The 57,369-nt window shown below is 55.1% G+C and carries 52 protein-coding genes and 1 pseudogene (2 of these 53 running past the window's edge); 9 read left to right on the top strand and 44 right to left on the bottom strand.

Annotation, left to right across the window (positions count from 1 at the left end):
- The 3 genes from AC2FJZ_RS12155 to AC2FJZ_RS12145 all read right to left on the bottom strand — a co-directional run.
- Positions 1 to 1,503: the 5' portion of a S8 family serine peptidase gene (locus AC2FJZ_RS12155; protein WP_496777805.1), read on the bottom strand. It extends 1,278 nt beyond the left edge of the window; the window shows 1,503 of its 2,781 coding nt (coding positions 1-1,503); the start codon lies at positions 1,501 to 1,503; its stop codon lies off the left edge, out of view.
- 162 nt (positions 1,504 to 1,665) lie between these two features.
- Positions 1,666 to 2,667 carry a hypothetical protein gene (locus AC2FJZ_RS12150; protein WP_496777803.1) on the bottom strand — a complete coding sequence of 334 codons (1,002 nt, stop codon included), beginning with the start codon at positions 2,665 to 2,667 and terminating at the stop codon, positions 1,666 to 1,668.
- A 17-nt stretch (positions 2,668 to 2,684) separates the two neighbouring features.
- Positions 2,685 to 4,925: a WD40/YVTN/BNR-like repeat-containing protein gene (locus AC2FJZ_RS12145; protein WP_496777801.1), complete on the bottom strand. Its 2,241-nt coding sequence runs from the start codon at positions 4,923 to 4,925 to the stop codon at positions 2,685 to 2,687.
- An 839-nt stretch (positions 4,926 to 5,764) separates the two neighbouring features.
- Between AC2FJZ_RS12145 and AC2FJZ_RS12140 the strand changes: the two are divergent.
- Positions 5,765 to 6,339 (top strand): annotated as a pseudogene (locus tag AC2FJZ_RS12140) (mannitol dehydrogenase family protein).
- A 308-nt stretch (positions 6,340 to 6,647) separates the two neighbouring features.
- Here the strand turns inward: AC2FJZ_RS12140 and AC2FJZ_RS12135 are convergent.
- The 4 genes from AC2FJZ_RS12135 to AC2FJZ_RS12120 form a co-directional block, all read right to left on the bottom strand.
- Positions 6,648 to 7,427 (bottom strand): IclR family transcriptional regulator, encoded by a 780-nt coding sequence (locus AC2FJZ_RS12135; RefSeq protein WP_496777799.1) that lies wholly within the window; start codon positions 7,425 to 7,427, stop codon positions 6,648 to 6,650.
- Between the two features lie 11 nt (positions 7,428 to 7,438).
- Positions 7,439 to 8,797, bottom strand: a complete 1,359-nt coding sequence (locus AC2FJZ_RS12130; protein ID WP_050605341.1) for a TRAP transporter large permease — start codon at positions 8,795 to 8,797, stop codon at positions 7,439 to 7,441.
- Positions 8,797 to 9,462, bottom strand: coding sequence for a TRAP transporter small permease (locus AC2FJZ_RS12125; RefSeq protein WP_050605342.1), 666 nt, complete (start codon positions 9,460 to 9,462; stop codon positions 8,797 to 8,799). Before AC2FJZ_RS12125 ends, AC2FJZ_RS12130 begins: the two co-directional genes overlap by 1 nt.
- 66 nt (positions 9,463 to 9,528) lie before the next feature.
- On the bottom strand, positions 9,529 to 10,767 hold the full coding sequence (locus AC2FJZ_RS12120) for a TRAP transporter substrate-binding protein (protein ID WP_050605343.1): 1,239 nt from the start codon (positions 10,765 to 10,767) through the stop codon (positions 9,529 to 9,531).
- Positions 10,768 to 10,876: 109 nt separating this feature from the next.
- Here AC2FJZ_RS12120 and AC2FJZ_RS12115 point away from each other — a divergent pair, with 109 nt between their 5' ends.
- Complete coding sequence (locus AC2FJZ_RS12115; RefSeq protein ID WP_496777796.1) at positions 10,877 to 12,472, top strand: GMC family oxidoreductase; 1,596 nt, start codon at positions 10,877 to 10,879, stop codon at positions 12,470 to 12,472.
- Here AC2FJZ_RS12115 and AC2FJZ_RS12110 read toward each other — a convergent pair.
- Positions 12,456 to 12,785, bottom strand: a complete 330-nt coding sequence (locus tag AC2FJZ_RS12110; RefSeq protein ID WP_496777795.1) for a hypothetical protein — start codon at positions 12,783 to 12,785, stop codon at positions 12,456 to 12,458. The two genes, AC2FJZ_RS12115 and AC2FJZ_RS12110, sit on opposite strands and share 17 nt — an antisense overlap.
- A 179-nt stretch (positions 12,786 to 12,964) precedes the next feature.
- On the opposite strand from AC2FJZ_RS12110, the gene AC2FJZ_RS12105 reads away from it, so the two are divergent.
- Positions 12,965 to 14,116 (top strand): flavin monoamine oxidase family protein, encoded by a 1,152-nt coding sequence (locus AC2FJZ_RS12105; RefSeq protein WP_496777793.1) that lies wholly within the window; start codon positions 12,965 to 12,967, stop codon positions 14,114 to 14,116.
- A 303-nt stretch (positions 14,117 to 14,419) separates the two neighbouring features.
- On the opposite strand, the gene AC2FJZ_RS12100 is transcribed toward AC2FJZ_RS12105, so the two are convergent.
- From AC2FJZ_RS12100 to AC2FJZ_RS12025, 16 genes are all read right to left on the bottom strand, one after another.
- Complete coding sequence (locus AC2FJZ_RS12100; protein WP_496673528.1) at positions 14,420 to 15,475, bottom strand: ABC transporter ATP-binding protein; 1,056 nt, start codon at positions 15,473 to 15,475, stop codon at positions 14,420 to 14,422.
- Positions 15,475 to 16,722: an MGH1-like glycoside hydrolase domain-containing protein gene (locus AC2FJZ_RS12095; RefSeq protein ID WP_496777792.1), complete on the bottom strand. Its 1,248-nt coding sequence runs from the start codon at positions 16,720 to 16,722 to the stop codon at positions 15,475 to 15,477. Before AC2FJZ_RS12095 ends, AC2FJZ_RS12100 begins: the two co-directional genes overlap by 1 nt.
- A 5-nt stretch (positions 16,723 to 16,727) precedes the next feature.
- Positions 16,728 to 17,936 carry a carbohydrate ABC transporter permease gene (locus AC2FJZ_RS12090; RefSeq protein ID WP_496777790.1) on the bottom strand — a complete coding sequence of 403 codons (1,209 nt, stop codon included), beginning with the start codon at positions 17,934 to 17,936 and terminating at the stop codon, positions 16,728 to 16,730.
- Positions 17,936 to 19,168 (bottom strand): carbohydrate ABC transporter permease, encoded by a 1,233-nt coding sequence (locus tag AC2FJZ_RS12085; RefSeq protein WP_496777788.1) that lies wholly within the window; start codon positions 19,166 to 19,168, stop codon positions 17,936 to 17,938. Before AC2FJZ_RS12085 ends, AC2FJZ_RS12090 begins: the two co-directional genes overlap by 1 nt.
- A gap of 65 nt (positions 19,169 to 19,233) precedes the next feature.
- Positions 19,234 to 20,589 carry an ABC transporter substrate-binding protein gene (locus tag AC2FJZ_RS12080; protein WP_496777786.1) on the bottom strand — a complete coding sequence of 452 codons (1,356 nt, stop codon included), beginning with the start codon at positions 20,587 to 20,589 and terminating at the stop codon, positions 19,234 to 19,236.
- On the bottom strand, positions 20,586 to 21,680 hold the full coding sequence (locus tag AC2FJZ_RS12075) for a LacI family DNA-binding transcriptional regulator (RefSeq protein ID WP_496777784.1): 1,095 nt from the start codon (positions 21,678 to 21,680) through the stop codon (positions 20,586 to 20,588). Before AC2FJZ_RS12075 ends, AC2FJZ_RS12080 begins: the two co-directional genes overlap by 4 nt.
- Positions 21,681 to 22,658: 978 nt before the next feature.
- Positions 22,659 to 23,597, bottom strand: a complete 939-nt coding sequence (kce, locus tag AC2FJZ_RS12070; RefSeq protein ID WP_496777782.1) for a 3,5-dioxohexanoate:acetyl-CoA acetone transferase — start codon at positions 23,595 to 23,597, stop codon at positions 22,659 to 22,661.
- Positions 23,598 to 23,601: 4 nt separating this feature from the next.
- Entirely contained in the window at positions 23,602 to 24,630 is a 1,029-nt protein-coding gene (locus AC2FJZ_RS12065) for a branched-chain amino acid ABC transporter permease (RefSeq protein WP_496673549.1), read from the bottom strand.
- On the bottom strand, positions 24,627 to 25,490 hold the full coding sequence (locus AC2FJZ_RS12060; protein WP_496777780.1) for a branched-chain amino acid ABC transporter permease: 864 nt from the start codon (positions 25,488 to 25,490) through the stop codon (positions 24,627 to 24,629). The genes AC2FJZ_RS12065 and AC2FJZ_RS12060 overlap by 4 nt, the downstream gene beginning before the upstream one ends.
- Position 25,491: 1 nt before the next feature.
- Positions 25,492 to 26,199, bottom strand: a complete 708-nt coding sequence (locus AC2FJZ_RS12055; RefSeq protein WP_496777779.1) for an ABC transporter ATP-binding protein — start codon at positions 26,197 to 26,199, stop codon at positions 25,492 to 25,494.
- Positions 26,192 to 26,920 (bottom strand): ABC transporter ATP-binding protein, encoded by a 729-nt coding sequence (locus tag AC2FJZ_RS12050; protein WP_496777778.1) that lies wholly within the window; start codon positions 26,918 to 26,920, stop codon positions 26,192 to 26,194. Before AC2FJZ_RS12050 ends, AC2FJZ_RS12055 begins: the two co-directional genes overlap by 8 nt.
- A 50-nt stretch (positions 26,921 to 26,970) precedes the next feature.
- Positions 26,971 to 28,251: an ABC transporter substrate-binding protein gene (locus AC2FJZ_RS12045; RefSeq protein ID WP_496777776.1), complete on the bottom strand. Its 1,281-nt coding sequence runs from the start codon at positions 28,249 to 28,251 to the stop codon at positions 26,971 to 26,973.
- A gap of 43 nt (positions 28,252 to 28,294) precedes the next feature.
- Complete coding sequence (locus AC2FJZ_RS12040) at positions 28,295 to 29,221, bottom strand: 3-hydroxyacyl-CoA dehydrogenase family protein (RefSeq protein ID WP_496777774.1); 927 nt, start codon at positions 29,219 to 29,221, stop codon at positions 28,295 to 28,297.
- Positions 29,222 to 30,007: an SDR family NAD(P)-dependent oxidoreductase gene (locus tag AC2FJZ_RS12035; protein WP_496777772.1), complete on the bottom strand. Its 786-nt coding sequence runs from the start codon at positions 30,005 to 30,007 to the stop codon at positions 29,222 to 29,224.
- Positions 30,008 to 30,018: 11 nt separating this feature from the next.
- The gene (locus AC2FJZ_RS12030; RefSeq protein ID WP_496777771.1) at positions 30,019 to 30,363 is read right to left on the bottom strand and encodes a cupin domain-containing protein; all 345 of its coding nucleotides are present in this window, start codon (positions 30,361 to 30,363) and stop codon (positions 30,019 to 30,021) included.
- Between the two features lie 66 nt (positions 30,364 to 30,429).
- Positions 30,430 to 31,266 (bottom strand): cyclase family protein, encoded by an 837-nt coding sequence (locus AC2FJZ_RS12025; protein ID WP_050605358.1) that lies wholly within the window; start codon positions 31,264 to 31,266, stop codon positions 30,430 to 30,432.
- Positions 31,267 to 31,481: 215 nt separating this feature from the next.
- Here AC2FJZ_RS12025 and AC2FJZ_RS12020 point away from each other — a divergent pair, with 215 nt between their 5' ends.
- Entirely contained in the window at positions 31,482 to 32,228 is a 747-nt protein-coding gene (locus tag AC2FJZ_RS12020) for an IclR family transcriptional regulator (RefSeq protein ID WP_496777769.1), read from the top strand.
- A 186-nt stretch (positions 32,229 to 32,414) separates the two neighbouring features.
- Here the strand turns inward: AC2FJZ_RS12020 and AC2FJZ_RS12015 are convergent, their stop codons facing one another.
- From AC2FJZ_RS12015 to AC2FJZ_RS11970, 10 genes are read right to left on the bottom strand one after another with little or no spacing between them, the layout of a single operon-like run.
- Positions 32,415 to 33,527, bottom strand: a complete 1,113-nt coding sequence (locus AC2FJZ_RS12015; RefSeq protein WP_496777767.1) for a cytochrome-c peroxidase — start codon at positions 33,525 to 33,527, stop codon at positions 32,415 to 32,417.
- 8 nt (positions 33,528 to 33,535) lie between these two features.
- Complete coding sequence (locus AC2FJZ_RS12010) at positions 33,536 to 33,913, bottom strand: hypothetical protein (RefSeq protein WP_496777765.1); 378 nt, start codon at positions 33,911 to 33,913, stop codon at positions 33,536 to 33,538.
- A complete protein-coding gene (locus tag AC2FJZ_RS12005; protein ID WP_496777763.1) occupies positions 33,910 to 34,725 on the bottom strand; it encodes an amidohydrolase family protein in 816 nt (271 codons plus the stop codon). The genes AC2FJZ_RS12010 and AC2FJZ_RS12005 overlap by 4 nt, the downstream gene beginning before the upstream one ends.
- A gap of 12 nt (positions 34,726 to 34,737) precedes the next feature.
- Positions 34,738 to 35,604 (bottom strand): dioxygenase family protein, encoded by an 867-nt coding sequence (locus tag AC2FJZ_RS12000; protein ID WP_496777761.1) that lies wholly within the window; start codon positions 35,602 to 35,604, stop codon positions 34,738 to 34,740.
- Between the two features lie 10 nt (positions 35,605 to 35,614).
- Positions 35,615 to 36,919 (bottom strand): TRAP transporter large permease, encoded by a 1,305-nt coding sequence (locus AC2FJZ_RS11995; protein ID WP_496777759.1) that lies wholly within the window; start codon positions 36,917 to 36,919, stop codon positions 35,615 to 35,617.
- Complete coding sequence (locus AC2FJZ_RS11990) at positions 36,916 to 37,467, bottom strand: TRAP transporter small permease subunit (protein ID WP_496777757.1); 552 nt, start codon at positions 37,465 to 37,467, stop codon at positions 36,916 to 36,918. Before AC2FJZ_RS11990 ends, AC2FJZ_RS11995 begins: the two co-directional genes overlap by 4 nt.
- Positions 37,468 to 37,497: 30 nt before the next feature.
- Positions 37,498 to 38,571, bottom strand: coding sequence for a C4-dicarboxylate TRAP transporter substrate-binding protein (locus AC2FJZ_RS11985; protein WP_496777756.1), 1,074 nt, complete (start codon positions 38,569 to 38,571; stop codon positions 37,498 to 37,500).
- A 34-nt stretch (positions 38,572 to 38,605) separates the two neighbouring features.
- Complete coding sequence (locus tag AC2FJZ_RS11980) at positions 38,606 to 39,061, bottom strand: OsmC family protein (protein WP_050605366.1); 456 nt, start codon at positions 39,059 to 39,061, stop codon at positions 38,606 to 38,608.
- A gap of 18 nt (positions 39,062 to 39,079) precedes the next feature.
- The gene (locus AC2FJZ_RS11975; protein ID WP_083445344.1) at positions 39,080 to 39,745 is read right to left on the bottom strand and encodes a malonic semialdehyde reductase; all 666 of its coding nucleotides are present in this window, start codon (positions 39,743 to 39,745) and stop codon (positions 39,080 to 39,082) included.
- Complete coding sequence (locus AC2FJZ_RS11970) at positions 39,742 to 40,626, bottom strand: fumarylacetoacetate hydrolase family protein (RefSeq protein WP_496777755.1); 885 nt, start codon at positions 40,624 to 40,626, stop codon at positions 39,742 to 39,744. Before AC2FJZ_RS11970 ends, AC2FJZ_RS11975 begins: the two co-directional genes overlap by 4 nt.
- An 83-nt stretch (positions 40,627 to 40,709) precedes the next feature.
- On the opposite strand from AC2FJZ_RS11970, the gene AC2FJZ_RS11965 reads away from it, so the two are divergent.
- A complete protein-coding gene (locus AC2FJZ_RS11965; protein ID WP_496777753.1) occupies positions 40,710 to 41,096 on the top strand; it encodes a YciI family protein in 387 nt (128 codons plus the stop codon).
- A 50-nt stretch (positions 41,097 to 41,146) separates the two neighbouring features.
- Positions 41,147 to 41,803 carry a GntR family transcriptional regulator gene (locus AC2FJZ_RS11960; RefSeq protein WP_496777752.1) on the top strand — a complete coding sequence of 219 codons (657 nt, stop codon included), beginning with the start codon at positions 41,147 to 41,149 and terminating at the stop codon, positions 41,801 to 41,803.
- A 97-nt stretch (positions 41,804 to 41,900) separates the two neighbouring features.
- On the opposite strand, the gene AC2FJZ_RS11955 is transcribed toward AC2FJZ_RS11960, so the two are convergent.
- Positions 41,901 to 42,658, bottom strand: a protein-coding gene (locus AC2FJZ_RS11955; protein WP_496777751.1) for an IS5 family transposase whose coding sequence is annotated in 2 segments (ribosomal slippage) — positions 41,901 to 42,322 and positions 42,322 to 42,658 — 759 coding nt in all. Because the reading frame shifts where the segments join, the coding sequence is not laid out codon by codon here.
- A 370-nt stretch (positions 42,659 to 43,028) separates the two neighbouring features.
- Between AC2FJZ_RS11955 and AC2FJZ_RS11950 the strand changes: the two genes are divergently transcribed.
- A complete protein-coding gene (locus AC2FJZ_RS11950; RefSeq protein WP_496777810.1) occupies positions 43,029 to 44,852 on the top strand; it encodes a BCCT family transporter in 1,824 nt (607 codons plus the stop codon).
- Positions 44,853 to 44,887: 35 nt separating this feature from the next.
- On the opposite strand, the gene AC2FJZ_RS11945 is transcribed toward AC2FJZ_RS11950, so the two are convergent.
- Entirely contained in the window at positions 44,888 to 45,580 is a 693-nt protein-coding gene (locus AC2FJZ_RS11945) for a TetR/AcrR family transcriptional regulator (RefSeq protein ID WP_496672796.1), read from the bottom strand.
- 79 nt (positions 45,581 to 45,659) lie between these two features.
- Between AC2FJZ_RS11945 and AC2FJZ_RS11940 the strand changes: the two genes are divergently transcribed.
- Positions 45,660 to 47,054: an aminotransferase gene (locus tag AC2FJZ_RS11940; protein ID WP_496777749.1), complete on the top strand. Its 1,395-nt coding sequence runs from the start codon at positions 45,660 to 45,662 to the stop codon at positions 47,052 to 47,054.
- Positions 47,055 to 47,118: 64 nt separating this feature from the next.
- Here the strand turns inward: AC2FJZ_RS11940 and AC2FJZ_RS11935 are convergent, their stop codons facing one another.
- The 7 genes from AC2FJZ_RS11935 to AC2FJZ_RS11905 all read right to left on the bottom strand — a co-directional run bounded on the left by AC2FJZ_RS11935 (position 47,119) and on the right by AC2FJZ_RS11905 (position 55,925).
- A complete protein-coding gene (locus AC2FJZ_RS11935; protein ID WP_496777748.1) occupies positions 47,119 to 48,687 on the bottom strand; it encodes a trimethylamine methyltransferase family protein in 1,569 nt (522 codons plus the stop codon).
- Between the two features lie 25 nt (positions 48,688 to 48,712).
- Positions 48,713 to 49,912, bottom strand: coding sequence for an aromatic ring-hydroxylating oxygenase subunit alpha (locus tag AC2FJZ_RS11930; RefSeq protein WP_496777746.1), 1,200 nt, complete (start codon positions 49,910 to 49,912; stop codon positions 48,713 to 48,715).
- Between the two features lie 8 nt (positions 49,913 to 49,920).
- Positions 49,921 to 51,987, bottom strand: a complete 2,067-nt coding sequence (locus AC2FJZ_RS11925) for an oxidoreductase (protein WP_496777745.1) — start codon at positions 51,985 to 51,987, stop codon at positions 49,921 to 49,923.
- A gap of 95 nt (positions 51,988 to 52,082) precedes the next feature.
- Positions 52,083 to 53,138 carry an extracellular solute-binding protein gene (locus AC2FJZ_RS11920; RefSeq protein ID WP_496777744.1) on the bottom strand — a complete coding sequence of 352 codons (1,056 nt, stop codon included), beginning with the start codon at positions 53,136 to 53,138 and terminating at the stop codon, positions 52,083 to 52,085.
- On the bottom strand, positions 53,135 to 54,250 hold the full coding sequence (locus tag AC2FJZ_RS11915) for an ABC transporter ATP-binding protein (RefSeq protein WP_496777742.1): 1,116 nt from the start codon (positions 54,248 to 54,250) through the stop codon (positions 53,135 to 53,137). Before AC2FJZ_RS11915 ends, AC2FJZ_RS11920 begins: the two co-directional genes overlap by 4 nt.
- Positions 54,251 to 54,270: 20 nt before the next feature.
- Positions 54,271 to 55,065, bottom strand: a complete 795-nt coding sequence (locus tag AC2FJZ_RS11910; RefSeq protein WP_496777740.1) for an ABC transporter permease — start codon at positions 55,063 to 55,065, stop codon at positions 54,271 to 54,273.
- A complete protein-coding gene (locus tag AC2FJZ_RS11905) occupies positions 55,062 to 55,925 on the bottom strand; it encodes an ABC transporter permease (RefSeq protein ID WP_496672776.1) in 864 nt (287 codons plus the stop codon). Before AC2FJZ_RS11905 ends, AC2FJZ_RS11910 begins: the two co-directional genes overlap by 4 nt.
- 178 nt (positions 55,926 to 56,103) lie before the next feature.
- Between AC2FJZ_RS11905 and AC2FJZ_RS11900 the strand changes: the two genes are divergently transcribed.
- On the top strand, positions 56,104 to 56,757 hold the full coding sequence (locus AC2FJZ_RS11900) for a TetR family transcriptional regulator C-terminal domain-containing protein (protein WP_496672774.1): 654 nt from the start codon (positions 56,104 to 56,106) through the stop codon (positions 56,755 to 56,757).
- A gap of 461 nt (positions 56,758 to 57,218) precedes the next feature.
- On the opposite strand, the gene AC2FJZ_RS11895 is transcribed toward AC2FJZ_RS11900, so the two are convergent.
- Positions 57,219 to 57,369, bottom strand: partial view of an Lrp/AsnC family transcriptional regulator gene (locus AC2FJZ_RS11895; RefSeq protein ID WP_496672771.1) — the 3' portion only. 374 nt of this gene lie beyond the right edge of the window; the window shows 151 of its 525 coding nt (coding positions 375-525); its start codon lies beyond the right edge, outside the window — the gene reads right to left on this strand; it ends in the stop codon at positions 57,219 to 57,221.

The raw sequence follows: 57,369 nt of genomic DNA, 5'->3' as shown, positions 1-57,369 counted from the left end.
CGAGACCGGGGTTTCCAACGTCCCGGCAACTGTCTGGTCCGCACGGACCTGCCGGTCAAACGCGATGTAGCTGGCCTCAGTGGCAAAAGCAGTGCCTTCAAAGTCATTGTCGAACGCCACGAGCGCAGGATTACCGCTTTCTGCGGGGGCCGCCGAGCCCGGCAGGCTGGACAGATCTCTGTCCAGAAGCGCCTTGGCGTCGACAATGCCCGCGCCCATTTTTGAACGGTCCCAACCGCTTGGCACATCGGCTGTTATCTGCAAGGCCATGCGAAACAGCGCCTGCACAGACATACCGCGCTGCGCTGCCGCCGCCTTGATGTCATTGATCCCCCATTTTTCGATCCAGAGCGCTGCGACACCGGCCGTCAGCGCCACGGCAAAGGATGTGCCCTGCCCCCGGTCGTTGACATCGGCCTTCTCTTCGGGGGTCGGCGTGTGGCCCGGGGGTACGACTTGACGACGAGCCACGTAGACGTTTTCGCCCGGGGCCGAAATGTCCACCGCTGGACCCGAACATGAGCCTTTCCATTTTTTCTTGTTCCGGTCCACGCCCGCCACAGCGATCATGTTGGCGTCCCATGCCGGGAACGTCACAAACCCCACGCAATTGCCCGCGGCGGCAAGGACAATCATATCCGCGTCGATGGCGCGCCGGATCGCGCGGCGCATCGACCCAGAGGCAAAAGGCCCCCCAAGACTCATCGTGATCACTCTGCAACCCTGGCGGCGCGCATGATCAATCCCGCGTGCGATCGCGACACCCGAGGATATCACGACCGAGTTCACAACCCGCATGGGCACCAAGGTTGCGCCCTTGGCCGAGCCTTTCACACTTCCCGATGGTCGGCTGATAACGACGCTGGACGTTCCTGTACCGTGCCCGGGGGACCCCATGTTCTTGCTCAGCGGATCTTCGGGGTCATCCTTGTTGGCCAGGAAATCATAACCTCTCAAACGGTCGATCCCCGATTGCAGCTCATCATGCTCGGCAACACCCGTATCGGGTTGTGCGACCATAACGCCTGCACCGCTTACGCCATGCTCTCGTTCGGCATCATCCACCCGGATCAACTTGCGGGCCCATTCCTCGTCGCTGGAGCCGGGGGCCTTCGATGTGCAAAGCGCCCAGAGCGCGTCCCCCACGCCCTCCACCCCGGGCGGCACGGACGTCACATCACGATATGGCGCGTCAATGTCGGGCGTTACAGATACGGTTCCAATTTCGTCGTTGAGTGCCTGTGCAGTAGCGAACAGAAACTCCGCAGAGTTGTCCCGTACGATACCCTGAAACTGAAGGATCAGTAGCTCAGGATCGTCTTCCAACGAATAGGGGAACAGATCGAACCCATCGCCACCCAACACCTCTTCAAGCTTGGCACGTTCAGTGTTCAGGTCGGGTGCTTCGGCATACTCCAGTGTGAAGGCAAGGATGTCACCCGGAAGAGCTGTGGATTCAGTCCGCGAAGACACTTGCGCGGCGGCACGTAAGAGTTCAAGCATATCTATCACCTTTAATGTAATCTTTTGTCCGAAGATCCAGAATGGCGGCGCATGTAACCGCCTGAGTCATGTAAAATCCCGTAAACGGGTGGTGCGTTTCTGGATGTCGGAAACTGTCTTCTTGCCTCTTTCATGCGTAAAGTCCTGTGCCAGCGAGGCGTGTTAGTGCGGCGGCGCAGGCACGGCGTAGACATCACGCGTTGGCACAAACCAAGCCTGATCTCCAGATGACAGCGCGTACGCCCGAAGTTGCATCGGCTCTTCGATCAATTCCACCCCATCTCGATGCGAATAGGGCTGCAATTCAACGATCAGACGGTCGCCGACCACGACGAAGGGCGCAAAGCTGACATGCAGCGTGACCGTCAAAATCGGTTCTGTGCCGCCGCTTTCAAACACCTGCCAACGGTAGTTCGTCCAAAGATCATCACTGTCCAGCGGCGCACTGCGCAACAGATGCGTTCCGTCGGCGGATCGGAAAACCAAGGGGTCTTCGACCGCCAGTGCGGATTCCAACGCAGGCGGAGCAACATCTGCGCGTTTGGTTGGAAACTGTGGCACACCCGGAAGGGTCCTTTCCGTTGTGGCTTCGACCATCGGCTGCACTGAGCCATCGAGCGGCGAAATGCGTACCTGGCCGCGAATTATGGTTTCGTCCTCGCCCGCTGTCGCGACCCCCTCAGCGCCAGGTGGCGGCAGGCCCGGCGTCTCAAGGGCAGCTTCCGTGCCAGGCAGAGCCTCACCCGGCAGAACCTCTTGGGGCCTCATATCCAACCCGCGCATGGGTCGTTCACGAAACTCCCATCGCAGAACAGCATCCCCATCCAGCGGCTCGGCCGAAAGATTGAAGCCTCGGTTCGCAGTGGGTTCGATCAAGGGATCCACTGCGCCGGGCAAGGGCACGACACTCTCGCTGGCCGCGACACCGGCCTCCTCGACGCGCAACATGCGTATCGTTACCCCTGGGGCGCCTTCACTAGAGCCGGACTGTCCGATCAGAAGATTGTCGGACAAAAGTAATGGTCGTTCGGCGTCACCGGAATGCCATAGCGTTTGTCCATCGCTCAGTGCAATTGCCGTAACGCCACCTTCGGGCGCCATCACGTAAGCCTGGTTGCGTTCGGTGTCGATGATGATGCCCGAGCTGAGTTCAATACTGGTCATGTCCTCTCCACCTCCTTCTAGCCTTGCGCCGTGGCAGCGCTGCCCGTGCCACTGCCTGCAGCCGCAACCATAGGCTGGGGTTGGGTCAAGTTCATCGACCATGCCCCACGGCCAAGCGTAGCCGCGAGCAGCACATTGCTGGCACCGTCATACTGCAGCTGCATGACCGGCACGGCTGGCAAGCCGGTTCCAACCGGGGTCCAATGGTCGAAGTTGGGGGCGTCTGCGGAATAAATGCCCGCGTTGGTGCCCACCACGACCTGACCGTTGCCGATATTGCCACACCAGACGACCGAGCGCATCGTTCGTCCCCCCTGCGCGATCAGATCGTGGGTTATGTCTTGCCATGTTTGCCCAAAATCGTCGGTCATGTGCACGCCACTGAACACGGTCGCAAAAGCGGTGCCTGGATTGTCGGGGTCCAAGGCTACACCGGTCACATTCTCTGATGTGCTGAAATTGGCTGTCTGCGTGAGTGTTGCTGGTGCCGCGGCAGTGCGCACAAAAACATTAGCCCCGGCACCTACATACAATATATCCGCGTTATTGGTGGCACCATAAGCTACGGCTGCAGCACCGTTGACTACAATCCCCACAGGGTCGACGATGCGCAGGGTGTCCCCCCTGTCAAAAGATTCCCAGACAGCGTTGCGTCCGCAGATGATCAGTCGGTCGGGGGCCGCAACGTTCACCTGAACAGGCGAATAGAACTGCGGCACCAATTGACTCGAGGTTCCAACCTCCAGAAGTTGTAACCGCTGAAAACCGATCGGAGTGCCATTGGCATCGTAAAACCCGCGATGTGCAAAGCCGAGATTCTGGAAACTGAAGTAGCGAATTGTTCCGGCATTGCTCGGGCGTGTCGAGATTGCCACCACACCGCCATCGCCGCCGAACAGGCTGGGCCATCGGTCATCACCCGCCGCGTCCTGCATCAGAGTTCCGTTATCCTGTGTGCCGGCCAATGCCACCTGGGTTGCACCGTCCCATGCTGCAGAGTGAACTTCAGTGTTGGACAGTGACCCGATGACTGAAATCCAGTCACCGTTATCCGAGTGCGGGTCAGTGCGCCGATAGACCCCACCGTCGTCGCCTTCAATCAGGTGACCATCACAATCAATGGCCATGCATCGCGAGTCCGCGTGCGGGGCAGTGCCCGTCAGGCTATGGTTATGCGTGATCGGGCTGGCCTGCAGGCCGGCGCCCAGTCCAGCATCGACCCGGAACAAGCGACCGGAATAGGTGCCAGCGCCGATTGAGTTCGGAAACTGGGGAGGGGGAGGACCCGGAACCGGCGGACCTTCATTGAAGGCGGGCTGTCGATCACCACCGATATATACAATGTTCTCGTTGTTGCGGTCCGCCACCATCGAGAAATGAAAACTGGCTTGTCGGCCGGGATGTATGCCGAAGGGGTGGTTCCCGGCCTCGAATGTCATCGGCAGATCAAGCCCGCTCCACGTCGCGCCGCGGTCGGTGGAATGATAGAGATGGGACAGTTGACCGCCAGACGCGATCGCCAGGAAAACAGTGCCGCCCGGGCCGGGCGCTATACGCACGTTCGTCGCGTTGGCCAATTGGGCGTCCATGGTTACCGAACTGATCTTGATCCAGTTGACGCCTGAGTCATCACTGCGGAAAAGGCCAGCTCCTGCGTGCGCATAGATGAGGTCGACATCATTGGGGGACACAGCCAGAGCCAAAGACCACCCAGGGGCAAGGGCATTTGGCGAAACATGCGTGAAGCTCTGGCCTGCATCGCCAGAGCGGTAGACACCATCCACCGTGTTGTTGACAGAATTATGGCTGAAATTCGCAGACAGCAAAATCACATCGCCATGGGCATGGATCGCGCGGATGTGCAAAGATCGGAACAGACCGCCATTGTCATGAACCGTCCAATTCGCCCCATCATCGGTAGAGCGCATCACGCCCAGCAACGCACCGCCGACACGCCCCATACTGCTGAAGCGTCCGGTCCCGGCGACCAGTGTCTGCAGGGTCGCGTCATCGCGATCCTGGCAAAGAGCACCGATAGACAGCGACGATTCATTCGGCATCAGACTGACCCAGTCAGGTTGTTGATCCCGTGCGTTCTCTGTGCGCCATACGCCACCATTGACCGCGCCGATGTACAGAATGTCCACGCTGGCTGCGTGCGGCACCACGGCGTTGACCGCGCCGACGATCTCGCGATCTGTTACGCCCTCACTCTGGCCGCCCGTCCCGGGTCGCGGTCCTTGAGACGTCCATGTCATATCAGCACCCTCCCCTCTTCTGCGTCATGGCTCAGCTTGGCACGCATCACGCAGGTGGCGCGCTGTGCCGAGTAACGGTACTTTTGGGCATGCATCCCTGCGAACCGCGCTGCCTAACCAATACGTTGCAGACGTCAGCGCATTTAAAAATCTCGGGTTCCACCTGATCGGAACCTGTCATGCTAAGTCTGGGCTACTGCCCGCCTCGCACCTGAAACCGGGTGAGGATGGACGAAATAACAAAGCTCACAACAAACCAGGTCGGAAGAAATGCCAGAAGCTCCAACAAGAAGGAGCCGAATTTATAAAAGGTGTTAGCGATTGCGATGGAAACGATTAGCGACGGTCCTTCAACAACGAGCAGCTTACCAATGGCTTGCGATTTAACGGCATGATACATACCGGTTCCCTTTACTATTGCTAAAAATTTACACCTTAAATTTGTGAAAAAGTGTCAGTCATCGCCTTGATTCGATCAAGTGATTTTTGATTTCTGCAACTCGAGGGTTCGATTCGGCCAAAAAAGTTATTAAATATCAATTAATTTGAACAACGGCCGTCGTAAGAGGGGCCAATTGGTATCACCTACTTGGATGCCAGTTGCCCGGAGGTAGTGTTGAGAAAATGATCTTTCAGATGGCTTTAATGCAAACCTAGCTTGGCAATTGACGTGATTTTAAGAACAGTGTTCTGCCATTTCACTTGTTCGCCCCGGAGGAACGAGTTTTTCAACACTATACGGGCCGAGCAAATGCCTAAGGCGGCTCTTTGAAAGAAGGCTTTTTGCCTCATCACCACATACTCATTGAGGTCTTGAAAAGCACTCGCCCGGCCATCAATTGCTTGCAAATGTCGGTGAAATTCTAAACGTCCCGACGATTTCGGAATGTATGCAGGACCCGGATATCCTGGCGTTTTTCAGAAAGGTTCAGACAGAAGAAATACTTCCTTATGTAGATGCTGTTCCCGGAACCACAGCGACCGAATATCTTGGGTTGGTTGGAAGACGTTTTGCTAACGCTGCAATTCACGACACAACGCGTCGGGTCGCGTTTGACGGATCCTCACGGCATCCGGCGTTCTTGCTGCCGTCGTTGCGCGATGCACTTGCATCGGGCGCCAACCCGAGCGGGCTGGCACTGGCCGAGCATTTTGGTGCTGGATGTGCGCGGGCTTACGAGAAGATGGTTCAGAAATTCCCCCGAACGACCCCCTATGGCAGGACTTGCAGAACACCGCCCGGGCGTCCAGGGCAGACCCAAAACAATGGATCGAGCAAAGTCAGTTTTTTGGCGACTTTGGTCACGACACACGCTTCGCCCAAGCCTTTGCCTTCTGGCTAACCGCGATTTGGCAACGTGGAAGCCGGGCAGCTATAGCGGATTATGTCGCTCTGGATACAGAGTCACTTTGACCTCGTGTGGCAAAACACAATTGGCTGCCGAAAGTTGAAGCTGTCGCGTCCGGTTTCAGCTCTCGGCCGGGCACACAACACAAACGCATTGACAAACGTTTAGTGCAGCAGACTTTGCAATGATGTGAGGGCGGTTCTTGCCGGACATTCACAACGTCTTTGAAGGGCGACCGCCGCGCCACCTGCTTTGCCGTCGACTACGCGTTGGTTTTTCTGCACACAAGCAGCTAAAGACGCTATTTGGGCAATCGGATATCACCCAACCCAATCAGCTGTTGAGCGCACTAAGAGGTTAGGTACCAGCAGTTCTACGATGCGAGCAAACCCAGTAGTTTTTTTGACCCGGCCTGTAGCAAGGTCTGAAACTGGATCAAACTCTGCAAATCATGACGCTGCGTCGGCGCGTGTACAGACAACGTGGCCACCAACCTTTCGTTTTCATCCAAAACCGGAACAGCTACGGCTGCCATTCCTGACATGAACTCCTCATCATCGGTTGAATATCCAATTTGCGCGATCTGAAAGATTTCAGCGCGCAGGGCCTCGGGGTCAGTTATTGTTTTTTCTGTATTCGCCGTTAACGCCCGTGCGGAAAGAAACCCGTCCAAAGTGTTTCGACGCAGGGTGGAAAGATACATCTTTCCACTTGCCGTACAATGAAAAGGAACTTGCGATCCGATCGGCAATTGAATTCTCAAAGGCCATTTCGTTTCTACCCGGTCCAGATAGATCATGCCTTCGCGGTCCGGGATAGCCAAATTGCAGGTTTCACCTATTTCATCGGCGATCCCGCGCAGGATTGCGAGACGGGCCGTTCGCAGATGCTCTGACGAAACCGTGTTCACCGAAAGCTGCCGCAAGCGGGGACCGGGACCATAGGATCGGCCATCCATGTCACGTTGCAGGAACCCTTCGGTCTCGGCAGTTTGAAGCAGACGATGGATTGTTGGTTTCGCCAGACCCAAAGACTCGATCAGGTCAGACGGTTTGACCGCAACGCCGCGCCTTGCGACCTCTTCCAGGATAAGCAGCAAACGAAGATTAGTCGGTATTTGTGTCTCTTTACCCGATGTGTCCGCGTTTGCCATTTCGCTACATTCTAATTGTTTGGCAGCAGGATCAAGGCCAGATCAGGTACCAGAGAGACCAAAATCCAGACAGACAGCAACGCTGCAAGGTAAGGCACCGTATAGCGCAATAGTCTAAAATAGGGCACACCAGTCACGCCCGATGCGACATAAAGGTTCAGACCGTATGGTGGAGTAATGAAACCTATTGACGCACCAACAAGGAAGATCACCGAAAAATGGATCGGGTCGACGCCGACGGAGACCGCTATCGGAGCCAAGATCGGCGCCAGGATGATCGTAACCGGAAGACTCTCCAGCACCATGCCTGAGAAAAAGACAATGACCATCGACGTGAACAACACAGCATAGTAGCCGCCCATTGAGGTCACGAAGTCTCCGATAGTTTGCTGCGCGCCTAGCAGCGATAGAATTTGCTGCATGACCACGGAAATCGCAATCAGAGGCGCAAGAATGCCTGTAATTTGCGCCGAGCGAATAACGATGGACGGAATCTCGGGGATGGTGAACCCTTCGACGACCATCATCTCGGCAAAGCTCTTGTCTGTGGGCGAGACATCGCCACGCGCACCCATGAGCCGGTTGATCGGATAGCTGACCAATCCCGCGATGACGCAGAAACCGACGGTTACCCCGGCCGCCTCTGTCGGAGAGAATTTGCCTGTATAGATGCCCCACAAGACCAAGCCGATCGCGAAAAACCCAAGCCACGCACCAAATGCGGTTTTGAGGACGCGGTTCAGTTGCAATGGTATCAGGTGCCCCCAGCCATTGATCCGGCAGATGATCCAGCACGCAAACTGCATACCAAAAACCATCAGCGCGCCAGGTAGAATGCCGGCTACGAAAAGCTCCGAAATCGGCAAATTCATCAAGAAACCGTAAACGATAAAAATAATCGACGGAGGGATGATAATCCCAACCGTACCGCCTGCAGCTGCGGTTGCGGCGCTAAAGCGTTCGTCGTAGCCGCCTTTCACCATCTCTGGATGCAACATCGACCCGATCGTTGCCGTGGTTGCAGAGTTTGAACCCGATATCGCTGCAAACAGACCACAAGCCCCGAGCGATGCCATGGCCAACCCGCCTCGTATCCAGCCCAAACAGGAATAAGCAAAGTCGCTGAGCCTTCGCGCGATGCCAGATTTGTTGATCAAGTCACCGGTCAGAATGAAGAGCGGCATTGCCAACAAGGCGAAACCTTTGTTGAAGACGTTCAGCAGTTCTGCGCCCATGTTGTCGAGCGTCAGCCCAAGGACGAACGAGCATCCGATCACCCAGTAACCGATGACCAATAAGACCGGCACACCCAGCATGAACAGGAACGTCACGCCCAGCGATATCAATGTAACCCAAGTTCCGTCAGTCATCAGTCTGCCCCAATTACGGCCTGCTTGATCAGCGGCTCTCCGGTTTTCCAATTATGCAAATCGTCGGCCAGGTTTTGGAACACGCGGCCAACCATCAGGAAGAATGACAGCGGAGCTGCCAAGAGGAACCACCACTGCATGATGTTGTCGGTTCCTAAAACAATCTGAAAGTTTGATGCGGACAGCGCGACCAGGCGAGTTGTGGTCACAATTACGATGACCGCGAAAATGAACCACAAAACGGCATCAAGAATCAGGCAAGCCAATTGCCCGCCGCGTGGCATCGCGCTGCGAAATTCGCTAAAGCTGAGATGAGTACGTAAGCGGACGTTATAGGATGCGCCAAACCAGGCCATTATCATGAAAAGAAGCGGAGGAATGGTGGTGGACCAGGGTTCCTGATCATTGAAGACAAACCGGTCGATCACACCCCAAAAGATGATCAGGGCAATAGCAAGGTAAGAATAGACCATAACCGAACGCTCAAAATGGCGCTCGACAAAGGGTACCTTGCGATAGATCAGCGTCACCAGAAGACCGCCAAGAGCAGCAACAACCGTGCCGACAACCCAGGCGGCATCAGATTCCAATGCGGTTTGAATCTCGAATGAATCTCGGGTGAGCAACGCGCTGAAAATCGCGCCGATATCTGCCCATAAAGACATGAACCCCGTCCTCCCAGTCGGTGTTTAGTGGAGCCGGCCCGATTAAGGCCGGCTCGGTCAGGTTTATCAGGTTTGGCCCATCCACCAACGGCGTGGCTCGACATTTTCCGGCAAGGTGTCTGCGGGGATCTCGCGCGCGATGTCGTAGATCTCCTGATAGGTGTCGATACCACCGGCCCACTTGTTGAGCCGCTCGCGCCACTGTGCCCATGGTTCGGGGTTGTAGTTCGGAGCGCACATTTCTTCGGCCAGTTTGATCTGATCGTCGGGCAGGAAGGCCGGACGAACGCCATTTTCAGCGAAGATCGTGTTGGGAAGCTGAGGTTCCGAGAATCCGACCGTGTTCAACAGTGCCGCTTCATTCGCACCTTGGATCAGGGCCTGAGTGAAATACGAAGACTCCATCACCGCATCCTGCAACTCGCCGCCAAGGCTGTCGAACACTTTGGCCGACATCGATGTGTGTTCAGTGCCGCAGAAGAACTTGAGGTTAACTGATTGCGAAACTACGGGCGCCATATTGGCGTATGCAACAGCCGACGCCCATGTTTCAGCCCCATCGATCAGGCCTGTTTTGAGCGCGTCCAAAGTCTCTTCCCACGCCACAGGAACCGGGTTCAGGTTCAGCAGTTGCATGGCAATCCGGCCCAGCTGCGTCCCCGTCACGCGGTTCTTGGTTCCGAACAGCTCCTCCAGCTTGGTGACGGTTGGCTTGTCAGCAAAGGTCGAGCCCATTTGCAGCCCGCGCAGTTCGCAGTGGGTAAACAGGAACTTCAACCCGTGACGCTTTTCGAGGGGGTCTCGCAAAATGCGTTGGCTTTCCGGGCTGTAGAAGAAGTGATACTGGGCCGCCCGGCTAGGGAACATGTAAGCATAGTCGAGCACGTTCAGATATGGCGCGCCGCCGGCCGAGTTTTGGGTCGACGCCGCATAGATGTCGACAATTCCCTGCTGAGTCTTCTCGACACAGCTTAGCTGCCCGCAGATTTGGTTGTCGCCGATGAACTCGATCCGAATCTCACCGTCCGTGCGCTCTTCCAGATCGCGGGCGAACTCGATGGCTCCGGCTCGTTCAATCAGCAGGTTACGCGTGTTGAAACCCGATGCACCAAACTTCAGTGTGTGCTTGGGTTCTTTCGAGAAACGTTTTTCGTAATTGGATTCAGCGGCTTGTGCCAAGTTGGCCAGACTCATGGCTCCGCCAAAGCCACCTGCAGCCAACAGTGTAGAGCTCATGCCATAGCGCCCGGCCACGCGGAAAAAGTCCCGCCGTGAAATACCGCTTAGTTTCTTACCGATCTCCATTGCTTACCTCCCTGATCGCAATTATTGAGACGTTTTGTATCAAAAAATGCTAGTATAGTTCCAGCAATTTGCATAGAGTTTTTTTCAACAACCTTGGGAGGAGACAGTGATGGAGGTAGATTATGCAGTCGTCGGAGCGGGTTCTTCTGGCTGTGTCATTGCCAATCGCCTGAGCGCCGACCCCAACACAACGGTTGCATTGTTGGAAGCTGGCGGTCCGGATACCAACCCGTGGATTCACATCCCGGTCGGATACTTCAAAACCATGCACAACCCCGCAGTGGACTGGTGCTATCGCACGGAACCTGATCCAGGTTTGAACGGGCGTTCGATTGACTGGCCGCGCGGAAAGGTCCTGGGGGGTTCATCCTCGTTGAATGGGTTGCTTTACGTTCGCGGACAGAAAGAGGACTACAACCGCTGGCGTCAGATGGGAAATGTCGGATGGGGTTGGGACGACGTCTTGCCTCTCTTCAAACGCAGCGAAGATCAGGAACGCGGAGAGGACGAATTTCATGGTACCGGCGGGCCACTATCGGTCTCGAACATGCGCATTCAGAGACCAATCTGCGACGCATGGGTTGCCGCTGCGCAAGCCGCGGGTTACCCGTTCAACCCTGACTACAACGGGGCCGATCAGGAAGGCGTTGGCTACTTTCAGTTAACCACGCGAAATGGTCGCCGATGCAGCGCTGCGGTTGCTTACCTCAAGCCCATTAAAAACAGGCCAAACCTGAGCATCATCACACATGCCTTGGTGGCACGCGTAGAGTTGGACGGAAAGAAAGCAACGGGGCTTCTTTACCGAGACCGATCAGGCAAAATGCAATCAATCAAAGTACGGCGTGAAATTGTCTTGTCTGGCGGTGCCATCAACTCTCCCCAGATATTGATGTTGTCGGGCATCGGAGATCCCGATCACCTGAAGGCCAATGGTGTCGAACCCGTCCATTCGCTACCCGGTGTGGGAAAACGGCTGCAGGATCATCTGCAGGCGCGCCTTGTCTTCAAGTGCAACGAGCCGACGTTGAATGATGAAGTGCGAAGCTTGTTCAATCAGGCCCGCATCGCGCTGAAATACGCACTATTTCGTGCTGGACCCATGACGATGGCGGCCAGTCTGGCCACCGGGTTCCTGAAAACCCGCCCCGAGGTGCAATCACCTGACATCCAGTTCCACGTCCAGCCCTGGTCAGCCGACAGCCCCGGAGAAGGCGTGCACCCATTTTCAGCGTTCACAATGTCCGTCTGCCAACTCAGGCCTGAAAGCCGGGGTGAGTTGCGTTTGGATGGTCCTGATCCAAGTGACTACGTCAAGATCATCCCGAACTATCTTTCGACCGAAACGGATTGCAGAACCATCGTTGACGGCGTGAACATCGCACGTGATATCGCCCGGCATAACCCTTTAGCTTCTAAAATTTCGGAAGAGTTTCGACCATCTTCCGATCTTTCCAGCGAAGACTACGAAGGCACTTTGGATTGGGCGCGATCGAACTCTGTTTCTATCTATCACCCGACGGGAACTTGTGCGATGGGCACCTCCGAAAATGCCGTAGTGGACCCAAGCTTGAAAGTCAGGGGGATTACTAATCTTCGCGTAGCTGACTGCTCGATCATGCCGGAGATCGTCAGCGGGAACACCAATGCTCCAGCGATCATGATCGGTGAAAAAGCCAGCGAATTGATTACTTCAAAGAAGTGATGAGCGTGTTGGTTAGTGAGGTTGCGCTTTGTGCAAATCTGCTGCCTGTGCGGCCGGATTGAGTTCGAAGACCTACTCGAGTAGCGATACAGAGAGTGGCAAGAACAAGCCCCACTTCTTCATTCTGTTTGAGGCTTTCCCCACGTTTTGATGACAGCAACCCGGTCTTTTTCGTCACGGCACCGCCACTTTTGTGCGACATCTGCGCTAACAAAAATTTCTGTAATGCATCTGCGAAATTTCGATCTTTTCCCGAGTCTGAGAAGATCGAATTTGTAGTTTTCGCCGTGGCTATTGCTGCATCGCAATCCATGACTGGAAAGTCCGCTCTCCCGCCTCTTACCAACCGACGCTGGAGGTCCTGTGTGGGCTCAGAGCCGTCATTCGAAGGTCAACAAGATGGAGCGTCGATGTCCGATGTGCGGACCAGAACAGACTTTGCATTCCATCCAAGTAGTGGCAATTTTGAGATGAACGAATTCGGATTTAGCCATGGATCGTAGAACTTTTGCAGGCTTAGCAGCGTCATCACTAGTGTGCTCGCCGGGTTTAATTTCGGCGCAACAGTCCCGGCACGTCACGATCATCGGTGCGGGTGCCGCCGGATTGACGGCGGCCTACCATCTAACAAGAACCGGCGTTCAGGTTCACATCCTCGAAGCCTCACCGTCATGGGGAGGTCGCTTGAAGCGCCTCACGGGATTTGCTGATGTGCCCCTCGATCTTGGGGCGGAGTGGATCCATGATGATCCTAAGATCCTTGGGCGTATTCTTGATCAAGGCGAGACCGATCTTGGTGTTGCGACCATCAATTACCAGCCGCAAACATACCAGTTCTGGCACAACGGAAAGCTGAAAAACTTCAATGCGCTGCGGCACGGCTATGGGGAAGTGAAATTCTTCGACACGACATGGTATGGTTTCTTCGAGACATTTGTACTGCCTGCGGTTCGTGAAAAGATTGCGGTTGGTGCGGCTGTCTCGCAGATTTCAAAACAAGGGTCGCGGGTTTCAGTTCGGCTCACCGACGGTCGGACGCTGGACACAGACAAAGTGTTGGTCACAGTGCCGTTGTCCGTACTGCAACGCGATCAGATCGCATTTCAGGATGGGCTTGCGCCGCACAGCCTGCACGCGCTCCAAGACATCGGTTTTGGGTCCGGTTTCAAAGTGTTCCTCAAATTCAGTGAGCGCTTCTATCCCGACATACTGTTTGAAGGGTCTCGTGCGAGTGTTTTGGCCAATACATGGTCAGAAAAGATCTACTACGATGCCGCTTTCGGCAAACCGACGAGCCAGAACATCTTGGGGCTCTTTACCGTGTCGGATGAGCCACTCGGCCGCGTATCATTGGATGATGGAGCCCTCTTGCAGGATGTTCTCGCAGAACTGACAGAAATTTTCGGTTCAGTCGTGAGAGAGGCATTCATTGATGGTGTCGTCCAAAACTGGAGCCGCGAACGCTACATTATGGGTAGCTACTCGATGGAGAATTACGGCAACGATGACATCATTGAAATTTTGGCGCCAGTAAGGGGACGCGTTTTCTTTGCCGGTGAAGCTCTAGGCCAAGATGACCAGTCAACGGTGCAAGGCGCTGCGTTTTCGGCAAAAAGAGCCGTCGAGCAGATGACCGTCGCGTAAATTGGGTTCGAGCCTAAGGTTTCAAATTCTCAAAAGCAGCCGTTCAAGCATAGCGCAGCATTGGTCAGAACGGGCTCGCTGAATGTCAGGACCCCTCTCGCAATACTGACCGAATAGTTTTTGCCACTTAGCCCTTAGCGATTAAGTGCACTAGCATGGACGGGAAGATTTTTGCCCCGGATTAGTAGAAGGGGCGCATTTTTTGCGATGTTCCTGATCCAATCCGAGGCTCGCTGCAGACTCTTGGAGAAGAGCTAGAGCTTTCCAATGGTGTGGTATGAAAAGGGCAGATTGGTGACTGTGTTATTTGAGCCCCAAGGCTTGTCCATTTTCACCAAAGTGGTGCAGTTTTTCGGTTGGGAAATGCAGACCGATGTTAGCCCCCGGCTCAAGATCGGTATCGCCATTTAACCGCACTGTGACCTTTTCCTCGCCACCACAATCAACGATCAAGAAAGTATCTGCACCCAGGTATTCGATCACCTCGATGACGCCATCGCATTGACCTTCACCCGTGGGGACAACCTGAATGTGCTCTGGCCGAACACCAAGTTTGGTTGCAACGCCGGACCGGTCGAACGCGCCACTGCCACCGTGTTCCAGCCGGTAGATACCGCCTTCGGTGGTGCAGGGTAGAATATTCATCTTCGGGCTGCCGATGAATTGAGCCACAAACAGGTTTGCGGGGCGCTCATAAAGCTCTCGTGGGGTGCCGACCTGCGCGATCTTTCCGTATTCCAGAACGACAATCCGGTCGGCGAGCGTCATTGCCTCAACCTGATCGTGCGTCACGTAGATCATCGTGCGTTTAAGAGTTTGGTGCAGCTTGGCGATTTCGTAACGCATCTCAACCCGAAGCGCAGCATCAAGGTTTGAAAGCGGTTCATCGAAAAGAAACGCCGTCGGGTCACGCACGATAGAACGGCCGATTGCCACCCGCTGTCGCTGGCCACCGGATAGGTCCTTTGGCCGTCTCTCCAGGAAATCCCCCAACTTGAGAACTTCGGCGGCCTTACCGACTTGCTCGTTAATCTCGACCTTTGGCACACCGGCCACCTTGAGGGAAAATCCCATGTTTTCCGCAACCGTCAGGTGGGGGTAAAGCGCATAAGACTGGAAGACCATAGTCAGACCGCGCTTTGAAGGTGGATGATCCGTGACATCGCCGTCATCGATCAACAACGACCCGCGCGAAATGTCCTCGAGCCCGCCAATCATTCGCAACAATGTAGATTTCCCGCAACCAGACGGGCCGACGAAAACAATGAACTCACCTTCTTCGATCTTGAGGTTTACGCCCTTAATAACCTGCGCCGAGCCGAACCATTTTTCGACAGACTTTAGTTCGATGCTACCCATCAGGCCCTCCCTGCCCAGTGAAGCCAGACGGCGGCTGTCCATGTAAATGCATTGCCACCTGCGGGGCTGCCCGACTTTGGATCAAAATACTCTGCAAATCCGTAACCCGAGATCAACTCGGCAGTTTTCCGGCGCAGCTCTTCTGCCTGTTGTGTATGCCCCATATCCGCCAGTCCGACCCCGATCATCATATTCATGAAAGCCCATGTCGGGCCGCGCCAATACCTGCGCGCATCGAATTTTGGCATCTCGAGGTCATAGCTTGGAACGGGGTATGGAGCGGTCTCCAACGTCGACTTCAGCCGCTCAAGCATCTGGTCGGATTCGATGCCCGCGTACCAACATAGGTATGACGCGTTCGAAACACTGTTGGCCACTTCCCCGGTATGCGCGTCACGAGAATCGAAACTGCCTAGGTCATCGTTCCAAAGCGAACGCGCGCCGGTATCAAGCTTTTCGATATCGGTTGCGAGGCCTTCAGCCTCCAGACCCAGCTGTTCGCTGACTGCAAGTAGGTCCCGTGCAGCGCGTAGCGTCGTGAAGGTCATCGTGGGGTCCGCGACTCTGAACGGGTTCAGGGACAACAGGGCTTGCTGGTCCCACCCCGCACCTCGGCCGATCTGAACCAGTTTGATGTACCGGTCATAATCGAACTTTGTGGGTCGGTCGTCACTGTTCACATGGCTTGTATCGCGGCGCTGGTATTCGCCTACATCCGACGCGTCCATACGCGCCATGGAGTTATCCCAATCGGGCGCGTTGTCGCGGCCCGCTTCCCAGGGATGGGTCGTGCATACGGCGCCAAATTCATCAAGGCGCCATTTCATGATCCAATGATGCCACGCCAGCATTTTTGGGAACAGCGCCTTCATGCGAGCATCCCCAAACGCGGTATCCTGTTCCCAGATTTTGCGCACCATGGTCGCAGCAATGGGGGGTTGAATGATGCCCGAAGACGGGATCGGGCCATTGCATCCCCAAACGTCGGGGCCGGGGAAATACCCTTCATCCTGCTGGTGGAACAGGATATGCGGAACCATGCCGTCTTTCCATTGCCCGGTGAACAGCGTTTCGATCTCGGTCCATGCGCGGTCAAGGTCGAATTGGGCAAAGCCAAGCGCGGCAATCGCGCTGTCCCAGTTCCATTGGTATGGATACAGCCCCTCGGTCGGGATGGTGTAGCCTCCGCGATCGTTGGCAATCAGGATATTGCGCGCCTCGCGGTCGGGGTTCGTATGTTGGTTCATCTGTGTCATCCTTTGACAGACCCCGCCGTGAGGCCCTTGGTCATGAAACGTTCAAGCCCCAGGAACAACGCCATGATCGGCAGGGTGGCGATCACCGCACCGGCCATCAGGTGCTGACGGGGTATTTCCGAAGAGTTCAACATCGTGACGCCTCGGGTCAGGGTGAATTTCGACGGATCGTCCAACAGCATGAAGGCCAGAAGGAATTCATTCCAGGCGATCATGAAGACATAGAGCGAAACCGACGCCAGCGCAGGCAGGCTGAGCGGCAAAGTGATCTTCCAGATCACGGCCAGACGCGACAGACCATCCATCAGACCAGCCTCTTCCACTTCGGTCGGCAGACCACGGAAGTAACCCTGCAGCATGTAAAGCGCGACAGGGATCGTCGTGACCGGATAGACCATGACGATGCCGAGGATCGAGTTCCGCAGGCCCGTTATCGAAAACGCGATATAGATCGGCAGCGCCAGAACGATCATCGGCACCATGTAGATAAGCAGGATCGACCGCGAAAACGCCTTTTGCCCTTTGAACCGGAACCGCGCCACGGCATAGGCACCAGGGACACTGAACAGCAGTGTAATGAACACCGTCAGGACCGAGACGTAGAAGGACGTCCAGAGATAGGTGCCGAAATTGAAGTCGCGGAACAGCTCGGTATAGCTGCGGAACAACGCGGTGCCCTGGCTCAAGTCAACAGAGAAATCCAGCGGGTTCTGCAACAGCGCCTGCTGCGATTTCAGGCTGGTCATCACCATCACGTAGAATGGGATGACGACGATGGCCGTGAAAAAGATATAGCCAAATCCAGTGCAGAATCGGATCACCGCGTCTTCGAATTCATGGCGTGTCAGTTCGGCGAAGGGTAGCTCTTTGAGGATCTCGGCCAGTGACAGATGCATCACGACTGCAACAGCGATGATCGTGATGAAACTGGCCTGAACCGACGTATCGGGACCAATCAGAACCGGACCCAGGCCGCTTAGACAAGACAAGCCAAGCAACACGGAGACCGCCAGACGCGCCAGAGCATGGCGCGCTGGAAACGCAACATAAGTGAGACCTGCCACTGCCCCCCAGACCAGGCCCAATCCCACCTGCGGGCGAAAGCTTGCGCCAGTCGCGAAAGACATGGTGACGGCGATGGTGCTGGCAATAATGACGAGCCAGAGCGCGCCCAGAACCGGACCGGTTATGTAACCTTTTCGCATCAAAGACCCTCCTCACGGCTGATGTAGCGGAAGAAGACAAAGCTGAAGGCGATCAGGCACAGCAGGATGACCACAGCCACCGCCGCACCTGCCCCGATATTCGAGATCGCAAACGCCTGCTCATAGACATTCACGGTCAGTGTGCGGGTGCCGGCATTACCGCCGGTCAGCAGGAAGATGTCGTCGAACTTGTTGAACGTCCAGATAAAGCGCAAAAGGAACAGCACCGACAGGATACCCAACAGTTGCGGGATGCTCAGCAACCAGAACTTCTGGAAGGGCGACGCCCCATCCATGTCCGCCGCTTCATACATGCTGCTATCGATGGATTGCATCCGCGCCAGGATGAACAGGAAGGACAGCGGGAAATAGCGCCAAATCTCGAACACCGTAACCATGATCAGCGCCAGAGGGCGTTCGCCGAAAAAGTTGATCGGTGCGTTGGTCAGCCCCATCTGGATCAAAAGCGCATTGGCCGAACCCGAAAACGGATCAAACAGCGTGACCCAGGTAAAGGCCACCGCAATGACCGGTGCAACATAGGGAAACAAATAGAGCCCCCGGATGAACCCCTGCCCTTTGAAGCTTTTGTTCAGCAACAACGCCGCAAACAAACCCATGACCAATGCGCCAACGGTCCCGAACACCGTGTAAAACAGAGTGACCCAAAGCACGCCCCAGAACTCGGACCCGTCAAACACGCGGGCATAATTTTCGAGGCTGAAATCAAGATTGGTCAGAACATTCGGACCGCTTCCGGTCACACGCGGTTCTGACGTTTCGACCACGTCTTCGAACGCCTCGGGGTCGCCGTCAATGGCGACAGGAATGCGGATACGTTCGCGCTGCCCCCCTTCCAGAGTGCCGAAGTCACAAAACAGCTCTTGCCCGTCCAACACGCAGGGAGCAGCAACTTCCCCTGCAACGACACCATCGGGCAGAACATCGCTGAGGGTGACCCCGTCGATTGCGATCTCCTGACTGGAGTTGCGCAAGCGATATTCAATCCGCAGATCGTCGCCTGATCCGCGCAGGCTTTCACGTACAACTGGTGCGGGTGGGCGTAGATCGGAAAGGGTAAACGGCTTGAAGCTGATCCAGAAAATTGCCAGCAAAGGCAAGATCACAACAAGCGATACACTGATCACGGTCGGAGCCAGCAGCGTCCAGGCCAGACGCGCTTGGCGTTTGGCTAACGCCCCGGTTCCGGTCGGTGGGCTGGTCGAAGTCATGGGATACCTCGAAGGGTTGGGTGCAGCGGCGCGCGCGCCGCTGCAGATGCCAGTGAGCGGCGGTGTTACTCGACCTTGGCGAGTTCGTCGTTCATGGCTGCAACGGCTGCGGCCGCATCGATTTCACCATCGATGTACTGACGCACAACACGGTTGATCGCCTGAGAGTTGATCATTTTCGACGCCAGCGCCAACTGACCTTCAGCCACACCCCAGCGTTGCGCCACGTCCAGACCGCCAACGATCTCGTCGATCATGGCTTGTTCATACAGCTCGCCCAGCGGGGCTTTGCGGTCGACGCCCACGGGCAGTTCGGCCCAGGCTTCAGAGAACGCGGTCGGGTTGTCTGCGTTGCCGCGGCGTACCGGGAACTTACCCTCGGGCGCAATGGCCAACGTCTGAGTATAGCCGTCATCCATGGCAAACTTTACGAACTCCATGGCCGCGTCGGTGTCCGCATCATTGGTGATACCAAAATACCGCACGTCGCCCCAAGCCGCACCATCGGGGTTTGATGGGCCGGACAGTTTGGTCACGATACCGGTCTTGCTGGCCAGATCACGCGAGGTCGGATCATCATTGATGGTCGGCGGGGCACTGTCGCGCAGACCGGCCAATTCATCAAGAATGAAGGGCGACCAAATGATCATCGCCGCCTTGCCGTCGAAATACAGCTCGCGCGATTGCTTCCAGTACAGCTCTCCCGGAGGCGACGCCTCGGAGATCGCTTTGTAGAAATCCAGGACCTCGGTGGTCTTGGCTTCGTCCAGCGGCTGGAACCCATCGGGCCCGACCGGCGAGACGCCGTTTGCCAGGAACACATGCTCCAGTACCTGGCTCATGAAATTCTCATCAACCTTGGTGGCTGAGACAAAACCATACATTTCAGGCGGGTTGTGCAGCGCCTCAAGTGCCGCCTGAATGTCCGCGAAACTGTCGGGCGCTTCCAGACCGGCTTCGTCAAAAAGATCCTTCCGGTAGACAACCATTTGCGTCCAGCCATCCACCGGGACCGAGGCGGTTTCATCATTGAACGCAGCCATACCCAGTGCGCCCGGGGCGAAGGTGTCAGTTCCCAGTTCCTCGATCACTTCAGTCGCGGCTTCGGTGTCCAGAATTCCTGCTTCAGCCCATGGCAAGGCGTACTGCAACGGATGATAGACCACATCGGGCAAGTCGCCTGCGGCAAAAGCCGCGGTTGCGCGGGTGCCCAGATCGGTTTCGGTCACCGGGATCACCTCGACCGTAGTGCCGGTTTCCGCTTTGAACTGGTCCGCCATTTCTTGCTGCTTTGCAAGCCGTTCAGGTTGCTCTTCAGTTGTCCAGAAACGAATTGTATCTGCCTGTGCGGACACCGCCGCCAAAGCCAGCGCCAGCGATGTGCTCAGCACCAGTCGAGATGCCTTTGGTGTAAGTTTCATGGTCGGTCTCCTCCCCGATTACCATTTTTTAATTGAGTAACTTTGTGCGCCAACCCCTCGGGTGTCAGGCGCGGTGGTCCATCAGATTTCCGCTCTACAAGCTCGGCTTGGCCGAGTTCGCGTAGACCTTCAGGTGCTTCGCCACGGGTCTGCCGTATGAGCATTTCAGCAAGGCGTTCGCCGGCCCGCTTTGAGTCAACACTGAATGTCGTCAGCCCCGGGCTGACATATTGGCATTCGGGTATGCCGTCATATCCAAGGATCGAAACATCCTGACCGATTTGCAGGCCAAATTCTGCGCAAACAGAATAAGAACCCAAGGCGGCCAGATCAGTCGCAAAGACGATTCCGGTTGGCGGGTGGTCAAGCTCCAGCAGCGCCCGCGCTTGGGTTGCCCCCTCATCTCGACTACGGGCGCCTTCGCGGATCAGTTCAGGGTCAACTGGCATTCCAGCGGCCTTTAGACCCTCAAGATACCCCTCGCGGCGGAGGTGGCTGTAATTGAATTTCGGATCGCTGCCAACAAAGCCTATGCGACTATGGCCAAACGCACACAAGCGGGTGACAGCACTACAGATTGCCGCTTCACCTGAGATATCAAACCATGATGTATCGCTATCAGGGTCGGTCTGCCCATATCCGGTTCGACCATAGAGTATGAATGGAACATTCGACGCCCGCAGGTACTCGATACGGGCGTCTTCGACTTCCGTCCTTGGCAAGATGAACCCATCAGCCTTGCGCTCTTCCACCAGGCGCCCCAGAACGTTCAGCATGTCTTTTTCGGACTTGGCCGTTGAGATTGTCATCGTCCAATCGAATGCGCTGGCGGCTTCACAAGCGCCTGCCAGAAAATCCTGAAGAAATGGATTGTGCCTGTCTGGTTCTCCGCTGTTTACGACCATTGCGATAGCACGCACCTTTCCTGTGCGGATCGCCTGCGCGTGGCTGAGCGGGCGATAGCCCATCTTCCGAGCAGTGGCTTCAACCCTTTTTCTCGTGGATTCAGAGATATCCGAATAACCGTTCAAAGCGCGCGACACGGTGCTTTTCGAAAGACCGAGATGATCAGCCAGTTCGTCCAGTTTCACCCGTCCAGATGCGGAGTGGCGACGGAACGTTGGTTGATGCTTTGGTGGACTGGGATTCGTTATCATCTGACTATTTGTTCGTTCCGAAACCGGTTTCGGCAATGGAAAACTGAAAAAATTCAACTTTCCGGTTGGAACTCTCTGGCCTGCTGGAGAAACTCGCCTTTCAGGAGCCCGGCACAAACACGCCGCATCTTTGACCAAAAGTAAGCTTTTTGTGAAAAGCTGCCGTTACTAGCAACTAGTATTGCATGGGCGCGAACAGCAGCTCTGCGGCCGACTGTTACACTTTGCAGTTCGACAGAAAGGTACAATAGCGAACGGCGGCAGGTCCTCTTCCCCACCACTTTCCTTTCGTGGGCCAGCGGGATTTGGACAAGCCAAACGCCTCTGGCCATCAGGGGTAGAACGCTGCCCTCCCCCTCGGTCAACCCTATTAGACAGGGCCGTGTCCTCGGATACGTCTGCGCGCCGCACCACCCCTGTCGAATAGCATTGCCTCGCCCCTTCCCGCGTTCGCCACGTGGCAGATTGGCAGGATAAGGCTGCTTCGCTGTCTGATATGCAAATCAACCCTGATTATCCAAAAGCGAAGTTAGATCAAACGAAACTGTCTGAGGGAGTATGAAATGGGCTCGTTAGGTCAGTTAATGACACAAAGGTCAAATTCAACTGATGTCCAACGTTGGGGGCGCGTTCTGATGTCGAACGTTCTTCACATTTCTGGCCCAACTGTGACGATTGCGTCAGGTTCGTGTGATGTTCAATATTTACTGTGGAACGTCACAGATCTTGGACTTAATCAACGGCCAAAACCTCAATAAATCAGTTTAACACGTCATTCAATTCTGACCCAAACGTCAAGCATTTCTGACCCAGATCAACCAACGGCCTCTCACCGATACTGCTGCTCATGTCGAAACCTAAACTTGAACCAATCCACAATATAGTTTTGTAATGTACCGGCCGCCTTTTCGGCTAAAACGCTACCCGATCGCCGCCCTTCAAATCCAGAATTTCTCTGGCTTCGTCGGGCGAGGCAATCTGACTGCCCAGATCTTCTACGATGCGACGAATTTTAGACACCTGCTGCGCATTGCTTTCTGCCAGATTTCCACGAGAAATGAATAAGCTGTCCTCCAGTCCAACACGAATATTGCCACCCATTTGGCTTGCCGTCGTGGCAAGCGACATCTGTGCTCCTCCCGCTCCCAATACCGACCATCGGTAGTCGTCACCGAAAAGCCGATCAGCCGTGCGTTTCATGAAGATCAGGTTGTCTACTTCAGGTCCGATACCACCTAGGATACCAAAGATGAATTGAATAAATATGGGCGCTTTGAATAGCCCGATATCCATACAAAACTTTAGGTTGTACAAATGGCCGACATCATAGCATTCGTGTTCGAATTTGATGTCATGCGGCGCCAGGGTCTCTGCCGCTTCACGAATGTCCCGGAATGTATTGCGAAAGATGTTTTGATCGGAGTTCGCGACATAGTCCTTTTCCCAATCAAATTTCCAATCGTCATCGCCATACCTGTTAGCCAATGGGTGAAACGAGAAATTCATTGAACCCATATTCATTGAGCACATTTCGGGGCTGAAGGTCTTGGCTGGGGTGATCCGATCTTGAATGGACAATGTCAGTGATCCACCGGTTGATAGATTCACAACTGCGTCGGTGGCTTGTTTGATGCGCGGCAGGAAAGGCGAGAAATCACTCGGGTCGACTGATGGCGATCCGTTCTCGGGGTTTCGCGCGTGCAGGTGCAGGATCGACGCACCGGCCTCGGCCGCTTCAACCGCCTGTTGTGCGATGTCGTCATAAGTGTAGGGCAGCGCATTCGACATTGTCGGCGTGTGGATTGCACCAGTTACGGCACAGGTGATTATGGTCTTTTTCTGTCGGGCCATGGGTTCAGTTTTCCTTGGATTGTCCGATGTGCTTCACGCGGTAGCCCAGCGGAAAAAGTTGTAGGTCATAGCGGCTGCGGACGAGACCCCAGATGCCCTTCGGTGCCCTGAGCATGACGACGATCGCAACCACGCCGAGAACGATCAGGTAAGTTGTACCCAGGTCGGCCAACGTTTCGCGCAAGGCAAAGAAGACCAGCGTGCCTATGATCGGGCCTTCGATGGTGCCGATACCGCCGATCACCACGATGAAGATGACAAAGGCAGTCCAATCATTGACGCTGAATGCCGCGTCCGGCGAGATGCGCAGCTTTTGCAGAAAGATGAGCGCACCTATCATTGCCGTGAATGCCGACGTTACGACATAAACGATGAACTTTGTGCGCCAGATATCGATTCCCAAACTTCCGGCTGCCAGTTCGTTGTCGCGAATTGCCGTCAACGCCAACCCTTGCCGCGAGCGTAGGAAGAGATACACGGCTGTGACCACCAGCACAGCGGCCCCAAGCGCCAGCCAATAACTCAACGCCTCTCGCATCGCACGACCGGACGCCAGTGATTTCACAATGGCAACGGGCAGCGAAGACCCTGATCCTCCGCCAAGCGCAGTGATTTGTGCGAAGCTCAATCGAAAGACTTCAGCGATGACCCAGGTACCTATCGCGAAATAAGCGCCGCGGAGCCGGAAGATCAGAACAGCGACAGGGATCGAGATCAAAGCCCCCAGCACTCCTGCAGCTGCAATGGCGGCCAATGGATGCAGCCCGCCCAACATCGTAAGCGCGAAGAGCATGTAACCGCCAAAGCCGACATAGGCCTGCTGGCCAACTGACACGAGACCGGCGTATCCCGCCATAAGGTTCCATAGCGTGGCAAGGGACAGATAGAGGAACAGTTCACCCATCAGGCGCATGTCGGCGCGACCCGCCCACCAAGGCGCAGCGATCAGAGCAAGCAGCGCAATGGCAGCGAGGATCGCAGCAACCCGGGCTGCATTTGATGATCGAGATACAGAATAGTCCTGTAGGTTCATCCGGAGATCCTCGGGAAGAGACCGTTCGGGCGAACGGCAAGAATGACAAGAAATGCGATATGGCCAGCAAGTACCTGCCAACCCGGATCGATCTTGGCGCCGATGGTTTGAGCGACGCCAAGAATGACGCCACCAACCAGCGTGCCCCAAAGATTTCCGAGCCCACCAATTATCACGGCCTCAAAGCCAAAGATCAGGCGACCGCCGCCAATTGAAGGGTCAAAGCTTGTCCGAATACCAAACAGGATACCGGCTATTGCCGTCACGCCCAGGGCCAGAGCCATGGCCAGGCCAAAGATGTGTCGGCGATTAAGGCCCATGAGCTGGGCGATGTCCTGATTGTCCGAAACGGCACGGAACGCGCGTCCCAGAGCGGTATGATAGAAGGTCCATTGCAGCCCCCAGATCACTGCGATGGCGATACCGAAGGTGAGAAGCGGTAAGATTCCGAGTGCCACACCGCCCACGGCAACGCTTGCTGTTTCCAGCGCACCGGCATTCAATGTTTGGGGGTCTGCGGTGTAGACCTCTAGCAACCCGTTCTGAATGATCACGCTCAGCCCAAAGGTGACAAGCAAGGGCGGAAGTATATCGTCGCCCAGTGTCTGGTTCAGAAGACCGCGTTGAAGGGCATACCCGATCAACGCCATGGCGGGAACGACGATCACCGCCGTGGCCATCGGGTGCATCCCCGTCGCGGTCGTGACGGTCAGCCCGAGATACGCGGCCAGCACAATCAGGTCGCCATGGGCAATATTGACCAGCCGCATAACTCCAAAGATCAAGGATAGCCCCGCCGCGAACAGAGCATAAAGCCCCCCCAGCAAAGTTCCCTGCACAATCGCGTTCAGCCATTCCATTTCATTCGATCCCGAAATACGCGCGCGAGATATCCTCACGCGAAACGGTGTCAGACGCGCTTTCAAGCGAAACGCGGCCCTCTTGCAGGCAGTAGACCCGGCTCGAGACCGACAGTGCCTTGGTGATGTCTTGCTCGACGATGATCGCGCTCATGCCCTCGCCTATGATGCCGGGCAGCGCCTCGTAGATGTCTTTGATAATTATCGGCGCTAGTCCTAGGCTGATTTCATCAAAGAGGATCAGGTCGGGGTTTGCCATCAGTGCGCGCCCGATGGCAACCATCTGCTGTTGACCACCTGACAGCGACGTAGAGGCCTGATCTTTCCGCTCTTCAAGGATCGGAAACAGATCATAGACGGCTTGCATGTCCCAATGGCCTGCGCGGCCAACTTGGGCACCGATCATCAGGTTTTCTTTGACTGACAAGGAAGGGAACAATTGACGACCCTCTGGCACCATCGCCAGGCCAAGTTCCGCAACCTCGTCCGCGCGTAGACGGCTGATATCCTGACCCCGGTAGTGGATCTGCCCCGGTCCGTTCGTCAGCAATCCGGTGATAGACCGCATCAGGGTCGTCTTGCCTGCACCGTTGGCACCAATAATTGCAAGAACTTCACCTTCGCCAACGTCCAGTTCGACATCGTAGAGCGCTTGAAAGTCGCCGTAGTGGGAGTTCAGGCCGCGTGTCTGCAGAATTGGATCAGGCATCGGCTTCGATCCCTAGGTAGATTTCTTTGACTTCGGCGCTTTCCATGATTGCCTGTGGCTCGCCCTCGGCGATCTTCTTTCCGAAGTCGATAACGATCAGGCGGTCCACAACGGCCAGCAGGGCGTGCACGACATGTTCGATCCAGATGATGGTGACGCCGGACGCGTGGATGTCCTTGATGGTTTGAACCAGCGATTTGCACTCGGCTTCCGTCAGGCCACCGGCGATTTCGTCCAACAACAGCAATCTGGGCTTGGCACATAGCGCGCGCGTTAGTTCCAAACGTTTTCGTTCCAGCAATGTCAGGCTGCCTGCAAGTACGTTTGCTTTTAGCAGCAGTTCCGTTTGGTCCAGAATTTCCAGGCAAAATCGTTCAGCTTGGTGCCCATGCAGCCCAGCCGACTGTGTTGCAGCTATCATTGCATTTTCGAAAACAGTCATTCCCGAAAACGGCTGCGGAACCTGAAACGAACGTGCGATCCCTGCATGGCTGCGTTTTGCTGCGCTCCATTTGGTGACGTTCTGACCATCAAACTCGATACCTCCAGAATTTGGTTTCAGCGTCCCTGTGATCAGGTTGAACATCGAGGTTTTACCGGCGCCATTGGGGCCAATCACCCCAAGCGCCTCACCTTGTTGGACCTGATAGCTCAGCGCATCGGCGACAGTGACTGCGCCAAATGCCTTGCACAGGTCTTGGAGATTCAGGATTGTTGTCATGCTTCTCTCGGATGGAGGGTCCGGCGCCAAGATCGGCGCCGAACAATTAGTCAGCCCAGCAGCTTCATGTCTGCCGTCACCGGAACCTCGGGTGCGGTGCTGTTTGCAACAATCTGCAATTCGTACGCGTCTCCGGACTTCTGCCACTGGCCGCCGACCAGCGGTGTTTTGGTGACGTTATTCATCGGTCCATCACCCCAGTTCACCGGCCCGACGATTGTGTTCAGGTTCGTGGACGTGATCGCCGAAATGATCGAAGACGGGTCTTCCAGATCATCAGCTCTTTTGATGACATCAGCGACGACCTCAAACAGAGCATGTTTGAAGCCAAGCGGTTGGGTCCACGGACGACCTGACTCTGCCGTATATCCTTCGGCCAGTTCCTTCGAAGTGGTGCCTGTCAGCGAAGACGAGAATGGATGGTGCGGAGACCACCAGACCTCGGTCGACAATCCATCGCCGCGGTCACCCAACGATTCAATAACGGACGGGAACAGCAGCGCCTTACCAATTGTGACGACCTTCGGGTTGAACCCTTGCTGGGCCGCCTGGCTCCAGAATGTCGCGAAATCCGGTGGGATCATGTTGCCGGTGACAATTTCACAACCAGCTGCTTTGAACGCTGCGATCTGGTTTGAGAAGTCGTCGGACAACGGCTGATAGCGGCCGGGATCGGTGAGTGTATAACCGGCGGCTGCCAGCGGCTTGGGCAGACCCAGCTCCTGATCACCCCAAGCGTTGCCGTCCGCATCGTTGGGGAAAAGACCGCCCACAGTCTTGGTCACGCCAGTCTTGTCCCACATATCGAGGAACGCTGCGATCACATCCTCAAGACCCCAGAAGAAATGATAGGTGTTTTCAAATCCCTCCCCTGGAACACCGTTGCGCCCAAAGAAGTATGGCTGCCAGGGGCAGTCGGTGGTGATGCAGGGAACTTCATTGATCTCGGCCTGATCAGCAACGGGGTTCACCGTGTCCGGTGTGGATGCCGCCACGATGATATCAACCTCATCGCCCAGGATCAGATCGGCGGCGACCTCTGCTGCGCGGTTCGGGTTGGACTGGCTGTCTTTTGAGATGATCTCGACATTCCAGGTCTTGCCGTTGTTGTCCAACCCCGCCGAAAAGACCTGCTGAATGGCTTGAAGCACATATTCATCAGCTTCGGCAAAACCCGCCAAAGGCCCAGTGCGCGGGCTGACATTGCCGATCCGAAGCGTCGGGTTTGCAGCATAGGCGCGCGTCGCCCGGAGGATGGCCGGAGCGGCAATCGCCGCAGTTGCCCCAGCTATGAAACTGCGCCTTGTGGCCGTTTTGAAAGTCCTTGTCATTGCGTCCTCCCTTCACCGGCCTCCCGCCAGTGTTTGATTGATCTTACAAAGTCTTCTCGAGATTTTTCAGATGGTTCGCGACGCGCTGGCGAACTTGGTCTGCCTCGCCCTCAGCCCATTTCCTGAACCCTTCGCCGGATTTCATGCCCAGCTTGCCCGCATCAACAAGCGACTTGAGATAGGATGAAGGTCCCCTCTGCGCCTCAAGATCGTGCAATACGTTTTCGTGGATATCGAGCGTCAGGTCAGTTCCAACAAGGTCAGCGTTCTCCAGCGGCCCGAGCACTGCTAGTCGGCGTCCAAAGCTGGATTTGATTACCGTATCGACTGCTTCCGCGTCGCAGATACCGTTTTCGACCAGGCTGACAGCTTCGCGCCACAAGGCGTGCTGAAGACGATTGCCGATAAAGCCGGGCACATCCTTTTCGACCATCACCGGTGTTTTGCCAGCGTCCTTCAAAAGATCGATCATCGTCTGCGCTATCACAGGGTCTGTCCACTCGGTCTTGATGACTTCGACCAGCGGGATCATGTGCGGTGGGTTCCACCAATGCGTTCCGAGTGCCCGGTTTTTTAGCCGTAATCCAGACATGATCTGAGTGATCGGCATGACGGATGTATTGGACGCGAGAATGCACGTCTGTGGGGCATGCTTTTCGATCTCAGCAAAAATCGTACGCTTGAGATTCAGTTTTTCCGGCGCGGCTTCGAACACGGCGTCAGCATTTCGAACCGCACCTTCCGTTGTCGCAAAGATCTCAATCATCTTGAGGGTTTTAGTGATTGTAACCTCGTCATCCCCCATCGCCGCCATACTGGCGCGAATGCGCTCAGACACTGTATCCCGAGCTTCTCTTATGGGGTCCGTGATAGCGACGTATTGGCCTGCTCTTGCCAAAGTCAGGGCAATGCCATGGCCCATCAGGCCTGCACCAATCACCGCCATCTGCTGCTTCTTGCGCGCCATCATTTAACCCGCCGTATATCCACCGTCGGCATGAAGGATATGCCCGGTGTAAAAATCAGATGCCCGCGACGCGAGAAACAGGAGCGGACCGGCAAGGTCTTCAGGCTCGCCCAGCCGACCTTTCGGGACACGGGTAAGGAAACCATCGCGCACCGCTTTGGCCTGGTCGGTGTCTTCAAACATCCAAGCCGTCAGCGGCGAACGGAAGACCGTGGGTGCGATGGCGTTGACGGTTATACCGGTCGGCCCCAGCTCACACCCCAAGGCCTTGGTGATCCCGTTTACTGCGGCCTTTGAGGCGCAATACGCCGTGTAACCGGCCGGATGGCCAAGGATACTGCGAGCTGAACTGACAAAGATGATCTTGCCGTATTCGCTGGCTTTCATCTGTGCCGCTGCTGCGCGGGCCAATAACCAGCTTTGGTTTACATTGGCATCCATTACCGCGTCAAAAGTTTCGGGTGCCATTTCGTTGATCGGCGCAACCTTGTTCATACCCGACGCGACAACGAGAATGTCCAGCTTTCCAAAGTTGTTGACGGCTTCGTCTACCAAAGCATCACATGATGCTTCGTCAGCAGGACGGGTATTTACGGTGACGACGGTTGCACCAATCGCCTGGCATTCATTAGCAATCTCATCAAGCGCATCTTGATTGCCCGCAGCCAGAACCAGGTCGCAACCTGCCCCGGCCAGAACACGCGCAGCCACCATCCCGAAAGCGCCCGAGGCTCCTGTGATCAGCGCGACGTTTCCCTTAACGTCAAACATCTTGAGTGGATCAGACATTCTTATAGTCCTCAGCTTTCTGGCGGATACGGAATGACCACGAGCATTTTGCAGATGTGGTTTGCGCGGTTTTCAATTTTTCGCACTTCGCCCGGTGCGATCGTGCAGCTGTCCATGGGGCCAAGAGTAGTTTCGGCGCCGCCAACGATGACGGTCATCTCGCCTTCTAAAACCACGTAGACCTTCTCGAACGGCGTAGAGTCCGGCCCCGCCCCGCCCCCAGGCAGGAACTGGCTGAAGCCGATCCACTGATTTTTTGGCCCGCCCTCCTCGAACCCCTGCAATCGAAGCCCGTGACATCCAAAGTGGTTCGGTGCTTCGTAGGGCCGGGCATCTTGAAACCGCTTTAGATGCATGTTCGTCTCCGCTCAGGAAAATAGAATTGGCGGTCGCCAGCGAACCAGCGATCGGTCCGCGAGTGTTCAGAATTCTTCGCCAGCCTCGATGCGGTAAGACTGGTTCTTGTCGATCATCGCGACCAGGCGGATGATGCAGCCATCACCACGGTCCCAGTTCCATGGGAAAAACGCGAAGGTGCACCGCTTGCCGGTAACCGCATCAAGATCGCCGCCGACATTTTCGATGCCGAGTATACCTCTTGAGAACAGCATGTTATGCACCGGCTCCCATTCTGGGAAATCAACCTCCCATGGGGTTCCGCCCGACCATTCAAGGTACTCTTTCTCAAGGTGCGGCAGGATCGGACCGTTGCGTTGTGGACCAATGGCCGTTGCCAGCGGGTGATCATTTGCCTGGGTGTCATGCCCAACAACTTTCACGCCTTTTTCGATCATCCACTCAGCGGCTGAAGGAACAAGACCCGGGCAGTAGGCGAAGTAGTCACCATCTTCGTACTGCTTGTGCCAACCTGTGTTAATGATCAGAACATCGCCTTTTCGGATCGCGTGCCCGCAGGCCTTTTCCAGATCATCTCCTGTGATTTGCTCCCACTTCTTTTTGGGAACCGAGACGACCAGTCCCGAACCGAAGAAGTGCGGCAGCGGCACTTCGTCGATGAAGGGCGTTCCCTGAACTACGTGCGCTGGTGCATCGATATGCGTTGTCACGTGCATGGTCGTGGTAATCGTCTGCGACAAGACGCCCGACTTGGCCATGTAGTGTTTCCGGTCGATCTGAACGTCTTTGAAATAGGGCCAATTCGGACACTGAAACCCGTATCTGTGGCTAAGGTTGTAGAACTCCAACCCCATGTCATTTTCGGTGTTGCCCTGGAACTCGATGCCGCGGATTTCAACCATTGGGCATATCTCCTCTGTTCGCCGACGAAGCGGCGTTGGTCGATTTGAATTGTTTGGGTGGCCTCCCCACCTGTCCCGTATCATGATGCACACGCACCACAATGCGGTCAACAAGAAACTCACATTACGGTTGACTTGCACCGCATTGCGATACATTGTTCTTGAATATTCAATACCGGCATGCGGTGGCAGAAAGAAGTGTGAGGACAGATTAAGTGTCTGATAAAAATGAAAAAGGTGGAATTCAGGTTATTTCACGAGCGGCTTCGATTCTGCGTGTTTTGAAGGAAAGCCAATCTGGAATGAGCTTGGGGAAAATCGCCGACCGCGTTGATCTGCCCCGCTCTACGGTACAGAGAATCACAAGCGCCCTTGCAGAAGAAAAATTGGTTATTGCCGACGCGAATGGAAGCGGATTGCGGCTAGGCCCTGAACTGAGCGTCCTCGCAGGCGCAGCCAACTACAATATTGTAGAACACAGCCGGCTTCTATTAACGGAACTGACCCAGAAGTCCGGAGAAACAACAGACCTCGCAGTCATGCGTGGCATCGGTATGGTTTTTCTAGATCAGGTTCCCGGCGTGTACCGTTTGACAACCGTCTCGAAAGTGGGGGAAGTTTTTCCGTTGACCACCACGGCGAATGGAAAAGCGTGTCTTGCCCAACTCAGTAAAGAGGATGCGATCAAGCTAATTCGAAACGAATGGAACCGGAATGGTATCCAGAGGAACTTAGATGAGTTCTTGTCCGAGCTGGCTGTTATCCGAGAACAGGGTCTAGCTTATGATTTGGACGAACATTCCGCCGGCGTGTCGGCAATAGGTTTTTCCTTCGTCGATTGGGTTGGAGATTTGCACGCAATCTCCATTCCGGTACCAACGACCCGGTTTTCAAGACAAAAAGCAACAATTGAACAAGCGCTACGTGAGACAGCCGCCAATATCCATCAAACTTTTCAGTGACCTGAAAAGCGAGATCTGGGTTCAACGAAGCCGTGCACCCCAGCTGGCTCAAACGTTCACGATGATCGGAATAGCCTCAGGAGTAGTTTTTCTTAGTGATATGAAGCACAGACTCCAAGACCTCAAACGGTCGCCAAGGCTGCCAGCCAGTTAGCCCATTCCCAAGCCGTAAACACAAGAGCTGTATTAAGGCACCTTGGACAGTGTCGCCAAAAATGCGACTAAGTCTGCAATCTCGCGCTCAGACAAATTCAACACCGAGAGAATGGCTTCACCGTCGGCGTGCAACCTTTCTGCATCAATTTCGCTGTAGTGCCTGATCACCGCATCCAAGTCGATCAGGCTGCCGTCATGCATGTAAGGCGCGGTTTCGGCCACGCCCCGCAGGCTTGGCGTACGAAAAGTCCCAAAATCGGAGTGGCTCCTGCGTACACTGCGAACCGCCCATGCACCTTGCCTATCCGGATCATCGCTCCAGTCGCCGTCTAAAGTGTATGCGCTTGAAAGTAAGAAGTTCAATCCACCGAACCGCCCTTCGTCGACTTCGGTTTCGTTCAGAAAATATGGAACGCCAGCATCGTGGAACTCATTGTTAGAAAACCTCGGACCGTTGTGGCAAAACACACAATTTCCGCGTCCCAAAAAGAGCTGAAGACCTCGCTGGGCAGCTGCGGGATAGTTCGCAGCCGCCGCTAAATCTCGGCGTTCCAATGCATCCCTGAAATCGTCAAATTGCGTCCGCTCGGTCCCCAACGTTTCCAGGTAAGCCGATATAGTTTTGGCAGTATTTACCAACACCAATTCTGGTTCTTGAACCTGGATACTGCCAAAAATAGTTTCATAATCACCGACATATGAACTCTCAGAAATGGCCGTTTTTAGGCTTTCTTTACTATGCGCCAACTCCTGTTCTTCGATGATCGGATGCAAGCTGGCTGCCCAAAGGTTGTCGCTCTTGCCGCCCCATCCGTACCAGCGGAGACCGGCAAGGTTTCGAAGTGATGGTGTGTTTCGATCTAACAGGACGCGGCCAAGCGCACGCGCCTCGGAAGTCGCAAATGCCTGTTCAGGATCATGACAACTCGCGCAAGAAAACGCGCCATCGACTGACAACACCGGATCGTTGAACAAGGCCGCGCCGAGCGCAATCGCTCTTGAATCACGTGAAACCCTGTTGCTTGGATCCGATTGAACAATCGGAGGCCACGGTCCGAAAGACAGCGTTTTTTGAATTTCGTCTTCAGATAAAAGGACTTCGGCGCGCACCGCACCCGTCAGGACTATTAACGCAGCTGTCACCCACGGCTTCATTTTAGCGCAATTTCAGACGTATAGGATACCGATCGCCCGCTGAAATCGACGTTCACCTGCAGCTCCCACAAGCCCGGCATGTGGAATAGCATATCATCCACACGGAACAGTCTGTCGCTTATTGCAGTGACCTTTGGAGCGTAGTTCAACCCGTGTTGGTGAGCGGGCATGATCGCGTCGACACGCACCTCACTGACGGCAGTTTCACCGCAAATTGTAACCAAAATGGAAAACGGTTGGGCTAAGGAAATTGCAGCGGCAGCCACATGCACCGCGGGTGCGTTTTGTGTTTCCGATCCCATGCGTTGTCCCTCTGCTTCACAAGCAACAGCCGCGCCGGATGATGCAAAAAACACTAAAACCCAGCGGATCATTCTGACGCCAGTAGACGCTCTGCGTTGGCAAAAGCGATGTTGTCAGCGATCTGATCCGGAAGCAAATCCAGCCATTCACGCGAAAAGTCAGCATGAGGGCCTACGTAGTACCAACGCTCCGGTGCAAACGTATCTGTACCAACCATGAAACGATCGGGGTGCGCTTCGAACGCTGCCTTCCAATCTGGGTCGACGCGGCTTCGCGAAACCATATCCGAACGAAACGCCAGATCGGCCCATAGCCTGGGATAGGCGTCTAAGGCATCGACCACACTGGCCGGGTCGTCAAAGCCAGAATGGGCCCACAATACCCGTGCCTCCGGCCAGGTTTCGAAGATCAAATCAACTGCCTCGCGATCGCCGTGGTGGTGAAGAATTAGGTTCTGTTCTTTTGCCATCGCAATCATGCGCTGGATAACTGGCGTTTTGATATCGTCCCCATAGGCATGAAATTCGCCGATGGCTTCGTAGTCGTTCTTGGCCAGGTTTGCTTTCAGATAGTCGATAACCGTTTCATCGTGCATCCAGGTGTTGATTTCACCGCGACGACGATAAGGGCGAAGCGCTGGAACAACGATGTCCGGCGCTGCGGCCAACAGCAATTGCGTACCATTGTCGTCCGAACTGGAAACGAGCGCTTTCCGAACGCCCGCGTCCCGGAGAATTTTGGCCACTTGTTCGGGTGGCACCAGTTTTACGGCATCATGGCTGTAGTGGATATGTGCATCGAAGATCGGTCGCTCTTCTGCGAGTGCCGTACCGCAGAACAGCGCTGCACCTAAAAGGAAAGTGTGTTTCAGCACCTTAAGCATCCTCAGCAGAATTCAGACTCTGGCAAGCTTCACATCGAAGTTCACGTACAAGAAAGGTTCGGTGATCTTACCAGAAAGTTCCATGTTATCGGGAAATTCTGAAGCTGGTCGTTCAACATACGTCATCACCAAGTCATCCCGAACGCCAAACACTGTATCCTGATCCAGGTATGGATCGTCGTTCGGAAAGATCTCGGTCACCAAAGATCTATGGCCGGGTGCCTTGACGATATAATGCAGGTGCGACGGTCGCCAGGGATGACGACCGCAGGCGCGCAGGATGCCCCCAACAGGTCCATCTGACGGCACCGTATACTCGACTGGTTTGACAGTTGTGAAGGCGTATTTACCATCCTCACCAGTGGTCATCAGACCATGAAAAGAATAGGTGTCCTGTTCTTCATCCTGACTCGCGTACATTCCGTTTGGCGCAGTTTGCCAGATGTCGAGTTCAGCGCCAGCAATCGGATTACCCTCGGTATCCCGGATAACGCCTTCAGCAAGCAGAACCGGCCCTCCGTAATGACGCTTCATATCGCCGCCAATTGGCAGTGGGGGGGCGCCAGAGACGTGAAAAGGCCCAAGAACAGATGAGCTTGTTGCGTCCGGACTTGAATGCAGCATGTCCACCAGCGATGACAGGCCCAATACGTCCGAGGCCAGCACGAATTCATGCCTGTCCTCGGTTTCCACAGCAGCACAACCTTCTAGGAATGCAATTCCCGTGCGCCATTCGTCATGCGTCAGGTTGGTTTCTCGGGCAAAGTCGTGGAGATGCCTGACCAGAGACCCCATGACTTCACGCATCCGCGGATCGGTGTCCTTCGACAGGTACCCCATGAACACGTCGGTGATGTTGTCTTTGGTGACAGAGCGCATCTTGGTCTCCTTAAATCAGGGCAAGGCTGAGGATCGGGAACTCGATCAGAATGAACAGAACGATCAGCATCACAAAGGCGAAGGGAAGCGCGCCCATAAACACGTCCTTCAGCGAGATGCAGTCATCGTTTATCGTGGATTTGATAACAAAGCAGGATATGCCCAGCGGTGGGGTCAAAAGTCCGATTTCGGCTCCGACCACGGTAATGATCCCAAACCAGATCAGCGACATATCCAGCGCTTCGGCCATAGGCAGGAACAACGGGACAACGATCAGAATGATCGATGCCGTGTCGAGCAATGTTCCGAGAAACAGCATCAACAGCACATAGAGCAGCATGATCGACCAGAAGGATGCGGAATTCCCTGCAAGCATATCCTGCAATTGGTTAGGCAACCCGGCCAGTCCCAACATGCGGCTGTAGATTGACGCCGCTGTGATCAGGAACAGGATAGCCGCTGTGATATGACCGGTTTCCAGCAACGCGTCCCAGAACGCTTTTGGGGACATGGACCTGCGTAGGACAGCGATGATCAAAGCGACGAAGGCTCCGGCTGCTCCCGCCTCGACCGCAGTAAGCCAGCCGGTGTAGATCCCGCCAAGAACGATAGTAATGATGCACAGAGTTGGTAGCGTTTTGGACGCAATCTCGCGCCCGGACATCCATTCGGTATCTGCCACGATGCGGCCACCGACGAACGCCGGTGTGAATCGGCCCATGGCCCAGATCGCGCCAACATAGGCGATCGCCAACATGATCCCGGGAATGACCCCGGCAAGGAACATGTCCCCTACGGATTGTTCAGCAACAAAGGAGTAGATGATCAGCATCGCCGAAGGCGGGATAATCATGCCCAAAACCGAAGACCCAGCCACCACACCAACAGCAAAGCGTGGGTTGTAATCCTGTGCCATCATCTGCGGCACCGAGACTTTGGTGAACACCGATGCTGACGCGATTGATGATCCGGTAACTGCGGCAAAGACGGCGTTGGCTCCGACCGTGGCCATTCCAATCCCGCCTTTGACCTTGCGAAACCGCATGGTCATGACTTCGTAGATGTCCTTGCCTAACCCGGCCTTTGAAACGATGAGCCCCATAAAGGTAAACAGCGGGATAGTCGCGAAACTGTATTCCATCGCGCTATCGCCGACCGCGACTTTCAACAGGTTGAGCGCAAGGGTGAAATTGTCCCGCATCAGCCAGATCGACACAAACGAGACGACACCCAGAGCAATGGGAATGTAGACGCCTGCGTAGATCAAAAAGACGATGGCAACGACCGAGATCAGGCCAATCTCAATCGGCGTCATTCTGCGGCCTCGTCATGTTCAGGGGTGCGAATAAGTTGCGGGCGGTCCTGCGCCGTGACGACCTTGAGCAGGAAGATCACGCAGGCAAGCGCAGTACCGCACGCGATGACCAGTTTGACCGGCCACCAGGGCAATGTGAAAAGACCGGGCACTCCGAAGTAGTCCTGCGTCTCCCACATGTGCAGGAATTCGGGAAAGGTCACATAAGCAATCAGGGCCATAAAGATCGCTGAAATCGCGTTGATGATACGCCTCAGGTTGGCCGTCAAGCCGGGGCGACTATGGTGCAGCAGGTTCAAAAACCCGTCCGAACGTGTCAGCCGGTCCACCCTGACCACGTCTGCCAACTGCAGAAAGACGATCATCACGACGGAGAACTGCACCATCTCATAAGTGCCTCGCAGTGGGGCCGAAAACAGGCCACGTGCAATGACGTCGACATTCAGAACAACCACCAACGCAAGAACGACGAGCGTACCCAAAGCATTGGCGGCGATTGCGAGTGAATTGGCGACCCGCGACAGGCCAGCAACTGCGGTCTTCAGCATGAAAGGCCCCTTTCCCGGATCGCCGGACGGTTATTCGGCCGTCCAGTCACGCACTCCGGTGAAACCGGCGTCCTGAAGCTTGCCAAGATAGGCGGCCAATATCGCGTCGCCTTGTTCGCCGTTCTCATTCAGCGTGGCCGCCCATTCCTGAGCAACATTCGGCATGGCGTTTGCCCAGGCGGCGCGGTCTTCGTCCGAAACTTCGACAATCGTCCCACCAGCTTCGGTATATGCTTCTCTTGAGGCCGCTGCGCGGTCCATAGCGATACCAGCCACGTGATCCCGGTAGTCGATGGCGACGGCCTTCAGAACGTCTTTGACTTCATCTGGCAACTTTGCCCAATAGTCAGAATTCACGGTGATCGTCTTGGAGTTCACGGCACCCAAGTCAGCTTTGAGCATGTAAGGAGCCACTTCGGCGATTTTGAAGGTCTTGGCGGCTTCGGGCCAGAGCATCGCACAATCAACCAGACCAGTTTGGACCATATTGTAAAAGTCCGTCAGCCCACCACGAACGCCAGCTGCGTCTTTGATACCCTCAAGATAACGCAGGTTGAGTCCTGCACCAGCAATCTTGCGCCCTTCCAGGTCCGAGACGGCAGCAACCGGTTTTGAGCAAAAGATCTGATAGGTGTCCAGAACAACACCCGTTGCCAGATAGACCTGGTTCTGCGCGGCGAACTCATTTTGCATCGCCGGATATTCTCGTGCGATTTCGTCCACGGCCTTGGCCACGGCGCGCGCGTCCGTTGCAACGAATGGCGTCGAACCCGAAATACCCTGGCTGGGCAACTTCGAGGAATGGAAGATCGTTGTGACGATGCCTATGTCGCCAAGGCCCAACTGGATCCCTTCCAGAACGCCTTTTGGCTTTACGATTGAACCGCCATAATTCTCTTGCCAGTTCATCTTATAGCTGCCGGACTCGGCCAGCCGTTTGTCCACTTCCGGAATGAAGAAATTGGTGAATTCTTTCACCCACAACGCGCGGTCGGGGTAGCCGTCTATTACAACAGCGGAAATGGTCTCTTCTGCGGCAAGAGGCAAGGCCATGACGCCTGCCAGAGCAGCTCCCATAAGGCTGCGTTTGGTCCAGTTTTTCATTATCTCTCCTCCCAGAAAGTCGGGTCTTTTATTTTTAGTGGTTAGTTTTGACCCAGTTGACGGTCAGGTCAGTGCCTGCCGCTTCAAACAGTTTTGCAATGGCGCAATATTTGGCTGTTTCTTCGCCCACGCGTGTCAGTTCCTCCTGACTGGCGGGCGTCTCACAATTCACGGTGAGCTCAATTTCGGGAAACGGAACATCGATCTCCTCCTCCATCAAGACACCGCGCCGATCCAGCCTGCATTTCGCGTCGATTGTCACCGCACCAAGATCAATACCCAACCGGTGCGCGTTCTTGTGCCCGATGACGTTGGTACAGGCGATCAGGGCCGCCATTGCGGTTTCGGTCGGAGACGGGCCAAGATTTGTTCCGCCCCGTTCGACGGGTTCGTCGACAACCACATCCAGATCGCGAATTGGGATCTCAGTGCGCGCATGTGTCGGGCATTGAGCTGTCGTGCGGTAAGTCACGACAGGTTTCACTTTCATGGCCACGGCATCACCTCCTTATGCATAAGAGCAAACTTTTTCGAACGGAAAGCGCGGCAGCTTTTGGAACAGTCCAGTTTCGTCCGCGTAGCCCAGATTGCAAAGAAAGTTGGACTTGAGTGTCGTACCCGCAAAGAACTCTTCGTCGACGATCTTGTTCGAGAAGCCTGACATGGCACCTACGTCCAACCCGACGGCCCGCGCCGCGATCATGAAGTACGCGCCCTGCAGCGTGCCGTTTCGATATGCAGTATCGGCCACATAATCGGGGTTGTTCTCGAACAGAGGTCGGCGATCTTCATGCGGGAAAAGGAAGGGCAGTTCCTTCCAGAAGTCCAAGTCATAGGCAATGATCGCCGTGACCGGAGCGTCCATCATCTTTGGCACGTTCTTTGGCTTTAGCGACTTGGCAAGCCGCTCTTTGCCCTCGGCGCTTTTCACGAAAATAAAGCGCGCTGGAAGGGTGTTCATGCTGGTCGCGCCGTTGATCGTGATGTCATAGATTTCTTCAAGCAGTTCGTCAGGGACTGGCTGATCGGTCCATGCGTAGTGCGATCTGGAATCGCGCAGGATCAAGGCGATTGCGTCATCCGACAGACGTGGAATGCGCTCGCGCAGATCGCGATGATCTTGCTGCGCCTTGGCACGAAGTGCCTCCAGCTTTGCCCCGGTTGGTGCGCTCATGCTGCTGCCACCTTTGAATTGGCCTCTTTTTCGTCGATGATCGGGCTGGCGCAGATACCGATGCCTTCAATCTCGACCTCGACGGTTTCGCCGGGCTTCAACCAACGGGGATTGGGCCTTTTGGCGTGGCCGACCCCCGGGGGTGTGCCCAGCGCAATCAGGTCTCCGGGCTCCAAAGTGGTGTATTCGGAAATCGTCGCAATGACCTGACGAACGCCCCAAATCATGTTGGCCGTGTTCGAGCTTTGAAGAATTTCATCGCCCACACGGCTTTCGATCTTCAGACCAGATGCCCCTTCGGGCAATTCGTCCGGCGTTACGGTGAAAGGGCCGATGGCGCCTGTGTCATCAAAGTTTTTGCCTGGCGTCCATTGAACGGTTTTGCGCTGATAGTCCCGTAGTGATCCATCGTTGAACACGGTGTAGCCAAAGACATAATCCAACGCGTCTTCTTCCGAGATGTGGCGACCACGTTTTCCGACGATCAGCATAAGCTCGGCTTCATAGTCGAGTTTCTCAGAACAGGCAGGCCGCACCATTGGCTGTCCCGCCGCCATGATCGAGTTTTTCCCACGCATGAACAGCGTCGGATACTCGGGGATGTCATATCCGCCTTCCTTGATGTGGTCCGTATAGTTCAACCCCATACAAATGATTGTGCCGGGCGCGGCCACGGGCAAGGCCGGTGTGATTGACGACAGAGGCATGCTGTCTGCAGCGGCGATTTTGTCAGCCAGCGAGTCGGTCAGCTCAGGCTTGGCTATCAAACCCATCAGATCGGAACCAACGGCAGGATCCAAAACCGTTAAATTCACAGCGTTTTCACCGTTCACAGCAAAAACCGCAGTGCCTTCCGAAGTCTCTCCCACCAGGTATTTCATTTTCACCATCCATGTCAGTTCGCTTGATTTTTGCCGACTATTTTGCCATATGTCAAATAATATCGATATTTTGGAGCATGGTCATGGTTGCTTGGGCAGACTACAAATCAGAAGCGAAAAGCCGTGGCGCACTTGCCTTGGAACTATACGTTGCGCACAGCACGCCGGCCAAAGCACCGGAAGATGTCAAGGCAGCGCTTCAGGATCATTTGGCGTATCAGGCGAAACTGGAACGATCGGGAAAGTTGGCCTTTGCCGGGCCAATGTCGGATGAGACTGGTAAACATATGCAGGGGATGGGCCTGATCATCTATCGCGCCGACAGCCTTGAGGCTGCCCGCAAGCTGGCCGAGAACGACCCCATGCACAAGTGCGGGGCGCGCAGCTTTGTCCTTCGCCGGTGGATGATAAACGAAGGTTCGCTAAACCTTTCAGTTGGCCTATCGACTGGAACGAGTGCTCTCAGTTAAGAGCACCCATAGTTAGCGAATTCTAAGAGGAACGGTCGGATATGGACGCCATGCTGGATACCGAGGGCAAAGAGACATCAGCCACTCACGGTGCATATCGAAGGCTGCGCGATATGATCCTGACAGGCGAATTGCCTCCCGGACAAAAACTCAAGATTGAACAGCTCCGCGGGCTTTTGGACACTGGCGCCAGTCCGGTTCGCGAAGCGCTGAGTCTGTTGACATCAGACATGTTGGTTGAACGGATTGACCAACGCGGGTTTAGGGCTGCGCCAGTGAGCAAGTGTAACTTCGAGGAAATCCTGCTGCTGCGATGCAACCTCGAGGAAACCGCGCTGCGCGCCTCGATCGCCAACGCGGATGCCACATGGGAGGATAGACTTGTATTGCGTCACCACCACATGAAAAAGGCAAGCCAAAATGGGGCGCACGACTTTGAAGACGCTCACAAAGCGTTTCATATGGCTTTGCTGGACAATTCGAAACTGCCGTTGCTGTTACGGTATTGTTCGCAGCTTTACGACCTGAACATTCGCTACCGCTATCTGGCGGCCGGCGGCTCGAGTTACAAAAAACGGGATATCACCGCCGAGCATCAGCAGATTCTGGACGCTGCCTTAGATCACGACGCAGACAGCGCAACCCGGCACTTGATCGATCACTACCGTCGAACAGGTGAGTACCTGAGTAGCCAGATGGAGACCTGAAATGCAGCGCAATACAATCGGAAAGGTCCAAGAGAGCGTGCCATGCGAACGGTATGCGCGCAGGGAATTGGCACCAGCGGCTTCCTAAGGTCAGGACTCATAGCCAGCAAATGATGAGAGTGGCCAGCGCGATTGCTGATAGGAAGACCTTCGGGCATCTGTCATATCGGGTTGCGACACGCCGCCAGTCCTTGAGCCTGCCAAACATGATCTCGATCCGGTTGCGTCGTTTGTAGCGACGCTTGTCGTACTTCACCGGCTTCTTCCTTTGTTTCCGACCTGGGATGCAAGCGGGTATACCTTTGTCTTTCAACGCTTCTCTGAACCAATCGGCGTCATAGCCGCAGTCGCCGAGCAGCCAATCGACATCCGGCAAACTGCTCAGCAACGCCCGTGCCCCGATATAACCGCTGACCTGACCGGCGGTCATAAACAGGTTGAGTGGTCGGCCCTGGCTGTCGCAGATGGCATGAAGCTTCGTGTTCATACCGCCCTTCGTGCGACCAATCAGGCGTCCACGCCCCCATTTTTGACGCCCAAACTGGTCGCTGTTCGATGTGCCTTCAAATAGGTAGCGTCGATCATGACCGTTTTCTGCTCACCGTGTTCGGCGGCCAAACTGGCCATCATCCGGGCGAAGATCCCCTTATCGCTCCAGTGTTTCCAACGGTTGTATAGCGTCTTGTGTGGGCCATATTCAGCGGGTGCATCGCGCCACCGTAAGCCATTGCGATTGATGAGAATGATCCCGCTTAATACGCGCCTGCCATCGACGCGCGGCTTACCGTGGGACTTGGGAAAGAAAGGTGCCAGACGCGCCATCTGGGCGTCACTTAGCCAGAAAAGATCAGACATGTTCACTGCTCGGTTTTCGAGCCGTGAATCACGCAGCTAGCTGGAAATCAATGGGTCCTGACCCAAGGTAAATTGACCCTCTCAAAACCTGTGGCTTGCAAGCATCGCCTCACGAATTTTCCGCCAGGCAGGTCCCACCATCACCTTATAGTTTGCGACAATCAAAGGCCAAATTGTTTCGGGCAACAGCCAACCTACAAACACGCAGAAACTACTTGGCTGATCTTATGGGCCAAAGTCATAGCAGTGGAAAATCGTTGCAGATCAGGTCTATTCTTTGGATGTTAGAAGCGTCGCATGTGCTCATGCTGAGGGTTAGGCCCGGCAGCGCTGCGTGCAAGGCAGAAAATCTATGAGAGACCGGGAAGACATGACGCTTGAGGACCCTTTCACAGACCTCAAAATAGAAACGCAACGGGCTGGGTTTTACAAAGGATATAGCCTGCCAATTGCGCTGGTGAGCAAGTTCTCGGTATCCCTGCTGGTCCTTTGGGCGTTGGTGTGGCCATTATCTGCAAACGACACGTTGCGATCTTGGAAGTCAGGGTTGTTGGCTGAATTCAACACGTTCTACAACCTGTCCGTCGGTCTTTTTGTACTCTTCCTTTTTCTTGTCGCGCTCATTCCTGCAACCGGGCGAATAAGGCTGGGAGCAGAAGGCGAGAAGCCCGAATTCTCGAACTTCTCATGGTTTTCCATGATGTTTGGAGCAGGTTTGGGCGTGGGCCTCATGGTCTATGCAACTGCTGAACCGCTTGGTCTGTGGGAAACCAATCCATTGACCGTTTCTGGGGAAGTCACGCCCAAAAGTGAGGAGGCGATAGAAGGAGCCTACCGCTATACTTTCTTGCACACCGGTTTTCACGCTTGGGCAATATACGTGGTCACAGGTCTAAGCCTTGCCTACTACGCCTTTACCCGCGGCATGCCGCTGACGATCCGAACAGCGCTGACCCCGTTACTTGGCGAATACTCCAACGGTGTTGCCGGACATGTGATCGATATACTCGGGGTCGTGGCAACGATACTCGGCGTTGCGGTCACGATCGGATATGGCGTTTCTCAACTGGTGGATGGCGCGTTTCTGATTACAGGTGCGAATTGGCTTGTGGAAAATGCCGCGACCACAATGAAGCCTTCGACCACTGGGCTCATCGCAGCGCTTGCACTGGTTATGATAATGTCGACACTCTCTGCCGTCTCTGGTGTAGGGCGCGGCGTCAAATACCTGTCGAACATTAACCTCTTGTTGTCTCTGGTTTTGCTGGCCGTTTTCATTGTTTTTGGATCGTTTTCATTTGCCGCGACAACATACGCTACGGCGTTGATCGACTATATCCAAAACTTCATTCCGTTGAGCTTTCAAGCCTATCGCCCGATATCGGAAGCCGAGTTTGCGTCGGTATTACCGGCAGAGGCGGCACCTTTCATCGGAGAGTTATTCACAGGCGTGACAGATGCCTGGGGAACGAAAGCGGCATTTCTTGACGGGTTGAGCACCAATGCCGCCGATCTTTCCGACGCGACCAAGGACGCGGCTTACGATGCAGGCACACAAGGGCGCTTGTTTGAGTGGCAAGCTGGATGGACAACCTTTTACTGGGCTTGGTGGATCGCGTTTTCGCCCTTTGTGGGTCTTTTTCTGGCGCGGATCTCTAAAGGACGAACCGTGCGCGAATTTATTCTTGGCGCGGTCATTGCCCCATCCTTGGTTTGCTTCGCCTGGATGGCCATTCTGGGTGGAGCCGCCATTGACTTGGAGTTGAATGGGGATGCCAATGGGTCAATCCTTGCCGCTTCGACAACATCCACACTGTTTGTCACGCTGGGCGAAATGATCTCGGGCGACTTTCTCACGGTTATGAGCGTCATGTGTGTGCTGTTAACAATGACATTCCTTGTTACATCCGCCGACTCCGGCATCCTTGTGATGAACACGATCATGTCTGGTGGCTCTGAGGACACCGGCTTGCTTCATCGCATCATCTGGGGCGTCCTGCTGACGCTTGTCATTGGAACGTTGCTGATTGCGGGTGGAGGTGGGCTAGAGGCTTTGACCAATTCGATGATCATCGGTGCACTTCCGTTCAGCGTTGTTTTGCTGCTTATGTGCGTATCTCTGGCCAAAGCAATGATAAACGACCTGCGTCGAATGAACCACGAGGCGCAGTCGGACACGCCGACGGGTTCATGATTGCCCACGGGTAGTTCCAAGTCCTTCAGTTATCTTCAACCATGGACGGACTGGGTGCTAAAGTGCGCCGGAAACATTGACCGCAAAACAAACAGGCAGAGGTTCAAGGCCTCATCGGGAATGAAGGTATCTGAATGCAAATGGTAATCCGTCCAAAGCCCTTCCAGCATTGCGGTTAATGCGTCTGTTGCAAGTTTGGCATCGACGTCTTCGTACTCACCTTCGCTCTTTAATTGCTCCAACAGCTCCAGGATCACCGCTCGGAAGCCTTTGTCCCGTGAGTCGATGAATGGAAATATGTGTGGGTTCGAAAGCGCTTCTGCTCGAAACGAAAACCAGATCGCAACGTCCCTCGAGTTAAGGACCAAAGGATCGAAGTCCGCTTTTATGATAGAAATCAGCTTTTCAGCGGCGTCTAACTCTGGATTGTTTGCGATTGCCTTCCACTGCCCTGCATAGCGCGCCGCCAACTCCTCTGCTACCGCAAGAAGAAGGTTCTCCTTGGAGCCAAAGTGCAGGTTCACCATTCCCCGCGACAATCCTGACAGTTCCTGGATTCTTGCCGAGGTCGTCCCCCGAATTCCGAATGTATAGATAGCATCCGCAGCCGCTTGGATCAGCTGCTTCCGGTTCTGCAACTTACTCAGATCCCGGGCATTAGTTGGGATATTTGGCTCGACAGTAATCTCGTCATCCTTCGCTGGGGTGCTCTCTCTGACTTCTCGCATCTAGTGGAATGAAAGTCCAAGGATTGACATTGAATGAATGATTGTTCATTTTGTGATTTATGTTACACAAAGGTGCCGAATGACCCTTTTGAATTCAAGCTTTCAGTCCATACGTGATTGGGACAACGAACACTTCCTGCACCCGTGGGAAGGGATGTCTTGTCTGGGTGAAAATGAACGGACGTTTGCTGAAAGCGGGTTTGGCATTCACGTTGTGACAGAGGATGGAAAGCGCCTGATAGACGGGCCTGCCGGCATGTGGTGCGTTCAATTGGGCTATGGCAACACTGAGATTGCCGATGCGATGGCCCAACAGGCAAGGGAGATGGCGTATTTTTCTCCCTTCAACAATGCAAATTCGGCTCCGGCTCGTTTAGCGTACGAGATCGCCAAGAGAACGCCAGGCGACCTGAACCATGTGTTCTTTACGACCGGCGGGTCGACGGCGGTGGACAGTGCACTTCGCTTCGTCCAGTTCCGCAACAACTTGCTGGGAAAACCTGAAAAGAAAATCGTGATTTCGCGGCAGAAGGCCTATCACGGATCGACTTACCTGGCGGCCTCGGTATCCGGAAAAGAGCGGGACAAAGGATGGCTGGACCAGGCCTCTCACCTGACGCGTTTCCTTCCGAACGTGAACCCGTATACACGTCGCCCCGGACAGACGGTCGAAAATTTCCTGGACGAAAAAATCGCGGATCTGGAGAACATGATCCTGCAAACTGGAGAAGACAAGGTGGCTGCTTTCATCGCTGAACCGATCCTGTGTTCGGGTGGCGTTATCGTGCCTCCGCAGGGGTATCATCAGCGTTGCCTGGAAATCTGCCGGAAGTACGATGTCCTATATATTTCAGACGAGGTCGTAACCGGGTTCGGTCGGTTGGGCCATTGGTTTGCGTCCGAAGACGTCTTTGGGATTCAACCGGACATCATCACCTGTGCCAAAGGAATGACGTCTGGATATGTACCTATGGGGGCCTGCATCATCTCTGACCGGCTGATTGCAGATGTGAGCGGTGAAAACGCGCAGGACGCAACATTTTCAAACGGCTTCACCTATTCGGGCCACCCGGTGAGTGCGGCAGCTGGGTTGAAGACGATCGAAATCATGGAACGCGACGGCGTTCTGGAGCATGTCCGCGCGATCACACCGCTATTCGAAGAGCGCCTTCAAAACCTGGCAGCGCTGCCGCTGGTAGGTGACGCCCGCGGTATGGGTCTGGTTGGTTGCGTTGAATGCGTTGCGGACGCCCAGGCAGACAACCTTTTGGACCTGGATAAGTCCGTCGGTGCACTGATTGACAGGCATTGTCAGGAGAACGGGCTGATCTTGCGGCCGATCATCAACATGAGTGTGTTTTCCCCACCGCTGATCATCACAGAAGACGAGTTGAACCAGATGTTTGACATACTTGAAACAGGCATCCGGCTGGCGACCGACGACCTGACGCGCGAGGGTGCGTTCAGGACCTAGGCATTGCAACAATGCTGCGTCGCAAACTTGCACGTTGCGACGCCTTTCCTATGCTCCGCAGCACTTACCCAGCGCGCATCACCTCAAGGGGCAATTTGATTGGGAACTTCGACCGAACCTCTTCATCTACCTTACTACCAAAGTAGTTCGGGTAATGATTGGATAGGATATCGTCCACTACTGACCGGCTCCGCTCGAACAGGTCCTGACGACCGGCTTTCTCCCAGGTATCGGTCAGTTCCCTATCCATCAGGGTCGGATAGACAAACTCGGTTTCCATGTATTGCAAGGTCTGCGCGTTGCCGAGGAAGTGACCGGGATCAATTGCACATTCGTGGATAACATCGACCGAAAGCGTATCGTCGCTCACCTCGATCCCCCGCAGCGTTCGCGAGATCATGCCCGCAGCCTCGTTATCGATGACCATCGACTCAAAGCTACAGCCCATCAGGCTGCCAAGCATCCCGCCAAATTCACAGAGCCTGTTGGCCCCTGCATGGGCAGCCAAAGCGAAGGTCAACGCCTTTTCCAAACCGTATTGCGCATCGGGAATCTTGGAATCTGTCATGCCACAGCCGACACTGGTCGGCAGTTTGTAGAAATTGCCCATCTGAATGGCTGCAGCCGAGATCAAAGCCTGCTCGCCACTTCCGCCCGTAAATGATCCTGTGCGCAGATCGGTGATGAAGGGCCAGGCCGCGAAAACCACCGGAGTGCCCGGATTGATCAAATTGGCAATGGCGACACACGACAGCGTCTCGGCCACAGCTTGCGCCAAAGTGCCGGCCAGCGGCGCAGGCGATGTCGCCCCGGCTTGCGGCGGAACTGCAAGATCGCAGACAAGCCCCATTTTCGCCGTATCGATCAGGATTTCCAGGTTTTCCCGTCCAAACCGAAGCGGGGATACGATGGGGCAGCCGCCAAAAATGACCGAGGGCTTTTCAAGGAACTTGCCCTCTCCGCCTGATGCCAGATCGAATAAATGGATCGCGTCTTGAATGTGTTCGCGGGTTCTGAAGGTCAGGCAAGATGGTTTCTCGCTACCTGCCAGAATGGCGTAGAGCATGCTCATGTCATGCTCGTAGTCCTGCGGGACATCCGTTGCCAGAACCGTATCACCCGTCATGTGAATGTTGTCGAGCCGGTCCACCAAACGGGTGAAGTCGTAAATGTCCTTGAGGGTCGATGGCCTGTAACTCCGCGTTTCCGCGTCGAACGTTGTCACCGCAGTGCCGGAGTTTGCGTAATACACTTTGTCCTTGGTGCAGTGCATGTCGTCCTTACCAGCACGCGAACCGCGCGCATGGACATAGAACTCGTTTGCCGCCGTGGCCAACAGGTCTTCCATCAACGACCGAGCAAAGCACAGCCTGCCATGCTCGTTCACCGTCGCCCCTTTGGGCAACACGAGATCAAGAACTTCCGGCGTGGGGTCCCCTACCCCAGTTCTTTCCAGAATGGTGAGTGCAGCCTCGTGAATGCGCACCATATCGGCGTCTGACAGCGGTTTGTATCGCCCACCCGGGATACCGGGCCAGATTGCCTGCGAGGCGGCGTTGCTGGTTCGCACTGCCGCTCGTGCTTCACGCCCGCCCCCGCGCCGTCTTGACCTGCGCTGCGTTAACTCTGTCATAGTCTTTCTCCGAATTTTGCGCGTCTCAGATCATGCTGAAGTAATTGCGATAGAAGCCGGGAATGCTCCATTCCATCTCGGACAGCGGCCCCGGCTCGAAGCGGTAAGAGTTCACGCCTTCCTGATTGTGTCGGATGATCCGTTCGTCATCGAGCGACGTCACATGCCAGAGCCACGTCAGGGCATCCTTGTCATAGTCGCGACCCTCTTCAGCGTCGCCGCGTACGTACCAAACGATCTGAATATCCGTTTCTTGAAGAGCACGCGGGACGAACCGATACCCAACCACATGATCCGCGTAGACGAGGAAATAGTTGAGCGTCCCGATCCCTAAATCTGTAGCGCCACCGTCATGGCCCTTTAGCTTTCCCAAAGGCGGGGCCAACGGCACGCCATCTTTGCTGCCTGTCAAATAGCCCGGGAAGAGCGGGTAGCGCCGCCAATAGACATCTGCGCCCGGTGCGACCGCGTTTTCACCGGTCAGGTCAAGCTCTTCGGTGGGTACTCCGGCTTCGTCCATCCGCTCATGAAGTGCCCCGCTGAACTCCAGAACCTGAGCGGGGTCTTTCAGGGAATGACTGCGTGAGTAATCCTGATGGGACGGAGCGCAGTGATAGCATTCCAGATAATTCTCCAAAGCCAGTTTCCAGTTTGCAGGAACCGGGTATGACGCCTCATGCGCGACCTTCAGGTTTTCGAAATCGAAAGGCAGTGAAAGCGGGGCCAGCTTTTCCAACGCAGCGTCCAGCGGTTGGGCGTCTTCTGCTACGCAGACAAAAATCAGACCTTGGAAGATCTTTACCTGAACCGGGAACAACCCATATCGGCTTGGGTCGAAATCCGAACCCATGGACCGCCCGTTTCGCAGTTTACCGTTCAAGTCAAAGGTCCACGCGTGATAGGGACAGATGAAATTGCGCGCCTTGCCTTTCTGTTCAGTGCAAACACGCGATCCTCGGTGACGGCAAACGTTCAGATGCGCGCGAACTTCACCCTCGCGATCCCGAACAATGATCACGGACTCGGGCCCGTAGTCGAACAGAAAATAGTCACCGGGTTCTGCGACCTGACTGACATGGCCGACCCAGATCCAGTTGTTGTTCCAGAACGTACTGATATCGTTCTCGTATACTGCCTGAGATGTATAGAAGTGACGTGGCAAGGCGAAACCTTCCCGCTGCACTTCCATCAAGTCGCGCATTACTTGTAAGTCATCTTTTGGCATAGCGCACCTCACACAGGTTCAAGGGAAACGAGTTCGCGGCGGAAAAATTCACGGTCGATATCGCCCGCATCGCGCTCGAAGTTTCGGGCAGCCATGTGACCCGAGTATACAGCGTCCGCAATCAAGCCTGGGTTTGCAGCATCACCGATCAATTCCAACGTATTCAGCGGACTGGCGGTCAAACCGCAAAGCTCATCGTAAAGTATGGTGTCTCGCATTCGTTGCGTCACTAACACAACGGAACTGCATTCAATGGATCGTTCTCGCCCAGTGTAGACGCAGTGCAATTTCGCCTGACCTGGCGCAAAGCTGGCCAAGGTCTGCGACAACGCCAGATGAACGCCCTTTTCCAGCAGGCTGCGTTGCACTTTGGTCTGTTCCAACGTCAGCTCTGTGAAGGGCGAGACCATCGAGGCCGGGGTTGCAAATACGACCTGTCGCCCGGCTTGAGCTAAGTGTTCCGCCAGCACCCCGCCTAGATAGGCCTGATCATCATCGTAGACCAAAATCGGACCGTCCCCTGGTACTTCCCCTGACATGATGTCGTCGGGAGTAAAAACCTGAGAGCCCGCGCCCATTGATACGCCATGGAATGCAGATTTTCCTCGGCCATCCCGCCGCCATGATGCGCCAGTTGCCAGAAAGACGTTCGGAATGCCCAGTTCGACAACTTCATTTGCCGAAAGACGGCTGTCGGTGAACAGTTGAACGTTCCCGCGTTGTTGCAGGTCATAGATCCTGTGATCGGTCACGCGTTTCCAGGCGGATAGCCCGGTCAGGCTGGATTCTTGCAAAACGCGACCGCCAAGCTCTTGCTTCGCTTCGGCAAGGGTTACCTCATAGCCCCGACGAGCCAACTGCATGGCGCATTCCAGCCCCGCGGGACCACTGCCAACTACGAGCGCAGATTCTTCTTTTCCCCGGCGTTCTATGACCTCAGGATGCCATTTCCGACGCCACTCTTCGCCCATCGTCGGGTTTTGGGTGCACCGGATGGGGACACCCAGAGTATCGGAAGAAACGCAGATATTACAGCCGATGCATTCTCGGATTTCTTCGATGCGCCCTTCCCTGATCTTGTTGGGAAGAAAGGGATCGGCGATGGATGGTCGTGCCGCGCCGATAAAGTCAAGGATGCCCTTCCCGACCAATGACACCATCAAATCCGGAGAAGTCAGACGCCCGACGCCCACAACAGGCTTGGATGTCACCTGTTTAACGAATTCGATGTATGAGGTTTGAAAACCGTCCCGGGGCTCAAACCGGGTCGTCGCAGAGTCGTTGCTCCAATCCGCGACGTTCACGTCCCATAGATCTGGCAGCTCTGCCAGCAATTCGACAACGGCACGTCCCTCTTCGTGCGCCTGCATCCCGTCCGGCCCGAGCATTTCATCGACTGCAAACCGAAGGGCTATTGCACATTCATCTCCGACTTCTTCTCTGGTCTCTTCCAGAAGTTCTCGGGTAAGCCGCACTCGGTTCTCTAACGAACCGCCGTATTCATCGGTCCGATCATTGAACTGCGGCAGCAGAAAGTGGTGCGGCAGGGTCATGTGATGCCCGGCATAAACATACACAATATCAAAACCAGCCTCGCGCGAACGTCGCGCCGCGGCGCGGTGCCATTTGCGGAACTCGCGAATGTCTGACTTGTCCATCGCCCGAGCCTGCTTTGGATATGCGGCCTGCAAGGCGAGCTCTGACGGGGCCAGCAAGGGGGCTCGGCTCAGGTGGTTTTGCGCATGGTGACCGTTATGCGCCAGTTCAATCGCCGCTAAAGACCCCTTGCTATGCACTGCCTCTGTCATTAGGCGCAGCGCCGGAATATCCCGCTCGTCCCACAGCCGGTTCTCGGCATAAGGGGACAGGTCTGAAGTCGGGTGTATTTCTGTCTCTTGATTGGACACAACAGCCCAACCACCTTCGGCCTTCATCGCCCGCATGGCGGCTTCTGCCTGCGGTCTTAAGTGCCCCAGACCGTTACAGTGGGGAACCTGATAGAACCGGTTTCGGGCCGTCACTGGCCCAATCTGAACCGGCTCGAAGAGAACAGAATATCCGCCAGCGCCTGACATTACCGCGCATCCTCCAGAAAATTGGAAATAGTTTCGTGGGAATGGCAGGGTTTTTTAAGTTCCCGACATTCCCCCGTTGTGTCGCTGAGGTGCCCTTAGAAGCCCGCCTTGATGCGTTCGAACTCCTTCAGCATCTTGGATTCCAGCTCGGGGTTAACCGCATCAAAGAACAGGCTGCCTTCAAAGAAGCTGTCCACGTCCGAGAACCCATAGGTATCGATCAGTTCCGGATCAGCTTGGGCGAACGCGTCCTCGTTGGCATGGGCGTAACCCCAGCTTTCGATGATGTACTTGCCGCTGGCGGCAGAGCTGAGTGCGTTCAGCATGTCATATACCTGCTCATCCGACTGCTTGGCAGATTTCAGATGCACATAACCGCAGACCCAGGTTGCGATGCCCTTGTCGACATCACGCATCATGACAGCCGGGGTTTCGTTCCAGATCAAGTTCAGTTCCGATTGGTTCCAACCCCAACCCATTGTCACTTCTCCACTGGCAATAGCTTGATCCAGCTGGCCCGCGTCTGACCAGTAGAAGCGCACATTCGGATGAATCGCGCGCAAGTAGTCCGCCGCCTTCTGGAATTCCTCGTCGCTCATATCGGTATAGCTGGAGGCACCGGTTGCCAGCGCCGCCATGGCAAAGGCACTGGAGGCGGCGTCTGGGATGGCAACCTTGCCCTGGTAGGCGGGATCCGCCAGCAGTTGCAACGAAACATCATCCGCCGAAATCATATCCGTGCGGTAGATCAGGCCGGTATTGCCCCACTCAAACGGCACCATGTAGGTTTGCCCGTCGATCGTGATGCCATCGACCTCTTTGATCTTGGGCATCAGTTTGTCCCAGTTCTCCAGCTTGCTGGTGTCGATCGGCTTGATCATGTCCGCCGCCACCCATTTTCTCAGGGCGTCCGTGCAGGGGTGGGCCAGATCAGCTTCAAATCCGGATTGAAGCTTGGTGAACGCTTCGTCTACGCTACCGAAATAGGTATAGCTGGGCGGACCGCCGTACTTTTCGACATAGTCGCCGAAAAAGCCCTGATCCTCATATCCGGACCAGTCAAAAACGGTTAGATCAGCCGCATTGGCCAGAGCTTGGCTGGCAGCAAAGGTGGCAACCACCGCTGCCATAAGTGATGATGTTTTAGTCATTTGTCTCCTCCCAAAGATTCACGTTTACCCAGATCAATCACCGAGGCGCTTTGAACGCCAAGCCAGACGGTATCCCCGCGGCTGTGATCGACTGTGTGAAAGTAGTTCGGCACTGCGACGGCGATGCTTTCGGGCAGTCCGTCGATACGCACATAGTAGTGGACGCTCTCACCATAGAAGGCGACGTCCGACACCTCGCCCTGAACACAAGCGTCGTAGCCTTCTGGCTTTTCTGCGCTGATCTCCAATTGCTCGGGCCGAACGCCGACCAGCAGTTCCTTGTCATGCACCTGAACGTTTGGATTCACCCCGATCGTCATCTGCCCGAACCCCTGAACAGTAACCTCCAGCGTTTCAGAATTCTCAGCCATTACCTCGGCATCCAGAAAGTTCATTCCGCCAATGAAAGAGGCCACTTCCCGGTTGCAGGGTTGGGAATACAGAACCTCGGGCTTGTCGACCTGTTTCAGCTGGCCGGCGAACATTACGCCGATCCGATCAGACATGGTCATCGCCTCGTACTGATCATGCGTGACCATGACGAAGGTAATGCCCAGCTTTTGCTGCAGACGGCGCATTTCTAGCTGCATCGCTTCACGCAGGTTCTTGTCCAGCGCGGAAAGTGGCTCATCCAACAACAGCACCTTCGGCCGCATGACCAGCGCGCGGGCGAGAGCCACGCGCTGACGCTGACCGCCCGACAACTCATTGGCCTTGCGATCCTGCAAGCCGCCGAGCTCCACCATCTCGAGAGCTTCAGCAACGCGGTCCTTGATTTCCTTGCGTGACAGCTTTGACTTGCGCAATCCGAACCCAACGTTGTCACCCACATTCAGGTGCGGAAAGATCGCATAACTTTGGAACACCATATTGGTGGGCCGCTTATTGGCAGGCACTTCTCCCATTGTCCGACCGTCAATCCGGACTTCACCCTCTTCGTGATCCTGAAAGCCAGCAATGATGCGCAAAGCTGTTGTCTTTCCGCAGCCTGAAGGCCCAAGCAGCGAAAAGAACTCACCCTCTTTCAAGGTCAGGTTCAGATCGGATACAGCCACAAAGGAGCCAAAGCGTTTTTCAACGCCCTGAATTTCGATGATGATCTGTTCGCTCATCTTGTTCGTTTCCTTTGGCTTCAATCCGAGGATTGGGTGGAACGGCGGCGGAAATATTCGGCGATCAACAGAAGCAGGACCGAGGACATCAAAAGCAGCGATCCCAGTGCCAGCGTGTTAGGCAATTTTGCCGGGAAGCGGATCTGGCTCCAGATATAGACCGGCAGCGTCGGGCTGTTGCCGGACAGGAAGAAGGCCAGCACGAACTCGTCAAAGGACACGGTGAATGTGACCAGAAGGCTCGCGACGATGCCCGGCGCAACAATGGGCAGAGTGACGCGCCGAAACGTTCCCACAACGCTTTCGCCAAGGTCAAAGGCGGCTTCTTCCAGAGACTGATCGAAATCGTCAAAGGCGGACTTCATGATCGACACGGAAAAAGGCAGCGCCACAAACACATGCCCAAGGATCACTGTTGTCAGCGATGGTTTCAGTCCGACGCTGATGAAAAGAACCAGCATCGAACTGGCAACGATGATGCCGGGGATGACTAGCGGAAGCATCACGAGGCCCTCGGACAACTCGCGCCCGGTGAATCGGTAACGAACATAGGCGCGTGCTGCGAACAGACCTAAAGACGTTGCCATCAGGGCAGTCACGCTGCCGACGATCAAAGAGTTCACCATCGCCTGCAGCAGCGTGTCCTGCTGACCCAACTGTGCGTACCATTTCAACGTGAACCCTTTTAGCGGGAAAGCCACGATGGTTCCGTCGTTGAACGAAAACAACGGCAAAAGTAAAACCGGCAGGTAGAGAAACACCAGATAGGCGATCACATAAACCAGCAACCATGGGATCCGAATAGCCTTGGTCATCTGATCCTCCGCCCCAGAGCGGTGACGACCACCACAAACAAGATTGCGACGCAAGCGACCGAAAGCATGGCCAGCAGAGACAGTGTTGCACCCAACGGCCAGTTATTAGCGGCGCCAAATTGCACCTGAATGAGGTTGGCAACCATTTTACCCTGCGACCCACCAACCAAAGCCGGTGTCACGTAGTCGCCCACTGTAGGGATGAAAATGATCAGACAGGCCGCAATGATCCCCGGCACTGTCAGAGGTAAAGTCACGCGGACAAACCTTTCGAGTTTGCTGCAGCCAAGGTCGGTTGCTGCCTCCAACAGGCTACGATCGATCTTTTGCAGCGACACATATATCGGCAGGATCGCAAATGGCGCCCAGGCGTGCGCAAGCGTTAGTACAACGGCGAACTCGTTGTAGAGCAGGAATGTCAGAGGTTCCTGTATCAGTCCTAGCGATATCAAAGCAGAGTTCATTACTCCATTGAAGCCAAGGATCAGTTTCCAGCTGAACACCCGCAACAGGTAGCTGCTCCAAAATGGAATGGTGATCAGCAACAGCCAAAGGGTCTTCTTTTTTGTCCGAAATGCGATGAAATAGGCGACCGGATAGGCCAGACAAACCGTTGCCAGTGTCACCGCCCCTGCAATCGCCACCGATCTGATTATCAAATGACGAACCAAGGGGTCAGTGAACGCCTCTTGGTAATTCGCCCACGTAAGTGTTCGGTCAATCTCGACATATGTCTGGGTCCAAAAGCTGTATGCGACCAGAATGCACAGCGGCACAGCAACAAGCAGACCGACATAGAGCGTCGCAGGCGCGCTCAGTATTAGGCCCTTGCCCGTGTCACTTCGTAAGACTCCAGCCATGCTTCCCTGCAGAACTTTGCTTTTGGTGGCGCGACGACAGCCATCACAAAATGGACAATCGTCCATTTAAATCTGGAATTTTCAGGCTAGCTGTGTCAACTGATATTTTCACAACCGGTGCTGGCCAATTTCGCAAAATCCGCTAGAAGGCTGCGCAAGAGGCTGGAAACAAACAGAATTGCTTGATCAAATGACTGGAAGACGCCAAGAAATTCGCGAACAAAATCGACTATCCCTGATCCAGGCAGTACTTGACTCGGTCGCAGAGAAAGGGATTTCAGAGACATCCGTCAGCGAAATCATTCAGCGCGCCGAATTGTCCCGCGGCATGATTCACCTTCATTTCGGCGGCAAGGATAATTTGGTTGACGAAGCAGCCCGCTACTCGTCCGAGCAATATTACAACGGCATCTATGCCTTGCTGGAGACGACCGGACAAACAGGCCAGGAACATATTGAGATGATTGTTCGGGGGGATTTGAGCGAAGCCATCCTTAACAAGAAGAATGTCTCCATTTGGTACGCATTTCGCGGTGAGGCCAGAAACCGAGCGGCAATCGCGGCCTTTTCAGACACACGCGACGCGAAGCTTCGGAACCTGGTCTTCAACGCGTTTGCGCGAATTGCAAAGGAAGCTGAAATCGAAAACCCCAATCAGGTTGCACGGGACGCTACGCACGGCACACTCGCCATGTTGGAAGGTATGTGGACCGATTACCTACTCCACCCGGACTCTTTTGATCGCAACGAGGCAATTAGAATTGTTTTCCGTTTTCTGAGTACAATGTTCCCCAAACACTTTGACCTCAGCGGCGCACAGTTACTTGAATGAAATTTGCGACAAAATTCCTATCTGGCCACTTTAGAGCAGGATAATCTCCATCACTACGATGACAGCTTGGTAAGGACGCAAAAAAGTTCAATTGAGCATACGGCAATTCGAAGCCCAAAGTTGATGGATGACGCAGCAACAAAGTGCGAACGTCGCGGTATAGGGGTTATGTGAAGCGATTTTTGATTGAGTCATCTGCTCATCTACGAGCCCAATATTGACCGATGCCGCGCGTCGCGCCAATGTCCCCTGTCTGGTGCGATGCACGGCTGGTGCACCATGCCTCTTCCGTCATAGCTTCCACATCGATGCCGGTGGAGCAGGAGCCACCCACCTCAACCGCTTGGGGCTCCTGCCACCGGTCCATGCGATCCGCAGAGAATGGCGGCGGCGAGCCCAAAATCCTTGTTTCTGCTCAGCGGTGAATGACGGCATTCCGGGTTTTTCAGAGCAATTAGAGCTCAGCCCAACATAGGCACACCCAACCCAACTTTGTGAGGCCGCATGACGACCGATGTTCTAAACCGTCGGACGTTCGAGTTGTCAAAGAACAGGCGTTTGGTGAGGTGTTCGAAATCATCCATGTCCCTCGCGGTGCAGATCAAGCAGAAA

Source organism: Ruegeria sp. CDSA079, from assembly GCF_059612245.1.
The sequence above is the reverse complement of the archived record's forward strand: the minus strand, read 5'-3'. Positions and strand labels throughout refer to the sequence as shown.

Excerpts from the sequence above, each read along its gene's own strand:
- AC2FJZ_RS12135 (WP_496777799.1), bottom strand. The coding sequence starts at position 7,427 with ATGGCAAACGCGGACACATCGGGTAAAGAGACACAAATACCGACTAAT.
- AC2FJZ_RS11925 (WP_496777745.1), bottom strand. The coding sequence starts at position 51,987 with ATGTCAGGCGCTGGCGGATATTCTGTTCTCTTCGAGCCGGTTCAGATT.
- AC2FJZ_RS11985 (WP_496777756.1), bottom strand. The coding sequence starts at position 38,571 with ATGAAAAACTGGACCAAACGCAGCCTTATGGGAGCTGCTCTGGCAGGC.
- AC2FJZ_RS12045 (WP_496777776.1), bottom strand. The coding sequence starts at position 28,251 with ATGACAAGGACTTTCAAAACGGCCACAAGGCGCAGTTTCATAGCTGGG.
- AC2FJZ_RS12050 (WP_496777778.1), bottom strand. The coding sequence starts at position 26,920 with ATGACAACAATCCTGAATCTCCAAGACCTGTGCAAGGCATTTGGCGCA.
- AC2FJZ_RS11935 (WP_496777748.1), bottom strand. The coding sequence starts at position 48,687 with ATGACAGAGTTAACGCAGCGCAGGTCAAGACGGCGCGGGGGCGGGCGT.
- AC2FJZ_RS11905 (WP_496672776.1), bottom strand. The coding sequence starts at position 55,925 with ATGGCTGGAGTCTTACGAAGTGACACGGGCAAGGGCCTAATACTGAGC.
- AC2FJZ_RS12035 (WP_496777772.1), bottom strand. The coding sequence starts at position 30,007 with ATGTCTGATCCACTCAAGATGTTTGACGTTAAGGGAAACGTCGCGCTG.
- AC2FJZ_RS12125 (WP_050605342.1), bottom strand. The coding sequence starts at position 9,462 with ATGTCTTTATGGGCAGATATCGGCGCGATTTTCAGCGCGTTGCTCACC.
- AC2FJZ_RS11950 (WP_496777810.1), top strand. The coding sequence starts at position 43,029 with ATGACGCTTGAGGACCCTTTCACAGACCTCAAAATAGAAACGCAACGG.
- AC2FJZ_RS12145 (WP_496777801.1), bottom strand. The coding sequence starts at position 4,925 with ATGACATGGACGTCTCAAGGACCGCGACCCGGGACGGGCGGCCAGAGT.
- AC2FJZ_RS11960 (WP_496777752.1), top strand. The coding sequence starts at position 41,147 with ATGCTGGATACCGAGGGCAAAGAGACATCAGCCACTCACGGTGCATAT.
- AC2FJZ_RS12150 (WP_496777803.1), bottom strand. The coding sequence starts at position 2,667 with ATGACCAGTATTGAACTCAGCTCGGGCATCATCATCGACACCGAACGC.
- AC2FJZ_RS12130 (WP_050605341.1), bottom strand. The coding sequence starts at position 8,797 with ATGACTGACGGAACTTGGGTTACATTGATATCGCTGGGCGTGACGTTC.
- AC2FJZ_RS12030 (WP_496777771.1), bottom strand. The coding sequence starts at position 30,363 with ATGCATCTAAAGCGGTTTCAAGATGCCCGGCCCTACGAAGCACCGAAC.
- AC2FJZ_RS11940 (WP_496777749.1), top strand. The coding sequence starts at position 45,660 with ATGACCCTTTTGAATTCAAGCTTTCAGTCCATACGTGATTGGGACAAC.
- AC2FJZ_RS11915 (WP_496777742.1), bottom strand. The coding sequence starts at position 54,250 with ATGAGCGAACAGATCATCATCGAAATTCAGGGCGTTGAAAAACGCTTT.
- AC2FJZ_RS12080 (WP_496777786.1), bottom strand. The coding sequence starts at position 20,589 with ATGAAACTTACACCAAAGGCATCTCGACTGGTGCTGAGCACATCGCTG.
- AC2FJZ_RS11975 (WP_083445344.1), bottom strand. The coding sequence starts at position 39,745 with ATGAGCGCACCAACCGGGGCAAAGCTGGAGGCACTTCGTGCCAAGGCG.
- AC2FJZ_RS12000 (WP_496777761.1), bottom strand. The coding sequence starts at position 35,604 with ATGCGCTCTGTCACCAAAGACAACATCACCGACGTGTTCATGGGGTAC.
- AC2FJZ_RS12095 (WP_496777792.1), bottom strand. The coding sequence starts at position 16,722 with ATGAACCAACATACGAACCCCGACCGCGAGGCGCGCAATATCCTGATT.
- AC2FJZ_RS11980 (WP_050605366.1), bottom strand. The coding sequence starts at position 39,061 with ATGAAAGTGAAACCTGTCGTGACTTACCGCACGACAGCTCAATGCCCG.
- AC2FJZ_RS11965 (WP_496777753.1), top strand. The coding sequence starts at position 40,710 with ATGGTTGCTTGGGCAGACTACAAATCAGAAGCGAAAAGCCGTGGCGCA.
- AC2FJZ_RS11990 (WP_496777757.1), bottom strand. The coding sequence starts at position 37,467 with ATGCTGAAGACCGCAGTTGCTGGCCTGTCGCGGGTCGCCAATTCACTC.
- kce (WP_496777782.1), bottom strand. The coding sequence starts at position 23,597 with ATGGCCCGACAGAAAAAGACCATAATCACCTGTGCCGTAACTGGTGCA.
- AC2FJZ_RS12090 (WP_496777790.1), bottom strand. The coding sequence starts at position 17,936 with ATGCGAAAAGGTTACATAACCGGTCCGGTTCTGGGCGCGCTCTGGCTC.
- AC2FJZ_RS12060 (WP_496777780.1), bottom strand. The coding sequence starts at position 25,490 with ATGGAATGGCTGAACGCGATTGTGCAGGGAACTTTGCTGGGGGGGCTT.
- AC2FJZ_RS12005 (WP_496777763.1), bottom strand. The coding sequence starts at position 34,725 with ATGCTTAAGGTGCTGAAACACACTTTCCTTTTAGGTGCAGCGCTGTTC.
- AC2FJZ_RS11995 (WP_496777759.1), bottom strand. The coding sequence starts at position 36,919 with ATGACGCCGATTGAGATTGGCCTGATCTCGGTCGTTGCCATCGTCTTT.
- AC2FJZ_RS11930 (WP_496777746.1), bottom strand. The coding sequence starts at position 49,912 with ATGCCAAAAGATGACTTACAAGTAATGCGCGACTTGATGGAAGTGCAG.
- AC2FJZ_RS12100 (WP_496673528.1), bottom strand. The coding sequence starts at position 15,475 with ATGGGTAGCATCGAACTAAAGTCTGTCGAAAAATGGTTCGGCTCGGCG.
- AC2FJZ_RS12025 (WP_050605358.1), bottom strand. The coding sequence starts at position 31,266 with ATGGTTGAAATCCGCGGCATCGAGTTCCAGGGCAACACCGAAAATGAC.
- AC2FJZ_RS12110 (WP_496777795.1), bottom strand. The coding sequence starts at position 12,785 with ATGGATTGCGATGCAGCAATAGCCACGGCGAAAACTACAAATTCGATC.
- AC2FJZ_RS12040 (WP_496777774.1), bottom strand. The coding sequence starts at position 29,221 with ATGATGGCGCGCAAGAAGCAGCAGATGGCGGTGATTGGTGCAGGCCTG.
- AC2FJZ_RS11945 (WP_496672796.1), bottom strand. The coding sequence starts at position 45,580 with ATGCGAGAAGTCAGAGAGAGCACCCCAGCGAAGGATGACGAGATTACT.
- AC2FJZ_RS11970 (WP_496777755.1), bottom strand. The coding sequence starts at position 40,626 with ATGAAATACCTGGTGGGAGAGACTTCGGAAGGCACTGCGGTTTTTGCT.
- AC2FJZ_RS12065 (WP_496673549.1), bottom strand. The coding sequence starts at position 24,630 with ATGAACCTACAGGACTATTCTGTATCTCGATCATCAAATGCAGCCCGG.
- AC2FJZ_RS12120 (WP_050605343.1), bottom strand. The coding sequence starts at position 10,767 with ATGGAGATCGGTAAGAAACTAAGCGGTATTTCACGGCGGGACTTTTTC.
- AC2FJZ_RS12115 (WP_496777796.1), top strand. The coding sequence starts at position 10,877 with ATGGAGGTAGATTATGCAGTCGTCGGAGCGGGTTCTTCTGGCTGTGTC.
- AC2FJZ_RS12105 (WP_496777793.1), top strand. The coding sequence starts at position 12,965 with ATGGATCGTAGAACTTTTGCAGGCTTAGCAGCGTCATCACTAGTGTGC.
- AC2FJZ_RS11920 (WP_496777744.1), bottom strand. The coding sequence starts at position 53,138 with ATGACTAAAACATCATCACTTATGGCAGCGGTGGTTGCCACCTTTGCT.
- AC2FJZ_RS12010 (WP_496777765.1), bottom strand. The coding sequence starts at position 33,913 with ATGATCCGCTGGGTTTTAGTGTTTTTTGCATCATCCGGCGCGGCTGTT.
- AC2FJZ_RS11910 (WP_496777740.1), bottom strand. The coding sequence starts at position 55,065 with ATGACCAAGGCTATTCGGATCCCATGGTTGCTGGTTTATGTGATCGCC.
- AC2FJZ_RS12085 (WP_496777788.1), bottom strand. The coding sequence starts at position 19,168 with ATGACTTCGACCAGCCCACCGACCGGAACCGGGGCGTTAGCCAAACGC.
- AC2FJZ_RS12055 (WP_496777779.1), bottom strand. The coding sequence starts at position 26,199 with ATGCCTGATCCAATTCTGCAGACACGCGGCCTGAACTCCCACTACGGC.